The organism is Kitasatospora sp. NPDC001664, assembly GCF_053596675.1.
In genome coordinates this window covers 1-54992 of sequence record NZ_JBSFGS010000042.1, presented here as the reverse complement: position 1 = coordinate 54992, position 54992 = coordinate 1, and the positions used below count along the sequence as shown (strand labels likewise).

55 protein-coding genes and 1 pseudogene (1 of these 56 running past the window's edge) are annotated in these 54992 nt (G+C 74.1%); 25 read left to right on the top strand and 31 right to left on the bottom strand.

The genetic code is table 11. The features are described 5' to 3' along the window. Window positions 1–710, top strand: partial view of a DUF6777 domain-containing protein gene (locus ACWCYY_RS37045; protein WP_380148758.1) — the 3' portion only. 193 nt of this gene lie to the left of the window's left edge; 710 of the gene's 903 nt are visible here — the last part of the coding sequence; its start codon lies beyond the left edge, outside the window; its stop codon occupies window positions 708–710. Here ACWCYY_RS37045 and ACWCYY_RS37040 read toward each other — a convergent pair. Beyond that, a complete protein-coding gene (locus ACWCYY_RS37040) occupies window positions 701–1216 on the bottom strand; it encodes an NUDIX domain-containing protein (RefSeq protein ID WP_345284058.1) in 516 nt (171 codons plus the stop codon). The two genes, ACWCYY_RS37045 and ACWCYY_RS37040, sit on opposite strands and share 10 nt — an antisense overlap. A 110-nt stretch (window positions 1217–1326) precedes the next feature. Here ACWCYY_RS37040 and mmuM point away from each other — a divergent pair, with 110 nt between their 5' ends. From mmuM to ACWCYY_RS37015, 5 genes are all read left to right on the top strand, one after another. Beyond that, window positions 1327–2247, top strand: a complete 921-nt coding sequence (gene mmuM, locus ACWCYY_RS37035) for a homocysteine S-methyltransferase (protein WP_380148755.1) — start codon at window positions 1327–1329, stop codon at window positions 2245–2247. Between the two features lie 92 nt (window positions 2248–2339). Further along, window positions 2340–3104: an IclR family transcriptional regulator gene (locus tag ACWCYY_RS37030; RefSeq protein WP_345284062.1), complete on the top strand. Its 765-nt coding sequence runs from the start codon at window positions 2340–2342 to the stop codon at window positions 3102–3104. Window positions 3105–3434: 330 nt separating this feature from the next. Further along, window positions 3435–4154 (top strand): MIP/aquaporin family protein, encoded by a 720-nt coding sequence (locus ACWCYY_RS37025; RefSeq protein ID WP_345284064.1) that lies wholly within the window; start codon window positions 3435–3437, stop codon window positions 4152–4154. 91 nt (window positions 4155–4245) lie between these two features. Further along, window positions 4246–5766, top strand: coding sequence for a glycerol kinase GlpK (gene glpK / locus ACWCYY_RS37020; RefSeq protein ID WP_345284066.1), 1521 nt, complete (start codon window positions 4246–4248; stop codon window positions 5764–5766). 134 nt (window positions 5767–5900) lie between these two features. Beyond that, the gene (locus ACWCYY_RS37015) at window positions 5901–7496 is read left to right on the top strand and encodes a glycerol-3-phosphate dehydrogenase/oxidase (protein WP_345284101.1); all 1596 of its coding nucleotides are present in this window, start codon (window positions 5901–5903) and stop codon (window positions 7494–7496) included. Between the two features lie 62 nt (window positions 7497–7558). Here ACWCYY_RS37015 and ACWCYY_RS37010 read toward each other — a convergent pair whose 3' ends face one another. From ACWCYY_RS37010 to ACWCYY_RS37000, 3 genes are all read right to left on the bottom strand, one after another. Next, entirely contained in the window at window positions 7559–8710 is a 1152-nt protein-coding gene (locus ACWCYY_RS37010) for a hypothetical protein (protein ID WP_345284068.1), read from the bottom strand. Window positions 8711–8790: 80 nt separating this feature from the next. Then, window positions 8791–10164 carry a GntT/GntP/DsdX family permease gene (locus ACWCYY_RS37005; protein ID WP_449798541.1) on the bottom strand — a complete coding sequence of 458 codons (1374 nt, stop codon included), beginning with the start codon at window positions 10162–10164 and terminating at the stop codon, window positions 8791–8793. 52 nt (window positions 10165–10216) lie between these two features. Next, window positions 10217–10747, bottom strand: coding sequence for a gluconokinase (locus tag ACWCYY_RS37000; RefSeq protein ID WP_345284070.1), 531 nt, complete (start codon window positions 10745–10747; stop codon window positions 10217–10219). Between the two features lie 113 nt (window positions 10748–10860). Here ACWCYY_RS37000 and ACWCYY_RS36995 point away from each other — a divergent pair, with 113 nt between their 5' ends. After that, window positions 10861–11553 (top strand): FadR/GntR family transcriptional regulator, encoded by a 693-nt coding sequence (locus ACWCYY_RS36995; RefSeq protein ID WP_345284072.1) that lies wholly within the window; start codon window positions 10861–10863, stop codon window positions 11551–11553. Here the strand turns inward: ACWCYY_RS36995 and ACWCYY_RS36990 are convergent. The 9 genes from ACWCYY_RS36990 to ACWCYY_RS36950 all read right to left on the bottom strand — a co-directional run bounded on the left by ACWCYY_RS36990 (window position 11550) and on the right by ACWCYY_RS36950 (window position 21523). Next, on the bottom strand, window positions 11550–12440 hold the full coding sequence (locus tag ACWCYY_RS36990) for a GNAT family N-acetyltransferase (protein WP_345284074.1): 891 nt from the start codon (window positions 12438–12440) through the stop codon (window positions 11550–11552). The two genes, ACWCYY_RS36995 and ACWCYY_RS36990, sit on opposite strands and share 4 nt — an antisense overlap. Then, window positions 12437–13387: an arginase family protein gene (locus tag ACWCYY_RS36985; RefSeq protein WP_449798545.1), complete on the bottom strand. Its 951-nt coding sequence runs from the start codon at window positions 13385–13387 to the stop codon at window positions 12437–12439. The genes ACWCYY_RS36990 and ACWCYY_RS36985 overlap by 4 nt, the downstream gene beginning before the upstream one ends. Before the next feature lie 284 nt (window positions 13388–13671). Continuing rightward, on the bottom strand, window positions 13672–15558 hold the full coding sequence (locus ACWCYY_RS36980; RefSeq protein ID WP_449798540.1) for an ABC transporter ATP-binding protein: 1887 nt from the start codon (window positions 15556–15558) through the stop codon (window positions 13672–13674). Beyond that, a complete protein-coding gene (locus ACWCYY_RS36975; RefSeq protein ID WP_449798539.1) occupies window positions 15551–17149 on the bottom strand; it encodes an ABC transporter transmembrane domain-containing protein in 1599 nt (532 codons plus the stop codon). Before ACWCYY_RS36975 ends, ACWCYY_RS36980 begins: the two co-directional genes overlap by 8 nt. Then, window positions 17146–18585 carry a hypothetical protein gene (locus ACWCYY_RS36970; protein ID WP_449798538.1) on the bottom strand — a complete coding sequence of 480 codons (1440 nt, stop codon included), beginning with the start codon at window positions 18583–18585 and terminating at the stop codon, window positions 17146–17148. The genes ACWCYY_RS36975 and ACWCYY_RS36970 overlap by 4 nt, the downstream gene beginning before the upstream one ends. Further along, the gene (locus tag ACWCYY_RS36965; protein WP_345284080.1) at window positions 18582–19772 is read right to left on the bottom strand and encodes a diaminopimelate decarboxylase family protein; all 1191 of its coding nucleotides are present in this window, start codon (window positions 19770–19772) and stop codon (window positions 18582–18584) included. Before ACWCYY_RS36965 ends, ACWCYY_RS36970 begins: the two co-directional genes overlap by 4 nt. Before the next feature lie 68 nt (window positions 19773–19840). Then, entirely contained in the window at window positions 19841–20005 is a 165-nt protein-coding gene (locus ACWCYY_RS36960; RefSeq protein ID WP_345284082.1) for a hypothetical protein, read from the bottom strand. Window positions 20006–20093: 88 nt separating this feature from the next. Further along, complete coding sequence (locus ACWCYY_RS36955) at window positions 20094–21257, bottom strand: hypothetical protein (protein ID WP_449798537.1); 1164 nt, start codon at window positions 21255–21257, stop codon at window positions 20094–20096. Then, window positions 21254–21523 (bottom strand): hypothetical protein, encoded by a 270-nt coding sequence (locus tag ACWCYY_RS36950; RefSeq protein WP_345284086.1) that lies wholly within the window; start codon window positions 21521–21523, stop codon window positions 21254–21256. The genes ACWCYY_RS36955 and ACWCYY_RS36950 overlap by 4 nt, the downstream gene beginning before the upstream one ends. Before the next feature lie 243 nt (window positions 21524–21766). Here ACWCYY_RS36950 and ACWCYY_RS36945 point away from each other — a divergent pair, with 243 nt between their 5' ends. Beyond that, on the top strand, window positions 21767–22081 hold the full coding sequence (locus tag ACWCYY_RS36945) for a hypothetical protein (protein WP_449798536.1): 315 nt from the start codon (window positions 21767–21769) through the stop codon (window positions 22079–22081). Between the two features lie 7 nt (window positions 22082–22088). On the opposite strand, the gene ACWCYY_RS36940 is transcribed toward ACWCYY_RS36945, so the two are convergent. After that, window positions 22089–23183, bottom strand: coding sequence for an NADH:flavin oxidoreductase/NADH oxidase (locus ACWCYY_RS36940; protein ID WP_345284089.1), 1095 nt, complete (start codon window positions 23181–23183; stop codon window positions 22089–22091). A 92-nt stretch (window positions 23184–23275) separates the two neighbouring features. Between ACWCYY_RS36940 and ACWCYY_RS36935 the strand changes: the two genes are divergently transcribed. Beyond that, window positions 23276–23632, top strand: a complete 357-nt coding sequence (locus ACWCYY_RS36935) for an ArsR/SmtB family transcription factor (protein ID WP_449798535.1) — start codon at window positions 23276–23278, stop codon at window positions 23630–23632. Window positions 23633–23639: 7 nt separating this feature from the next. Here the strand turns inward: ACWCYY_RS36935 and ACWCYY_RS36930 are convergent, their stop codons facing one another. The 5 genes from ACWCYY_RS36930 to ACWCYY_RS36910 all read right to left on the bottom strand — a co-directional run bounded on the left by ACWCYY_RS36930 (window position 23640) and on the right by ACWCYY_RS36910 (window position 32094). Continuing rightward, window positions 23640–24332, bottom strand: coding sequence for a DUF6215 domain-containing protein (locus tag ACWCYY_RS36930; RefSeq protein WP_345284093.1), 693 nt, complete (start codon window positions 24330–24332; stop codon window positions 23640–23642). A gap of 59 nt (window positions 24333–24391) precedes the next feature. Continuing rightward, complete coding sequence (locus tag ACWCYY_RS36925) at window positions 24392–24571, bottom strand: hypothetical protein (RefSeq protein WP_345284095.1); 180 nt, start codon at window positions 24569–24571, stop codon at window positions 24392–24394. Window positions 24572–24641: 70 nt separating this feature from the next. Then, the gene (locus ACWCYY_RS36920) at window positions 24642–29186 is read right to left on the bottom strand and encodes a hypothetical protein (protein ID WP_449798534.1); all 4545 of its coding nucleotides are present in this window, start codon (window positions 29184–29186) and stop codon (window positions 24642–24644) included. A 36-nt stretch (window positions 29187–29222) separates the two neighbouring features. Further along, window positions 29223–30098, bottom strand: coding sequence for a hypothetical protein (locus ACWCYY_RS36915; protein ID WP_345284099.1), 876 nt, complete (start codon window positions 30096–30098; stop codon window positions 29223–29225). A gap of 463 nt (window positions 30099–30561) precedes the next feature. Beyond that, window positions 30562–32094 carry a hypothetical protein gene (locus ACWCYY_RS36910; RefSeq protein ID WP_449798533.1) on the bottom strand — a complete coding sequence of 511 codons (1533 nt, stop codon included), beginning with the start codon at window positions 32092–32094 and terminating at the stop codon, window positions 30562–30564. A gap of 171 nt (window positions 32095–32265) precedes the next feature. Between ACWCYY_RS36910 and ACWCYY_RS36905 the strand changes: the two genes are divergently transcribed. The 6 genes from ACWCYY_RS36905 to ACWCYY_RS36880 all read left to right on the top strand — a co-directional run bounded on the left by ACWCYY_RS36905 (window position 32266) and on the right by ACWCYY_RS36880 (window position 36498). After that, on the top strand, window positions 32266–32814 hold the full coding sequence (locus tag ACWCYY_RS36905) for a hypothetical protein (protein WP_345279450.1): 549 nt from the start codon (window positions 32266–32268) through the stop codon (window positions 32812–32814). 188 nt (window positions 32815–33002) lie between these two features. Then, entirely contained in the window at window positions 33003–33779 is a 777-nt protein-coding gene (locus ACWCYY_RS36900) for a LamB/YcsF family protein (RefSeq protein ID WP_380148743.1), read from the top strand. Between the two features lie 116 nt (window positions 33780–33895). Beyond that, window positions 33896–34510, top strand: coding sequence for a 5-oxoprolinase subunit PxpB (gene pxpB, locus ACWCYY_RS36895; protein ID WP_449798532.1), 615 nt, complete (start codon window positions 33896–33898; stop codon window positions 34508–34510). A gap of 145 nt (window positions 34511–34655) precedes the next feature. Continuing rightward, window positions 34656–35510 carry a 5-oxoprolinase subunit C family protein gene (locus tag ACWCYY_RS36890; protein WP_449798531.1) on the top strand — a complete coding sequence of 285 codons (855 nt, stop codon included), beginning with the start codon at window positions 34656–34658 and terminating at the stop codon, window positions 35508–35510. A 54-nt stretch (window positions 35511–35564) separates the two neighbouring features. Continuing rightward, window positions 35565–36131, top strand: coding sequence for a YrhB domain-containing protein (locus tag ACWCYY_RS36885; protein WP_449798530.1), 567 nt, complete (start codon window positions 35565–35567; stop codon window positions 36129–36131). Window positions 36132–36141: 10 nt separating this feature from the next. After that, the gene (locus ACWCYY_RS36880) at window positions 36142–36498 is read left to right on the top strand and encodes a hypothetical protein (RefSeq protein WP_449798529.1); all 357 of its coding nucleotides are present in this window, start codon (window positions 36142–36144) and stop codon (window positions 36496–36498) included. A gap of 21 nt (window positions 36499–36519) precedes the next feature. Here the strand turns inward: ACWCYY_RS36880 and ACWCYY_RS36875 are convergent, their stop codons facing one another. Next, window positions 36520–37074: a hypothetical protein gene (locus ACWCYY_RS36875; RefSeq protein ID WP_449798528.1), complete on the bottom strand. Its 555-nt coding sequence runs from the start codon at window positions 37072–37074 to the stop codon at window positions 36520–36522. Between the two features lie 79 nt (window positions 37075–37153). Here ACWCYY_RS36875 and ACWCYY_RS36870 point away from each other — a divergent pair. Continuing rightward, window positions 37154–37693: pseudogene (locus tag ACWCYY_RS36870) on the top strand (transposase); the annotation flags it as partial. A 53-nt stretch (window positions 37694–37746) separates the two neighbouring features. Continuing rightward, window positions 37747–38328: an Imm21 family immunity protein gene (locus tag ACWCYY_RS36865; RefSeq protein ID WP_449798527.1), complete on the top strand. Its 582-nt coding sequence runs from the start codon at window positions 37747–37749 to the stop codon at window positions 38326–38328. Window positions 38329–38403: 75 nt separating this feature from the next. Here the strand turns inward: ACWCYY_RS36865 and ACWCYY_RS36860 are convergent, their stop codons facing one another. Then, window positions 38404–38802 carry a hypothetical protein gene (locus ACWCYY_RS36860; RefSeq protein WP_449798526.1) on the bottom strand — a complete coding sequence of 133 codons (399 nt, stop codon included), beginning with the start codon at window positions 38800–38802 and terminating at the stop codon, window positions 38404–38406. A 398-nt stretch (window positions 38803–39200) separates the two neighbouring features. Between ACWCYY_RS36860 and ACWCYY_RS36855 the strand changes: the two genes are divergently transcribed. Next, entirely contained in the window at window positions 39201–39488 is a 288-nt protein-coding gene (locus tag ACWCYY_RS36855) for a hypothetical protein (RefSeq protein WP_449798525.1), read from the top strand. Here ACWCYY_RS36855 and ACWCYY_RS36850 read toward each other — a convergent pair. Then, window positions 39454–40236 carry an IS5 family transposase gene (locus ACWCYY_RS36850; RefSeq protein ID WP_449798524.1) on the bottom strand — a complete coding sequence of 261 codons (783 nt, stop codon included), beginning with the start codon at window positions 40234–40236 and terminating at the stop codon, window positions 39454–39456. The two genes, ACWCYY_RS36855 and ACWCYY_RS36850, sit on opposite strands and share 35 nt — an antisense overlap. Before the next feature lie 511 nt (window positions 40237–40747). Between ACWCYY_RS36850 and ACWCYY_RS36845 the strand changes: the two genes are divergently transcribed. Next, window positions 40748–41956 (top strand): IS110 family transposase, encoded by a 1209-nt coding sequence (locus ACWCYY_RS36845; RefSeq protein WP_449798523.1) that lies wholly within the window; start codon window positions 40748–40750, stop codon window positions 41954–41956. 37 nt (window positions 41957–41993) lie between these two features. Here the strand turns inward: ACWCYY_RS36845 and ACWCYY_RS36840 are convergent, their stop codons facing one another. Both ACWCYY_RS36840 and ACWCYY_RS36835 read right to left on the bottom strand, forming a co-directional pair. Beyond that, a complete protein-coding gene (locus ACWCYY_RS36840) occupies window positions 41994–42197 on the bottom strand; it encodes a hypothetical protein (protein WP_396298494.1) in 204 nt (67 codons plus the stop codon). A 210-nt stretch (window positions 42198–42407) separates the two neighbouring features. Then, window positions 42408–43313 carry a hypothetical protein gene (locus ACWCYY_RS36835; protein ID WP_449798522.1) on the bottom strand — a complete coding sequence of 302 codons (906 nt, stop codon included), beginning with the start codon at window positions 43311–43313 and terminating at the stop codon, window positions 42408–42410. A gap of 216 nt (window positions 43314–43529) precedes the next feature. Here ACWCYY_RS36835 and ACWCYY_RS36830 point away from each other — a divergent pair, with 216 nt between their 5' ends. Together ACWCYY_RS36830 and ACWCYY_RS36825 are read left to right on the top strand one after the other, a co-directional pair. After that, on the top strand, window positions 43530–43967 hold the full coding sequence (locus tag ACWCYY_RS36830) for a hypothetical protein (protein WP_449798521.1): 438 nt from the start codon (window positions 43530–43532) through the stop codon (window positions 43965–43967). A gap of 487 nt (window positions 43968–44454) precedes the next feature. Continuing rightward, entirely contained in the window at window positions 44455–45105 is a 651-nt protein-coding gene (locus tag ACWCYY_RS36825; RefSeq protein WP_449798520.1) for a GNAT family N-acetyltransferase, read from the top strand. A gap of 42 nt (window positions 45106–45147) precedes the next feature. Here ACWCYY_RS36825 and ACWCYY_RS36820 read toward each other — a convergent pair whose 3' ends face one another. Then, the gene (locus tag ACWCYY_RS36820) at window positions 45148–45597 is read right to left on the bottom strand and encodes a hypothetical protein (RefSeq protein WP_449798519.1); all 450 of its coding nucleotides are present in this window, start codon (window positions 45595–45597) and stop codon (window positions 45148–45150) included. Window positions 45598–45762: 165 nt separating this feature from the next. Between ACWCYY_RS36820 and ACWCYY_RS36815 the strand changes: the two genes are divergently transcribed. Beyond that, window positions 45763–46284, top strand: a complete 522-nt coding sequence (locus ACWCYY_RS36815) for a YbhB/YbcL family Raf kinase inhibitor-like protein (RefSeq protein ID WP_449798518.1) — start codon at window positions 45763–45765, stop codon at window positions 46282–46284. 35 nt (window positions 46285–46319) lie between these two features. Here the strand turns inward: ACWCYY_RS36815 and ACWCYY_RS36810 are convergent, their stop codons facing one another. Continuing rightward, window positions 46320–46937 (bottom strand): CGNR zinc finger domain-containing protein, encoded by a 618-nt coding sequence (locus ACWCYY_RS36810; RefSeq protein ID WP_449798517.1) that lies wholly within the window; start codon window positions 46935–46937, stop codon window positions 46320–46322. 103 nt (window positions 46938–47040) lie between these two features. Here ACWCYY_RS36810 and ACWCYY_RS36805 point away from each other — a divergent pair, with 103 nt between their 5' ends. Then, the gene (locus ACWCYY_RS36805) at window positions 47041–47871 is read left to right on the top strand and encodes an SDR family NAD(P)-dependent oxidoreductase (RefSeq protein WP_449798516.1); all 831 of its coding nucleotides are present in this window, start codon (window positions 47041–47043) and stop codon (window positions 47869–47871) included. 98 nt (window positions 47872–47969) lie between these two features. On the opposite strand, the gene ACWCYY_RS36800 is transcribed toward ACWCYY_RS36805, so the two are convergent. From ACWCYY_RS36800 to ACWCYY_RS36785, 4 genes are all read right to left on the bottom strand, one after another. Further along, window positions 47970–48536: an ASCH domain-containing protein gene (locus tag ACWCYY_RS36800; protein WP_449798515.1), complete on the bottom strand. Its 567-nt coding sequence runs from the start codon at window positions 48534–48536 to the stop codon at window positions 47970–47972. Between the two features lie 42 nt (window positions 48537–48578). Further along, window positions 48579–49412 (bottom strand): DUF3626 domain-containing protein, encoded by an 834-nt coding sequence (locus tag ACWCYY_RS36795; RefSeq protein ID WP_449798514.1) that lies wholly within the window; start codon window positions 49410–49412, stop codon window positions 48579–48581. Continuing rightward, window positions 49409–50287, bottom strand: a complete 879-nt coding sequence (locus ACWCYY_RS36790) for an aldo/keto reductase (protein WP_449798513.1) — start codon at window positions 50285–50287, stop codon at window positions 49409–49411. Before ACWCYY_RS36790 ends, ACWCYY_RS36795 begins: the two co-directional genes overlap by 4 nt. A 276-nt stretch (window positions 50288–50563) precedes the next feature. After that, window positions 50564–51259, bottom strand: a complete 696-nt coding sequence (locus ACWCYY_RS36785) for a TetR/AcrR family transcriptional regulator (protein WP_345279421.1) — start codon at window positions 51257–51259, stop codon at window positions 50564–50566. Between the two features lie 82 nt (window positions 51260–51341). Between ACWCYY_RS36785 and ACWCYY_RS36780 the strand changes: the two genes are divergently transcribed. Together ACWCYY_RS36780 and ACWCYY_RS36775 are read left to right on the top strand one after the other, a co-directional pair. Next, complete coding sequence (locus ACWCYY_RS36780; protein ID WP_449798512.1) at window positions 51342–52991, top strand: CocE/NonD family hydrolase; 1650 nt, start codon at window positions 51342–51344, stop codon at window positions 52989–52991. Window positions 52992–53132: 141 nt separating this feature from the next. After that, the gene (locus ACWCYY_RS36775) at window positions 53133–53981 is read left to right on the top strand and encodes an undecaprenyl-diphosphate phosphatase (RefSeq protein WP_345279452.1); all 849 of its coding nucleotides are present in this window, start codon (window positions 53133–53135) and stop codon (window positions 53979–53981) included. A 24-nt stretch (window positions 53982–54005) separates the two neighbouring features. On the opposite strand, the gene ACWCYY_RS36770 is transcribed toward ACWCYY_RS36775, so the two are convergent. Continuing rightward, a complete protein-coding gene (locus tag ACWCYY_RS36770; RefSeq protein WP_449798511.1) occupies window positions 54006–54725 on the bottom strand; it encodes a DUF1775 domain-containing protein in 720 nt (239 codons plus the stop codon). Between the last annotated feature and the right edge of the window lie 267 nt (window positions 54726–54992).

Here is a 54992-nt window from a genome sequence, read left to right as displayed (position 1 = left end):
ACCCGTCCACCATCGACCCCTACCTGCGCTCGCTCACCCCGGTGGTGCTGCGTTCGGACACCCGGGTGACCAACCACGGTTTCGCCAACGGCGTGGCCACCCCGTACCAGTCGGTGCTGCAGAGCGGGACGGCGGTGCTGATCGACGGGCGCGGGCTGCCCCGGGTGCGGTGCGCCTGCGGCAATCCGCTGCTGCCGCCGGCCGCGCTGGCGGTGCCGCCGGCGTACTCGGGGACGCCGTGGCCGGCGTTCAAGCCGCAGGACACCGTGGTGGTGAGCCCGGCGCCGTCGCCGCTGAAGGACGTGACGGTGGTGGACCCGTCGAGCGGGCAGTCGTACGCGCACGGGGTGGGTTCGCCGTCGGCCTCCGGCTCCGCGTCGTCCTCGGGCTCGTCCTCGGGTTCGCCGTCCGGGTCGGGCTCCGCCTCGCCTGGCTCGCAGTCCCCCGGGGCCCCGTCCTCCTCGCCCTCCGGCCGGTCGGGTTCGCCGTCGGTCGGGCAGCAGCAGTCCGGCGCGCCGTCCGGAGCCGGGTCCGGGTCGGGCTCGGCGGCGCAGAGCAAGGCGGCGTCGCCGTCGGGCGGTGCGAGCCAGCGGCAGGTGCAGAGCCCGGCCCAGCAGAGTCAGGGACAGCAGAGCCAGGGCCAGCAGCAGAGCCCCGCCCAGAGCCAGGTGCGCAGCCCCGTGCAGAGCCCGGCCGCCGGTCAGTCGTAGGCGCCCTTGAACCAGGCCTCGGCGATCTGGGTGTGCAGCGGGAAGGCCAGCCTGGTCGGCAGGGTGAGCAGGTGCCAGCCGTCCGTCTCGTCGGTGGGGACGGACGGCGGCAGCGAGTCGAGGGTGCGCGGCGGGAAGAGGGCGAAGAGCATCAGGAAGGCGCCGCGCTCGTCGCTGCCGGTGTCGGCCAGCCGGGCCTGGGCGGGGTCGACCTCCAGGCCGGCCTCCTCGCGGAGTTCGCGGGCGGCGCCGGTCTGCCAGTTCTCGCCGTAGTCGATGTAGCCGCCGGGGAGGGCGAGCTCGCCGTAGCCGGGCTCGATGGTGCGGCGGATGACGAGCAGGGCGCGGGTGCCGTCCGGCTGCTCGACGGGCTGGAGGGCGACGGCGACCGGCAGCGGGTTGCGGTAGCTGATCTCGCCGCAGCCGGGGCAGGTGCGCGGCCAGGTGGTGGTGCCGGGCGCGTACGGGGTGCCGCACCAGTGGCAGTGCGTGAAGGGGCCTGTCATGGCTGGATGCTAGTCGGAGCGGGTGACGGTGCGTCAGTGTCTCGCGGGACGGGACGGGCATCCGTCGGCGATCTTGCGCGTTGTAGCGTGCGGTGGTCGGCGTACGGAGGGTGAGGACAGTGGGGAACGCGTTCGTGCGGGCGTTGGCGGCGGGGCCGCTGGTGCTGGACGGGGGGCTGTCGAACCAGTTGGCGGACGCGGGGCAGGACCTCTCGGACGAGCTGTGGTCGGCGCGGCTGCTGGCGGACGATCCGGCGGCGTTGACGGCGGCGCACCGGGCGTACGTCGAGGCCGGCGCCCAGGTGGTCATCACCTCCAGCTACCAGGCGAGCTTCGAGGGCTTCGCCCGGCGGGGGGTCGAGCCCGAGGAGGCCGTGCGGCTGCTCGGGGAGAGCGTGGCGCTGGCCCGGGCGGCGGGGCCGGAGTGGGTGGCGGCCTCGGTGGGGCCGTACGGGGCGGTGCTGGCGGACGGGTCGGAGTACCGGGGGCGGTACGGGTTGACGGTCGGTCAGCTGGTGGACTTCCACGGGCCGCGGCTGGAGGTGCTGGCGGCGGCCGGGCCGGACGTGCTGGCGGTGGAGACGGTGCCGGACGCCGTGGAGGCCGAGGCGGTGCTGCGGGTGCTGGACGGGCTGGGGGTGCCGGCCTGGCTGTCGTTCTCGGTCGACGGGGAGCGGACCAGGGCGGGGCAGCCGCTGGCGGAGGCCGCGGCGCCGGCGGCCGGGGTGCCGGAGGTGGTGGCGGTCGGGGTGAACTGCTGCTCGCCCCAGGACGCGGACCGTGCGGTGAAGGTGGTGGCGGAGGCGGCCGGGAAGCCGGTCGTGGTCTACCCGAACAGCGGTGAGGGCTGGGACGCCGGAGCCCGCGACTGGCGGGGCGGTTCGACCTTCGTGCCCGAACGCGTGGCGCAGTGGCTGGCGGACGGGGCCCGGCTGGTGGGAGGGTGCTGCCGGGTCGGCCCGGCGGAGATCGCGGCGCTCGCCCGGGTGGTGCGGGAGGCCGACGTGACCGACGGAACTGACAGTCGCTGACGGAGAACGTGCGCGCCCGGCCGTCGGCCTGGCAGACTCGGGGCGATACCACTGCGGTCGACAATGTCGACCGCCTGTCAGCGGAGGTACACATGCCAGGGCCGATCCAGTCGCTCTCCCGGGCTGCCGCGATCATGCGGCTGCTGGCCGGTGGCGAACGGCGGCTGGGCCTGTCGGAGGTGGCCACCGCGCTGGACCTGGCCAAGGGCACCGCGCACGGCATCCTGCGCACCCTCCAGCAGGAGGGGTTCGTCGAGCAGGACCCGGAGAGCGGGAAGTACCAGCTGGGCGCCGAGCTGCTCCGGCTCGGGCAGAGCTACCTGGACGTGCACGAGCTGCGGGCCAGGGCGCTGGTCTGGGCCGACGACCTGGCCCGGGCCAGCGGGGAGACGGTCTACCTCGGGGTGCTGCACCAGCAGGGCGTGCTGATCGTGCACCACGTGTTCCGCCCGGACGACACCCGGCAGGTGCTGGAGGTGGGCTCGATGCAGCCGCTGCACTCCACCGCGCTCGGCAAGGTGCTGCTGGCGTACGACCCGGTGGCCCGGGGCGAGCTGGGCGACGGGCCGTTGGAGTCGTACACCTCGCGCACGCTCACCGACCTGGCGGACATCGACGCCGAGGCGGCGCTGACCAGGGAGCGGGGCTGGGCCGCGGCGGTGGAGGAGACCTGGGACGGCGTGGCCTCGATCGGCGCGCTGATCCAGGACCGCCGGCGCAATCCGGTGGGGGCGGTGTGCATCAGCGGGGCGGTGGAGCGCGTCTGCGAGGACGGGTTCGTGAAGCCCTCCCTGGTGGCCTCGGTGCGCAGCGCGGCCCGGGCCATCTCCCGGGACCTGGGTGCCGGGCGTTTCTAGCCGGGCGTTTCCAGCGGTCACATCTGACGCTTCGTGAGCTTCCCGCAGGCGCGGGCAGGTTGATTCCTGCCCGCGCCTCTGCGTTTTGTCCGCTTTTCCGGTGACAAGGGTGCTGATTTCCCCGGCACCGGGGGATCACCGTGAGTGATGGATCACAGGTCGGTCACCCGCCCTTGACGCGGGGGCGACCACAGGGGGAAGCTTCCGCATGACGGTCGACATTGTCGAACGGTGTCCGGAGCGACCGGAACGCCACCCGTCAGCGCACGACCCCGGGACGGGAACGTGCACCTCCCCCACCTGCTCCGGTCACGGACGAAGGAGTCCTTTGTGTCCGCGTTCACCAACGGCGACATCTTTGTCGGCGAAACCCTCGGCACCGCCGCACTGATACTCCTGGGCGGCGGCGTCTGCGCCGCAGTGACCCTCAAGAAGTCCAAGGCCGTCAACGCCGGCTGGCTCGCCATCACCTTCGGCTGGGGCTTCGCGGTGATGATCGCCGCCTACATGTCCGCCCCGAAGTCCGGCGCCCACCTGAACCCCGCCGTCACGCTGGCGATCGCCGCCGACACCGGCGAGTGGGGCAAGGTCCCGCTCTACCTCGGCAGCCAGCTGCTCGGCGCGATGATCGGCGCCGCCCTGGTCTGGGTCACCTACCTCGGCCAGTTCCAGGCGAACGACGCCCCCACCCTGGGCATCTTCGCCACCGGCCCCGAGGTCCGGAACCCGGTGCAGAACCTGCTCACCGAGATCATCGGCACCTTCGTGCTCTGCCTGGCCATCCTCACCCAGGGCCTGACCAAGGGCCTGGGCCTGTCCGGCACCGGCATCCTGATCGTGGCCTTCACCGTGGTCGGCATCGGCCTCTCGCTGGGCGGCCCGACCGGCTACGCCATCAACCCGGCCCGTGACCTGGGCCCGCGCATCGTGCACGCCCTGCTGCCCATCCCGCACAAGGGCGGCTCCGACTGGTCCTACGCCTGGGTGCCGGTGGCCGGCCCCGTCATCGGCGGCCTGCTGGCCGGCGGCTTCTACCACCTGGCGTTCTGACAGCCTGTTGGTTTGCCCCACTCCTGAGCACGGGGACTGACCACTCGTCAGTCCGATCTTCCCGAACCCCCATTCGAGCCGAGGACCCTCCATGACCTCCACTGGCAACTACGTCGCCGCGATCGACCAGGGCACCACCTCCAGCCGCTGCATCATCTTCGGCGAGGACGGCCGGATCGTCGCCGTCGACCAGCAGGAGCACAGCCAGATCTTCCCGCAGCCCGGCTACGTCGAGCACGACGCCGCCGAGATCTGGACCCGGGTGCAGTCCGTGGTCCGCGGCGCGCTGGAGAAGGCCGGACTGACCAAGGACGACATTCGCGCCATCGGCATCACCAACCAGCGCGAGACCACCGTGCTGTGGGACAAGAACACCGGCCAGCCGGTGCACAACGCGCTGGTCTGGCAGGACACCCGGACCGAGGCGCTCTGCCGCGAGCTGGGCCGCAACGTCGGCCAGGACCGCTTCCGCCGCGAGACCGGCCTCCCGCTGGCCAGCTACTTCGCCGGCCCGAAGATCCGCTGGCTGCTGGACAACGTCGAGGGCCTGCGCGAGCGCGCCGAGGCCGGCGACATCCTGTTCGGCACCATGGACACCTGGGTGATCTGGAACCTCACCGGCGGCGTCAACGGCGGCAAGCACGTCACCGACGTGACCAACGCCAGCCGCACCATGCTGATGAACCTCGCCACCCTGGCCTGGGACGAGCGGATCGCCGAGTCGATGGGCGTCCCGCTCCAGGTCCTCCCGGAGATCCGCTCCTCCGCCGAGGTCTACGGCCACGCGGTCGGCGACCTGGAGGGCGTCCCGGTGGCGGCCGCGCTCGGCGACCAGCAGGCCGCGCTGTTCGGCCAGACCTGCTTCAACGAGGGCGAGGCCAAGTCCACCTACGGGACCGGCACCTTCCTGCTGCTGAACACCGGCGAGAAGATCGTCAACTCGTACCACGGCCTGCTCACCACCGTCGGCTACCAGATCGGCGACCAGGCCCCGGTCTACGCCCTGGAGGGCTCGATCGCGGTCACCGGCTCGCTGGTGCAGTGGCTGCGCGACCAGCTGGGCATCATCTCCACCGCCGCCGAGATCGAGACCCTGGCCTCGACCGTCGACGACAACGGCGGTGCCTACTTCGTGCCGGCCTTCTCCGGCCTGTTCGCCCCGTACTGGCGCTCCGACGCCCGCGGTGTGATCGCCGGTCTGACCCGGTACGTGACCAAGGGCCACCTGGCCCGCGCCGTGCTGGAGGCCACCGCCTGGCAGACCCGCGAGGTCGTCGACGCCATGCAGAAGGACTCCGGCGTGGAGCTCACCGCCCTCAAGGTGGACGGTGGGATGACCTCCAACAACCTGCTCATGCAGAACATCGCGGACGTCCTGGACGCCCCGGTCGAGCGGCCCTACGTGGCCGAGACCACCGCGCTTGGCGCGGCCTACGCGGCCGGCCTCGCGGTCGGCTTCTGGCCGGACCTGGACACCCTGCGGGCCAACTGGCACCGCGCCGCCGAGTGGACCCCCCGGATGGACGAGGCCACCCGCGAGCGGGAGTACAAGAAGTGGCTCAAGGCCGTGGAGCGCACCATGGGTTGGGTGGAGGAGGACGAGGAGAGCTGACCGTCACGCCGGTCGGGGCCGCAGCGGCCCCGACCGGCCAGCGTCGTTTCTTGACGGCCTCTCAGCAGGAGGCCGCAGCGCAGTACTACGAGAGGAGACGCGGCGCCGCCCGCACCGGCACCGCAACACACACCATGGCTTCCATCCCGACCCTGGGCGCCGGCTACACCACCGGACGTACCGCCTCCCGCGCCGAGGCCCGCGAGCTGCTGGGCAAGGCCACCTACGACCTCCTGGTGATCGGCGGCGGCATCCTCGGCACCGCCACCGCCTGGACCGCCGCCCAGTCGGGCCTCAAGGTCGCCATGGTGGACGCGGGCGACTTCGCCGGCGCCACCTCCTCCGCCTCCTCCAAGCTGGTCCACGGCGGTCTGCGCTACCTGCAGACCGGCGCGGTCAAGCTGGTCGCGGAGAACCACAAGGAGCGCCGCGTCCTCTCCACCGACGTGGCCCCGCACCTGGTCAACCCGCTGACCTTCTTCGTGCCGGTCTACAAGGGCGGCCCGCACGGCGCCACCAAGCTCGGCGCCGGCGTCTTCCTCTACTCCGCGCTCTCCGCCTTCCGCGACGGCATGGGCCGGGTCTCCACCGCCGCGCACGCCGCCCAGCAGGTGCCCGCGCTGCGCACCGAGGGCCTGCGCTCGGTCGCCGTCTACGGCGACCACCAGATGAACGACTCCCGGGTCGCCGTGATGACGGTGCGCGCGGCGGTCGAGGCCGGGGCCGTGGTGCTCAACCACGCCGAGGTGACCGGACTGCGCTTCACCGGCGGCCGGGTGACCGGTGCCGAGCTGAAGGACCGTCTGGACGGCACCGAGTTCGGCGTCAACGCGCGCCTGGTGCTCAACGCCACCGGCCCGTGGGTCGACCACCTGCGCCAGATGGAGGACAAGGGCGCCGCCCCGTCCATCCGCCTGTCCAAGGGCGCGCACGTGGTGGTCAAGCGGCGCACCCCGTGGCGCGCGGCGCTCACCATCCCGATCGACAAGTACCGCGTGTCGTTCGCGATCCCGTGGGAGGACCACGTCCTGCTCGGCACCACCGACGAGGAGTACACCGGTGACCCGCGCGACGTGCGCGCCACCGAGGCCGACATCGACCAGATCATGGGCGAGGCCGGCCACGCGATCCGCGACGAGCACCTGGACCGCGACCTGATCACCTACGCCTTCGCCGGCCTGCGCGTGCTGCCCGGCGGCCCGGGCGACACCGCCGCCGCCAAGCGCGAGACGGTCGTCACCGAGGGCCGGGGCGGCATGCTCTCGGTGGCCGGCGGCAAGTGGACGACGTACCGTCACATCGGCCGCACCGTCCTGGAGAAGCTGGCCCACGTGCCCGGCACCGGTCTGCGCGAGGACATGTCCCCGATCCCGGCCACCGTCCCGCTGCCCGGCGTCGGCGCCCCGAACGCGGTGGCCCACCGCCTGCTCGTGGACCGCGAGCCCGGCTCACGGATGGAGCCGCTGGTGGCCAAGCACCTGGCCTCGCACTACGGCACCCTCTCCTTCGAGATCGCCCACCTGATCGCGGAGAACCCCGAGCTCGGCGAGCCGATCCACGCCGACGGCCCGGACGTCTGGGCCCAGGTCGCGTACGCCGCGGACAACGAGTGGGCGTACACCGCGGACGACGTGCTGCGCCGCCGCACCACCATGACGGTCCGTGGGCTCGACACCCCGGAGATCCGGGCCGAGGTGGACGCCTTCCTGGCGAAGCGCGGCAAGAAGTAAGGCACCGTCAGTACGGCCGGAACGGCCCGCCCCTTGCCACGGGGGGCGGGCCGTTCCGGCGTTCAGCGGCGCAGTCGGTTCCGCCAGGAGCCGGGCCCGTCGGCGGCGGCCTTCGCGGGACCGGGCCAGCCGAGCACCTCGCCCGCGAACCAGATGGCGGGCCGGTCGGCGGCCCACCCGTTGAGCACGGCCGCGACCCGCTCCGCGTCGGCCAGGCCGGCGAACAGGCCGTCCGGGCCGGTGCGGACGCCGAGTTCGGCGAGGGCGTCCCCGGACGGGTCGTGGCAGCGCCAGGTGTGCAGGTGGCCGGCGTCGTAGCCGATCACCTCCCAGCCGAGGCGGGTGCCGCCCTCGTCGAGGGCGGGCGGGGAGGCGAGGTTGGCGAGCAGCACCGGGTCATCGCCGTCGGCCTTGCGGACCGCCCTGGCCAGCACCTTCGCCTGACCGGGGGTCACCAGCAGTCCGAGCAGCCGGGCCGGCGGCCCGATCCGCAGCCGGGCGCAGGCCGCCAGCGCGGCCTCCCGGGAGGAGAACCAGTGGTCGTCCCGCGGCAGTTGGCCGACCCGGCAGGCGGCGACGGAGACCTCGTCCCCCTCCGGTTCGACCACCAGGTAGCCGGCCACCACGGCGGCCTCGTCCGCGGAGCGCGGCGGGGGCAGGCGGCGGGTCTGCTTCACCAGCAGAGGCAGCCGGTCGCAGCGCTCGGGGAGGCGGCGCTCCTCCAGCCAGAACAGGTAGCCGCGCAGGTCCTCCTGGAGCAGCTGGTCGATGTAGTCGACGTAGCCGCGCAGCTCCTGGACCAGCTGGTCCTGCTCCCGGTCGCCGGTGCCGGCGCGGTGCGCGGCGGCCTTGAGGGCCCACTCCTTGACCCGACCGCGCTCGTACCACCAGGCCCGGACGGCGGCCGGGGTCCAGTGCTGGTCGCCGTCCATCGCGTAGTGGCGGTCGGGGTGCTTGCGGACCTCGGCGACCAGGCTCTGGACCTGCAGGACGTCGGTGGGCTGACGGTAGACCAGGTCGGCCACCACCCGCTCCTCGTGGGCGAGCAGCTCGGCGGCGTCGCGCGGCGGGGAGTCGGCCTCCCGGACGGTGCCGTAGAACGGGCCCGGGACACCGCGCCAGTTGCGTTCGGCCCAGCGGCCGTCGAACGGGTCGCCCTCCCGGGCGACCTCCCGGAGAGCCGCCGGGACCGGATCCCAGTACCTCGCGGACACGTACGCCCCTCCCCCGTGGAAACACCGGACGGCCGCCACCCTTCCAGCGGAGGGTGGCGGCCGTCCATGGCCCGGCCGGGCTAGATGATCAGGCTCAGCGGGAGGATCAGGCAGATCGCGGTGACCGAGATCAGGGTCTCCATCACCGACCAGGACTTGAGGGTCTGACCGACCGTCATGCCGAAGTACTCCTTCACCAGCCAGAAGCCCGCGTCGTTGACGTGCGAGAGGAAGAGCGAGCCGGCGCCGATGGCGAGCACCAGCAGGGCGGCGTGGGTGGTGGAGAGGTCGGCGGCCAGCGGGGCGACGATGCCGGCGGCGGTGATGGTGGCGACGGTGGCGGAGCCGGTGGCCAGGCGGATCAGCACGGCGATCAGCCAGCCGAGCAGCAGGGCCGAGATGTGCCACTTGGCCGACCAGGAGCTGACGGCGTCCCCGACGCCGACGTCGATCAGGGTCTGCTTGAAGCCGCCGCCCGCGCCGACGATGAAGACGATGCCGGCGATCGGGGCGAGCGACTTCTCCATGGTGGTGGAGATCCGGGCCTTGGTGAAGCCGGCCGCCCGGCCGAGGGTGACCATGCCGAGCAGGGTGGCGGCGAGCAGTGCGATCAGCGGGGAGCCGATGAAGTCGGCGATCCGCTGGGGCATCGCCTTGGGGTCGTCGATGACCACGTCGGCCAAGGCCTTGCCGAGCATCAGGACCACCGGCAGCAGGATGGTGGTGAGGACGGCGGCGAAGGAGGGGGTGCGCTCGGGCTTCTCGGTGGCGGGCGGGGCCGGGGGCAGCTCCAGCGGGCCGACCCAGCGCTCGGCGAAGCGGGCGAACAGCGGGCCGGCCACGATCAGGGTGGGCACCGCGATCAGCAGGCCGAGCGCCAGGGTGACGCCGAGGTCCGCCTTGAGGGCGTCGACGGCGACCAGCGGGCCCGGGTGCGGGGGCACCAGGCCGTGCAGCACGGAGAGCCCGGCCAGCGCGGGGATGCCGAGGCGGATCAGCGGGACGTTCCCGCGCCGGGCGACCAGGATCACGATCGGGATCAGCAGCACCACCCCGACCTCGAAGAACAGCGGCAGGCCGAGCACGGCGGCGATCAGCGCCATCGACCAGGGCAGCATGCGCTTGGAGGAGCGGCGCAGCACGGTGTCGGCGACGATGTCCGCCCCGCCGGAGTCGGCGAGCAGCTTGCCGAGCATGGCCCCGAGGCCGATCAGCAGGCCGACGCTGGCCACGGTGGAGCCGAAGCCGGCCGAGAAGCTGGAGAGCAGCTTGTCGAAGGGGGCGCCCGCGACGGCGGCGAGCACGCCGGAGCCGAGGATCAGGGCGAGGAAGGGGTGCAGCTTGAAGCGGGTGATCAGCAGCACGATGACGCCGATGCCGAGCAGCACCGCGAGCAGCAGGACGCCGTCGCTGGAGGTGTGCGGGAGCGGGGCGGCGAGGAGTTGGGTGGTCACGCGAGGTCTCCGTTGAACAGGCGCGGGGTGTGGGGGAGGTGGGGGTGCGGGGTCAGGCGGACCGGGCCGTGATCAGGTCGGCGGCGCGGTCGGCCAGTTCGGCGGGGGTGTGGTCGACGTCCAGGGCGAAGCCGGGCTCGTCCGCCCGGAGCGGTTCGAGCGCGGCGTACTGGGAGTCGAGCAGGGTGGCCGGCATGAAGTGGCCGGTGCGGGCGGCCAGCCGGGAGCCGATCAGTGCCCGGTCGCCGGTCAGGTGGACGAAGCGGGTGGCCGGGGCCTGGGAGCGCAGGGTGTCGCGGTAGCTCCGCTTGAGCGCGGAGCAGGCCACCACTCCCCCGGTGCCCTCGGCGACCCGGCCGCCGAGCCAGTCGGCGAGGGCCAGCAGCCAGGGCTGCCGGTCGGCGTCGTCGAGCGGGACGCCGGCGGCCATCTTGGCGATGTTCGCCGGCGGGTGGAAGTCGTCGGCCTCCGCGTACGGGAGGCCGAGCCGCTCGGCCAACAGGCGGGCGACGGTGGTCTTGCCGACGCCCGACACGCCCATCACCACGAGGGTGGGCGGCTGGTTCTCGACGCTGAGACCCATGGCTGGTGCTCCTTGTTCTGACTGGTCACGACTGACACTGCCGCAAAGGTATGACTTATTCAAGGGGCGGCAACCCAATCGTCATACATATGTGGCGAAGATATCCTGAGCCGATGGAGATCCAGGGCCTGCCCGGCCGACTGCTCGCCGACCTCGGACCGGCCATCGCCTCCGGCGAGATCCCCGAGGGCGCGGTGCTGCGCAGCGAGGAGCTCGAGGCGAAGTACGGGGTGTCCCGGACGGTGGTCCGGGAGGCGGTGCGCATCCTGGAGTCGATGCGGATGGTCGCGCCCCGGCGCCGGGTCGGCATCACCGTGCAGCCCAAGGCCGGCTGGGACGTCTTCGACCCGCTGGTGATCCGCTGGCGCCTCGCCGGGGCGGACCGCTCCGCGCAGCTGCGTTCACTGGGATCGCTGCGGGTCGCGGTGGAGCCGGCGGCCGCCGCCCTGGCGGCCGTCCACGCCACCGACGACCACCGGCGCGAACTCGGCGCCCTGGCGGTCGAGCTGACGGTCAGTGCCCGCTCCGACCTGTCGGTCTTCCTGCAGCACGACATCGCCTTCCACGCGACGGTGCTGCGCGCCTCCGGCAACGAGATGTTCGCCCACCTGGGCGACACCGTCGGCGCCGTGCTGACCGGGCGCACCGAGCACCAGCTGATGCCGCATCAACCCGAGCCGTACGCGGTCGCGCTGCACCGCGAGGTCGCCGACGCGATCTGCGAGGGCCGCTCGGGGGACGCCGAGACGGCGATGCGCACCATCGTCCAGGGAGCCCTCGACGAGCTGAACGAGGTGCTGGGCTAGCAGGCCGCCGTGAGCAGCAGGGCGTGGCGGGTCCAGCGGCGGGTGGGGTGGAAGTCGAGGCCGGCGAGGGTGTCGAGAAGGGCTTCCGCCGCGCCCAGGCTGACGGTGCGGTAGGGGGCCGGGGCGCGGCGGATGAGCTCGGCGGCGAGGTCGCGGGCGATGCCGGGGCGGGCGTCCGGGTCGGCGCAGAGGGTGTCGATCCAGAGGTCGTGCGGGGCGTCGGGCCATTCGAGGGTGAGGGCGAAGCCCACGGGCGGGCCGTCCTCGTGGAGGGTGGCCAGCAGGCAGGAGTCCCGGCGCAGGCAGGGGTGGCGCAGGGTGGAGACCAGGGCCTCGTCGCCGCCGCGGGTGCGGACCGCCCCGGCGGTGGCGCGGCGGTAGAGCTCGCCCATCCGGGCGGCGTCGCCGGGGCGGAGCGGGCGGAAGGACAGTCCGGGGCCGGCCGCCGGGAGGGGGCGGATCGGGGCGCTGGCCTCCAGGAAGGGGGTGGCCGTGAAGCCGCGGGCGGTCAGCATCGCGCGCAGGCCGGTGTCCTCGCCGAGGCAGTCGACCACCAGCTCGACCAGGGTGGAGGAGGCGGTGGCGGCGGCCCGGTCCACCGCCCAGTCCAGCAGCGCACCGCCGACGCCGCGACGCCGCCAGGGGCCGAGCACCTCCCCCGCGCACTCGACCAGGGCGAAACCCCCGCCCCAGTCCTGCCGGTTGGCCGCGTAGCCGGCGATCCGGCCGCCCACCCGGGCCACCACGGCGTCGCCGTCGGCCAGCGAGCGCGCCAGCACGGCCATCCGCTGGCCGTCCATCCCGGCGGCGCCGCCGCGGCCGTACGCCTCCAGGGCGTCGTTCAGTTCGGGGAGCTGATCCGGGGTCAGCTGCCGCAGCTCGGTCACGACGGTCTCCCCCGGAGTTCGGCGGTGCGGTGGGCGGCGGTGCGGTGCAGCGCAGTGTGGTGCAGGGCGCTGTGGTGCAGGGCGTGCAGCAGCAGGGCGGTGGCGGTGACGCCCGGGGCCTCCTCGGGGCCGGGCAGGTACTCGACCAGGTCGAGGCCGGCCACCGGGAGGCGCTCGCACAGGGCGGTGAGCAGGCCGAGCGCCTCGCGGTAGGACCAGCCGCCGGGCAGCACCGTGCCGGTGCTGGGCATCACGGCCGGGTCGAGCACGTCCAGGTCGAAGCTGAGGTGCCAGTCCAGGCCGGCCGGCAGGCGGCGGACGATCTCGTCCGGGTCGGTCTCCAGGGCGGTGCGGCCGGGCCAGCGCTGGAGCTTCGCGCAGGCCTCGGGACGCTCCGGGGTGAGCTGGCGGACGCCGAACTGGGCGACGCAGGCCACCGCCTCGCTGCCGAGCACCCAGTCCAGGAAGTTCCCGTGGTGCACGCCGGTGCGCGGACCGGTGCGCACCCGGCCGTAGTCGTGGTGGGCGTCGAAGTGCAGCACTCCGATCGGGTGGTGACGGCGGGTCAGGCCGTCCACCACCCGCAGGGTGAGCGAGTGGTCCCCGCCGAGGACCACCGGGACCTTGCCGGCCTGGGCGGTCAGCGCGACCAGCTGCTCCAGGTCGTCCAGCAGGTCCGCACCGCCCGCGCCCGGCACGGCCGTCAGGTCGCCGACGTCGGCGAGCGCGACCCCGGCGAGCAGCCGGCGGTCGTGCTCGGCGTCGTACATGCCGCGCAGCCCGGGGTCGGCCCGGAAGACGGTGGTGCTGACCCGGCGCAGCGCCTCGGGGCCGAACCGGGCGCCGGGGCGGTAGGAGACGCCCTGGTCGTAGGGCGCGCCGATCACCACGAAGGCGGCCGGGCCGTTGAGTGCCTCGGCCACCGTGGAGAGCGGCGTGCCGTACAGGCCGGTGCTGCGCCCGGGGCCGGCCGCGGTCTCCTGGGCCTGTAGCGCGCCCGCCTCGACGAGCACGGCGACCGTCCGGCGGACGGCCTCGGAGCTGCCGGGGGCGGTGCGCTCCAGTCGGGCGGCGACCGCCTCCGCCGTGGCGGGGACGGCGAACTGGGAGAGCACGTGCAGCGCCCGGCGGCCGAGCCTGACGCTGCGTCCGGTCTCGGGCCAGACCAGCTCGCTCTCCTCGCCGCCGCCGTCCAGCCTGGCCGCGCCCGGGGTGACCCGCAGCGTCTCGTTCACCGGCGCCGCCCGTCGTGTGCGCCGTCGGCCGCGGCCGGCTGCACCGCGGACGGCACCGGCGCGGACGGCTCCAGCGTGGTCAGCCAGGCCGCGCGGAGCCGCGCGTACGGGCCGTCCGCGTCGCGCAGGTCCTTCGGAGCGCCGCTCTCGACGATCCGGCCGTGCTCCAGCACCACCACCCGGTCGCTGCGCTCGGCCGTCCAGAGGTCGTGGGCGACCTGGATCACGGTCGTCCCGGCCAGCGAGCGGGAGAGCTCGGCGGTGAAGTGCCCGGCGGCCCGCTCGGAGAGCCCGGCGGTGGCCTCGTCGAGCAGCAGGACCCGGGGGCGGCGCAGGAAGAGCCGGGCGAGGGCGAGTTGGCGCGCCTGGGCCGGGGTCGGCGGGTGGCCGTCCTCGCCGAGGGCGGTGGCCAGGCCGCCGGGCAGTCCGCGGACCCAGCCGTCGGCGTCGGCGGAGGCCAGGGCCGCCCACAGCTCGTGCTCCTCGGCCTCGGGGCGCGCCAGGGTGAGGTTGTCCCGGACGGTGCCGTGGAAGACGTGGTCCTCCTGGGCGACCAGCACCACCTCCGCGCGGCCGCCGACGGCCGCCTCCTGACGGCCGATCAGCACCCGGCCGGAGTCCGGCCGCAGGGCGCCGGCCAGCAGGGTGGCGAGGGTGGTCTTGCCCGCCCCGGAGGCGCCCACCAGGCAGATCCGCTCGCCGGCCGCCACGTCCAGGTCGAGGGAGTGCAGGACGGGGGCGCCCTCGGCGTAACCGAAGGTCAGGGCCTCGCAGCGGACCGGCAGCCCGGCCGGGCCCGGCCCGGTGCGAGCCGCCGGGAGGTCGAGGGCACCGACCCCGACGCCGAGGATGCGGCCGAGGGCTGCCCCGGCGGCCTGGGCCTCGCCGAACCAGTAGATGAGGTCGTCCAGCGGGGTCAGCACCGCCCGCAGGTAGAGCGCGATCACCGCCACGTCGCCGACCTGGGCGTGGCCGCCGCGCACCAGCCAGGCGCCCCAGCCGACCACCACCAGCAGCGGCAGGTGGTAGCCCGCCTGCACGGCGGGGAACCAGGCGCGCTCCAGCCGGACCGGCTCCCCGGCCAGCCGCCGCCAGGAGCCGACGCTCCGTCGGGCCGCCTCCCGCCGGGCCGGGCCCAGGCGCAGCGTGGTGACGGCCTCGTGGCCGCGGACGGTCTCGGTGAGCGCACCGGTGGCGGCGGCCCGGGCGGCCAGCTCCTCCCCGTACGCCTTCGGCGCGCGCCGCACGTACCACCGGGTGGAGAGCAGGATCGGCGGGACCCCGACCAGGCAGCCGAGCGCGACCAGCGGGTCGACCAGGAAGGCGGCGCCGAGGGTCATCGCCACCGTGACGGTGCCGACCACCGTCTCGGGCAGGCCGGTGCGGGTGATGTCCTGGACGGCGTCCATGTCGGAGGTGGAGCGGGAGAGCACCTCGCCCTGGTCGACCGTCTCCAGTTCGCGCACCGGCATGGCGAGCAGGCCGTCCAGGAAGTCGTTGCGCAGGACCGCGAAGATCCGCTCGCCGAGGGCGAAGGACCAGGAGGCGGCGGTGAAGGCCAGGCCGGCGTGCACCACGAGGGCGGCCAGGATCAGCAGCACCGGGCCGAGCAGGCCGACGGCCCGCCCGTCCGCGATCCGGTCCACCAGCGAACCGAGCACCAGCGGCGGCACCAGCCCGCCGGCCACGGCGGCCGCGTGCACCAGCACGATCGCGGTCAGCCGGCCCCCGAACCGGGCGGCGAGCCCACCGACCCGGCGGCGGACGGCGGTGCGGTCGGCGACCGGCAGCACCGGCGCGGGCCCGGCCACCGCCCGGCCCCCGGGCCCGGACGGCACGTCAGCCACCGGCGGGGCCGGGGAGAGGGACGGAGCGTCAGACATCGGAGCCCTCCTCGACGGCCAGGACGTGGTCGGCCACCGCGCGGAACGCGCCGGCCGAGCCCAGGACCAGGGTGGTGCGGCCGCGCCGGTGCTCGGCCACCCGGCGGGCGATCTCGATCTCGGTGACCGCGTCCAGCGCGGTGGTCGGTTCGACCAGCACCAGGACCGGCGGATCGCCGACCAACGACCGTGCCAGCGCCAGGCGTTGGCGCTGGCCTCCGGAGAGGTTGCGGCCCTCGGCGTCGATCCGGGCGTCCAGGCCGCCGGGCAGCCGCGCCACCACGTCGTCCGCGGCCGCGGCCCGCAGGGCGGCGGTGAGCTCGCGGTCGCCGTGGCGGGCGGCCGGGTCCAGCACCTCGCGCACCGGGCCGGCGAAGAGCACCGGGCGGGCGCCCTGGATCCGCACCGCCGCGCCCAGCGCGTCGGGGTGGAACTCGCGCACCGGGCGTCCGGCCAGGGTGGCGCCCTGCTCGACCGTCAGGCCGACCAGGCGGCGGGCCAGCCGGTCCGGGTCGTAGCCGCCGGGGGCGGCCAGCACGCTCAGGCCGCCGAGCGGGATCCGAAGGCCCGTCAGGCCGTCGGCGGGCTCGGCCCGCTCGGGCACCTCGGCGGTCCCGGTCCAGGGGCGCTCGGGCGCGGCCAGCAGGGCGGTGACGTTCCGGGCGGCCACCCGGGCACCGGCCCGGGCCGCGCCGTACCCGGCGGCGGTGGTGACGGGGGCGACCAGGTAGGCGGAGGCGGTGTAGAAGGTGACCAGGTCGGTGGGCGGCACCGAGCCGGCGGCGGCCAGGGTGCCGCCGAGCCAGACCAGGGCGGCCAGGAAGAGGCCGGGCAGCAGGGTGCCGGAGACCAGCAGCAGGGCCTCCGTCCGGGCCACCTCCACCCCGGCCCGCTCGGTGGCCGCCGAGGCGGCCCGGTAGCGCTCCCGCACCACCCGCTCGGCGCCCAGACCGCGCAGCACCCGCAGCCCGAGGCCGATGTCGGAGCTCAGCGCGGCCACCGTGCCGAGCGCCTCGCGCTGGCGCTCGCGGCGCTCCTCCAGCGGCTCGGCCACCTTGCCGGTGAGCCGCATCAGGCCGGGCACCCCGGCCAGCACCACCAGGGTGACCAGCGGGGAGATCGCCAGCAGGTACCCGGCGACCACCAGCAGGCCGAGCAGCGAGGCGGCCAGCCTGATCCGCACCACCGGGAAACCGGCCACCCGGGAGACGTCGTACGCCGCCACGGTGGCCACCTCGGCGGGCGGGGTGCGGGCCGCCACGTCCTGCGGGGCGCGGGCGGTCTTCTCCCCGATCTCCTCCAGCAGCGCGGCGGTGGCGCGCAGTCCGAGCCGGGCGGCGATCACGTGCCGGGTGACGTTGGTGGCGATGCCGGTCACGACGGCGGCGCCCAGCGCGGCCACGTACCGGGCCAGCCCGCCGCCCTGGCCGGCCGCCGCGCCCAGGGCGGCGCCGACCAGCCAGGGCAGCGCTGCCTCGGCCGCCGCGCCGGCCAGCGCCAGCGCGGTGAAGGCGGCCAGCGGGCGCCGCTCGTCCCGGGTGATCCGGGCGGTCAACTCCCGCAGCGGCGTCGAGGTCTGAGGGTCGCTCACGTCAGCCCCACCGGTGCCAGGTCGTAGGTCGCGCGCAGGTCCTTCATGGACTGGTGGTCTCCGATGTCGAGCAGCAGGTCGCAGAACAGGTTGAGCGAGGGGCCGCCCCGGGAGCCGGCCGCGAGCTTGAACAGCCCCTGGCCGGTGGCCGTGCGGGGCACGACGGTCTCGAAGCGGGTGGTGCGGAAGCCGAAGCTGTTGCCGTAGACGGCGGCCAGGCCGCGCCGGGCCACCTCGTGCCGGATCGCGGCCAGCAGCAGGCCGTGGTCGGCGAGCGCGTCCTCGCGCAGCTCCACCACCACGAACGGGCTCTGGCCGCGCCAGGCGGAGGAGCCGAGTGCCGGGTGGGCGACGGTGCGGAACAGCGGGCGGGGCGAGGAGGCCAGCCGCTCGGCCAGGCGGGCGTTGTTCCGGTAGACCTGCCCGGCGTGCCGTCTGGTCCAGGTCTCGTCCAGCAGGAAGGGCGCGTCCAGGGCGGCCACCGCCGGGGCGGCCAGGCCCTGGCCCGTGGTGGCGCGGACCAGCCGCAGCGTCCCGGCCAGCCGGCGGGCCGTCAGCTCCCCGGTGTGCGAGCGGTGCTGGTGGATCTCCAGCACGCCGAGGTTGGCCACCTCCAGGCCCTGCTGGTCGAGCTTGAGGCCCGAGCGCACCTCGATCACCAGCGGGGCGCCGGCGGGCGAGGCCAGGGCCTTGAGCACGGCGGCCCGGGGCCAGGCCGGGGAGACCAGGGTGGTGTCCAGCACCACCACCGGCGGGCGGTGGGGGCCGCGCCGCCAGCCGTTCACCAGGGCGTTGACGTCCAGCACGTCCAGCGCCCAGTTGTAGCGGACCGGTTCGAGCAGCAGCACGTCCGGCGCCCCGGGCCCGGCCCAGGCCTCGGCGAGCCGGCCCGGGCTCAGCCTGCGCGGGCGCAGGGTGGTGCCGGAGAGGTACTCCAGCAGCAGGTCGGTCTCGAAGTAGTCGCCCCAGAAGTCCAGCCGCAGCGGGCGGCGTTCGGTGGGAGCCAGCAGGTGGGCGAGCGACTGCACCAGGTGGGAGAGGGCGGCCATCCCGCTGCCGAAGGCCAGCACGGTGCGCTCCCAGCCCTCGGGCGGGGCGCTGCTGCGGCCGGCCAGCGCGCGCTCCACCGCCTCGGCGGGCAGGCTGCGCTCGTAGCCGTGCCGCAGCGGGGCTCCGCCGGGCAGGGAGCGCTCCTGGGCGAGGTCGGGCGAGCGCTGGAAGCGCTCGTCCATCCGGTGGCCCCGGCGCAGCAGCAGGGTGCGGACCTGACGGGACGCCAGCTCCAGCCGCCACTCGGCATCCGGGCCCTCGCCGGTCTCCTGCCGCAGCTCCCGCTCCAGCGCGGCCCAGACGGTGGCGTCCTCGGCGCCCTGCCCGGCGGCCAGCGCGGCCATCCCGGCCAGCAGCTCGCGCTCCAGCTCCAGCGCGCCGCTCATCCGAGCTCCTCGACCTTCCCGTCGGCGAGCGCGTACTCGGCGGGCAGCGGCAGCAGGTTGAACCGCCGGGAGTTGGTCCGGGTGTACGCGCCGGAGGCGGTCAGCACCACCCGGTCCCCCGCCCGCAGGGCGGGCAGCGGGGCGGGGCTGCGACGGCCGAGCACGTCGGTGCCGAAGAAGTCGTTCTCGTAGAGGGTGTCCCCGGCCAGCAGGGTGGGGCGCAGCTCCTCGTCCTCGCGCGGGCCGGTCAGCGGGATGAGCTGGGGCCGGTGCCAGGGCGCGAAGTTCCAGGCGGAGCAGTCCACGGTGAGCACGTCGGCCTTGAAGTGCGGGTGGTCGCGCTCCGCCGAGCGGACGGTGGTGACCAGGTAGCCGTGCGGGGCGAGCACGGCGCCCCCGGGCTCGAACTGCAGGCGCACGGTGCGGCCGGTGCGCCGGGTGAAGTCGGCCAGGTCCTCGGCCACCTGCTGCCAGGTGCGCAGGGTGCGCAGGCGGTCGGTGTAGAGGCTGAAGAAGCCGCCGCCGAGGTCGATCTCCTCCACGTCGGGGTACGAGGCGGCCACCGCCAGCAGGTAGCGGAGCTTGTAGCGCAGGTGACGGGGCGTCATCTGGCCGGTGTGGGTGTGCAGCCGGGTGAGGCGGCAGCCGGTGCGCTCCAGCACCGCGCCGATCCTCGGGTCGGTGGCGTACACGCCGAAGCGGCTGCCGGCGCCGAAGGTGGTGGAGCCGTCCTCGATCGCCTCCGGCAGCGGGACCCGCAGCCGCAGGCCGACCGGGCCGCCGGGGCGGGCGGTGCAGAACTCGTCGAGCTGCTCGACCGAGCTCGCGTCCGGCACCACGCCGTGCTCCGCCAGCAGCGGCAGGTCGTCCGCCCGGAAGGACGGGCCGGTGGCGGTGATCCGGCGGAAGCCCGCCAGCACGGCCAGGGTGAGCTCGCCGACCGAGGCGACGTCGGCGCCCAGGCCCAGCGAGGCCAGGAAGGTGAGCACGCGCGGGGTGTGACAGGCCTTCAGCGCCAGGTTGAGCTCGGCGGGGCCGACCCCCTCGACGTCCGCGCGCAGCAGCTCGACCGAACGGCGCAGGTTGTCCAGGTCGTAGAGCAGCGCGGGCGAGGGCAGCCCGGCCAGCCGGGCCAGCAGGCCCTCGCCGGGGGCACCGATCAGCGGCTCGGCGTTGGTGGCGGGCATCGGCGGCTCTCCAGGGGGTGGGTCGGGCGTGGGCCCGGCTGCGGCGCCGCGGCCGGGCCCACGCGTCATCAGTTGCCGGACGGGCGGGAGCCCGCGAGGACCGACAGGTCCGTGCGGATCACCCGGATGTCCGTCTGCATCACGTCGGCACCGGTGGTGCCCTCCTCGACCTCGACGTCGAACTCCGCGAAGACCTCCGACAGGGCCGACTCGAGCGCGGCGATGTCACTCATGCCACTACCTCCTCTCCAAGGACGCACTGCTCCCCCGCGGCTCGGGGAGACGGGACGTGGGACGCCGCGGTCGGTGGGGCGCCGCGGTTCAGGCGGCGTCGTGGGCGCCCGCGGGGGCTCCCGCGTGGGCTCCCGCGTGGGCGTGCAGGGAGGAGCCGTCCGGGAGCCGGAGCTCCCCGAGGGCCTCCACCGCGGCGGTCAGCCAGTGCGCCAGGCGGTGGCCGTCCGGGCCGAGCTCGGCCGTGACCGGGCCGCCGTCGAGCGCACGGGCGAAGTGGGCGGCGCGGGCCCAGGCCGTCACCGTCTCGGCCAGCGCGCCCTCGACCCGCTCCTCGTCGGGCTCGGTGACGGCCAGCCCCAGGTACAGCAGGGCCTGGTGGGTGTAGACGTGGAAGGCGGCGAAGGTCCGGTCGGCGCTGAAGTGCCGGGTGCGGCTGGAGCCGAAGGACCAGGGCACGCCCACCGTGGCGGACCGCTCGTCGTGGTAGTCGGGGCGGAACAGCGAACGGGCCAGGCTGATGTCGTTCAGCTTCTGGTGCAGGCACTCGTGCACCAGGAGCTCGGCGGCCAGCCGGTCCTGACGGAAGGTCTGCTCGGCGACGAAGACCACCAGTGGCGCGGCGTTGGTGTACCCGCTGTACGGCTGCTCGCCCCGGTAGGGCACCACCAGCCGGGCGGCGGACAGCACGTCCCCGGCCAGCCGGGGCAGGCCGCGGCGGGCCAGCGCCACGGCCCGGGCCCGGGCGCCCTCGGCCTGCGGGGTGACGGCGGCGGGACGCGCCTCGACCGGGGCCCCGCCGACGGTCGTGGTGGCGGAGAAGAGTGCGAGGAAATGCCCGGTGACCCAGTGTCCGGGGCCGGTTCCGGGGAATTCCGGAGCATTTTCCCCCTTCGTCTCCGAATCGGTTTCCAGCTCCGGATCCGACGACATCCGGGAATTCAGCGCGACGTACCGGGCGAGCGCTTCCCGCCCGTTCTCGGTGCGCCCGGCGCTGCATTCCCGCAGGGCCTCGTCGACGGCCGCCCGGCGCAGGCTCTCGGCCCACGGACGCTCCGTCGGGGCCACCGCCGCCGGGTCGGTGCCGGTGGCCCCGGCGCAGACCCGGGCGGCTCCCCGGTAGTAGGCGGCGGCGGTGCCGGCGATGGCCGAGCCGTCGCCGAGCGCCCCGGTGGAGAGGTGCTGCTCCACCCTGGCGTGCAGCGTCCGCCCCTCGGCCCGGAAGGCCGGGAGCCTCGCTCCGGCGGGGCTCATGCCAGCAGTCCGCTCGCCCGCAGGGTGCTCAGCCGCTCGGCGACGATCCGCCCGGCCCGCTCGGCGCCGCCGGGCAGGCCGAGGGCCCGCACCCGCTCGGCGATCCCGGCGGCCGGCCGTCCGTCGCACAGCTCCAGCACGTACCAGCTCAGGCGGTCGAGCACCGCCACCCGGACCGGGGACTCGAAGAACACGAAGGCGGCCGACAGATCGGCGAACGGTTCGAGAATCCATCCGGACGTCCGGGACGTGACCTCTGATTCCATGGTGGTTCCCCCGTTTTACTGGAATCGCTCCGGCCTTTCGGAGTGCCCCGAAGCTACTGCGCTCGCCAGGACCACGTCAACGGTCGCGCGCGGCCTTTCCGCCCCACCGGGGAAACGGGCATATGCCGGTCGCGAAGCGGAATGCGGACGCCTCCGGACGGAACCGGTGGAATGGCACCGGCCGGGCTGGGCAGGCTGTGGGAGCGGACGGGGGAGTCCGCTGATCCTTCGGAGGTACCCGGAATGCCAACTGCGCGTCGTCGCCGTCTGCCGGACGAGGTGCGGGCCGCCGCCGTGCGGGCGTGGATGTCCTTCTCGTTCACCCTGGTCGGCCTGATCGTCGCCACGCTCGCCTCGTACGCCCGCACCTGGCTGCTGACCCCCGCCCTGGTGGCGATGGCCGTCGGGGTGTTCGGCACCGCGTGGAGCCTGCTGGAGATCGTGATCTCCCGTCAGATCGCGGCCCAGCGGATGCGCGGCCCGCACGCCAACTCGCCGATGGCGGGCAGCAAGCAGCGGCGGCGCCCGGCCCGAGGGCCGGACGCCGCCGCGAGGTGAGGGTCCGTCAGCGCTTGCGCACGGTGTAGGCGTGCTGGACGGGGTAACGGGTCTCGGCGCCCAGCTCGCGGGCGGCGCGCTGCGGCCAGTACGGGTCGGCGAGCAGGGCCCGGCCGAGCAGGACCACGTCGGCCTCGCCCTCGGTCAGGATGCGCTCGGCCTGGTCGGGCTCGGTGATCAGGCCGACCGCGCCGGTGGGCAGGCCCGCGCCGTTGCGGATCTCGGTGGCGAAGCGGACCTGGAAGCCGGGGGCCGCCGGGATGTGGGCATCGGCCACGTTGCCGCCGGTGGAGACGTCGACCAGGTCGACGCCGCGCGCCTGGAGCTCCTTGGCCAGCCGGACGGTCTCCTCCGAGGTCCAGCCCGGGACCTCCGGCTCCAGCCAGTCGGTGGCCGAGACCCGGAACAGCAGCGGGAGCTCGGCGGGCCAGACCGCCCGGACCGCGTCGGTGACCTCCAGGGCCAGCCGGGCGCGGCCGGCGAAGTCGCCGCCGTAGCCGTCGGTCCGGCGGTTGGAGTGCGGGGAGAGGAAGGAGTGGATCAGGTAGCCGTGGGCGCCGTGGATCTCCACGGTCTTGAACCCCGCGGCCAGCGCGCGGCGCGCGGAGTCCGCGAAGGCCGCCACCACGTCGCCGATCTCCTCGACCGTCAGCTCGTGCGGCTGCACGTGCTCGTCCGAGAAGCCCACCGCGGAGGGGCCGACCGGCTGCCCGCCGACCGAGCCCGCGGGCAGCGGCTTGCCGCCCAGCCACGGCCGGTCGGTGCCGGCCTTGCGCCCGGCGTGCGCCAGCTGGACGGCGGGGACGGCGCCGAGCGAGGTGATCAGCGCGGCGACCCGGGCGGCCTGCTCCTGCTGCCGGTCCGTCCAGAGCCCGAGGTCCCACGGCGAGATCCGGCCCTCGGGACGGACCGCGGTGGCCTCGGTGATCACCAGACCGGCGCCGCCGGCCGCGCGGGCGGCGTAGTGGGCCAGGTGGAAGTCGGTGGCGGCACCGACCTCGGGGCCGTCCGCTGCGGCCGAGTACATGCACATCGCGGCCATCCAGACCCGGTTGGGGACGGTCAGCTCACGCAGGACGAGGGGCTCGAACAGGGCACTCACGGTGGCTCCTTCGACGGGATGGTGCTCGCTATTACGGTATCCCTCGTACTACGGCAGCTGTCAAACTACGACACTTCTCGTACTATGAACGCGTGACCGAGACCCGACTCCCCGAACCCACCCTGACGGAGATCAAGCTCGCCGCCGTCCTGCACGCCCTCGCCGACCCGGTCCGCCTGCGGATCGCGGTCGAACTCGCGGACGGCTCCCACGAGATGGCCTGCCAGGCCTTCGCCCTGCCGGTGACCAAGTCCACCAGCACGCACCACTTCAAGGTGCTCCGCGAGGCCGGCGTGATCCGCCAGCACCGCCGCGGCACCTCGCGGATGAGCTGCCTGCGCACCGAGGACCTGGAGGAGCTCTTCCCCGGCCTGCTCACCAGCGTCCTGGCCGCCCACCGCACCGAGCGGGAGGCGCCCGACACGGCTGCGGCGGCGGCTGCGGACTGACGCGCCGTCAGGCCTTCGGCGGCGCGGCGGTGTCCGCCACCCAGCCGGGCAGCGTGGGCAGCAGCTCGGTGGCGATCCGGCGGACCACGCCCTCGTCCACCGGCAGCGCGTCGTTGCGCCAGACCGTCAGCTGGTAGCTGCCACCGCCCCGGGACGGACCCTTGGCCACCGCCAGGTTCTGGGCCACACCACCCGGGGCGGACTTCCCGCCACCGCCGAACAGGTTGATCTCGATGCCGATGGTGCGCTCGGTGAAGGCCACCGCGCGGTGGCCCAGCAGGGCGCCCTCGGTCACCGAGGAGCCGAGGAACGCGGCCTCCGACGGGGATGCCTCGCGGTGGTCGGCCACCCTGACCCGGTACTGCCCCACCCTGGCCTCGGCCGCGTTGTTCTCGATCGCGACGCCGTCCACCGTCGAGGCGCCGCTCTCCGCCACCGCGAGCTGCTCGTCCGGCACGCCGAGCAGTGCGGGCAGGCCCGGCCGGATCAGCGCAGCGCAGAGCGCGGGGACCTCGGGGCCGTCGTGGGCGCGCGCCCCGGGGCACTCCGGCCCCTTGGGTGCGGACGCCTCCTTGCCCTGCACCAGCCAGACCCCGAGCAGCAGCGGAAGCGTCAGCAGCACCGCCGCCGCGACCTGGCCGACCACGCTCTTGCCACCGGCCCCGGTGCCCTTGGCGGGCACCCCCGTACCGTCCGTCATTCCGTCCCCCCGACGATCGCGCTTGCGAGCCGGGTGATCCTAACCCAACGGCGTACCCGTCAGTAGGCCTCTTCCTCCGGCTCGTGCGGGAGGTCGACGCCGTGGTGGGCGGCGATCCGCAGCAGGCCCCGGATGCGGCCGCGGTAGGCGTCCACCCCGTCGTCGTCGCCCTCCTCGCGGGCCCGGGCCAGGGCGAGGCGGGCCAGGGTCAGCTGCTCACGCAGTTCGTCCTCGAACACGCCACCAGCATGACACCCCGGGGCCCGGGCGGGGTGCTCCGCCGCTCGCTCCGCCCGGCCCCGTGCCGGATCACTCGGTCGGGCGCTTGAACATCCGGGTCGCGGTGATCTCGCCGTGGATCACCGGGGCGTCGGGTGCCTGCGGGGCCGGCAGACCCGGGCGCAGGTGCTCCTCCACCGAGATGTACTTCAGCCCGGCCCGCAGGTCGGCGTCGTTGCGCAGCCGGATGACCAGCGGGAACTCGGCCAGCGCGGTGGTGTCGAAGAGGCCGGTGGTGTAGATCAGCTGGACGCCGAGGGCGTCCGCCACCGCGCGCTGGAGCTCCAGCAGGTAGGTCGCGTTGGCCCGGCCGATCGGGTTGTCCAGGAACAGCGTGCCGGCGTGCCGCAGCTGGGACTGGCCCCGGTCGTTGGCCCGCAGCGCGGCCATCGTGCAGTACAGCGCGATGGCGGCGGTGAGCAGCTGGCCGCCGGAGAACACGTCGGACATCTGACCCACGCTCACCCGCTCGGCGCGCAGCACCGCGTCGGGCTTGAGGATCTCCACCGAGACGCCCTTGGGGCCGATCGCCGCCGCCACACCGCGCAGCAGCAGGGACATGCCGTCCCGCCGCAGGTCGCTGTTCTTCTTCACGGCGGCCCGGGTGGCCTCGTCGATCACCTCGCCGAGGCGCTCCACCAGGGTCGCGTGGTCCGGGTCCTCGAAGCGGATGCGCAGGAACTCCTGGCCGGACCACTCCCCCAGGCCCTCGGGCAGCCGGGAGAGCCGCTGGGCGGCGCGCAGCGTGGTGAGCGAGGACTCCACCAGGCCGCGCAGGCGGTCGACGATCGAGCCGCGGTTGCGCTCCAGCTGGGCCAGCTCGTCGGTGAGCACCCGCAGGCGCGGGGCGAAGGCGGCGGCCCAGGCGGCGGCGTGCTCGGGCAGGGCGGCGGCGGGCAGCTCGCGGATCTGCTGGCGGGCGGGGGTGCGGACGGCCTCGTAGCGGGCCGCGTTGGCGTGCCGGACCAGGGCGTCCGAGGCGTCCCGGACGGCGAGTTCACCCGCCGTCAGCTCGGCCGAGGCGGAGCGCAGGGCCCGGCGGGACTCGGCGGCGGCGGTGCGGGCCTCGGCCAGCGAGCCGAGGTAGGGCTCGACGGCCTGGGCCTCCTCCTCGCCGTGGTGGTCACGGAGGCCGTCGCGCAGCTGTCCTGACGCCTCGTCGAAGTCGGCGGCCGCCGACTGGGCCGCGTCCAGGGTGCGCTGGAGGTCGGCCAGCGCGGTGCGGGCGGTGTCCACCGTCTCGCGCCGCTCGGCGAGGCGGGAGGTGGCGGTGCGCAGCAGAGCCTGGGCGTGCTCGGGGTCGGTGGGGACGAGGTCCTCGGGCAGCTCGGTGTGCGCCTCGCCGGTGGCGGGGGCGGAGCGCTCGGCCTCGCCGCGCAGCCGGCCGAGCTGCTCGGAGGCGGTGGCGGAGCGGGCCTCGATGGTGGCGACCAGGCCCTCGGCCCGGGCGGCGGCGGCCTGCCGGGCCGGGCCGTCGGCGCCGTCCGGGCTGGCCAGCAGCTCCTCGGCCCGGGTGCGGACCTTGTTGGTCAGGCGGTCCAGCTCGGCCGCGGCGGCGGTCTCGTCGCCCTCGGCCCGGGCCTGCTCGGCCCGCAGGTCGGCGCCGACACCGACCTTCTCGTACAGCTGGGCGGCGGCCCGGTAGGCCTCGCGCAGCGCGGGCAGCGAGGCGGCCACCTCGGTGATCTGCTCGGTCTCCTCGACCACCGAGAGTTCGGCCCGCTCGGCCCGCAGGGTGCGGACGGTGCGGCGGGCGTCGTCGGCGGCCCGCTGGGCGGCCCGGCGGTCCTCGTCGCAGGTGCGGGCGCGCTCGGCGCAGACCGCCTGGCGGCGGTCGCACTCGGCGGCGTCCTCGGCCAGCTCGCGGCGGCGGCGGGCCCAGTTCGCCCGCTCGCGCAGCCGGAAGGCCAGGCCGGCCAGCGCGTCGGCCCGGCGGCGGGTCCGCTGGGCGGCCTCCCGGCGCTCCTCGTACGCGGAGGCCGCGGCCAGCTGGTCGGTCTCGGCCTCGTCGTGCTCGGCCCGCAGGGTGGCCAGCTCGGCGGAGGCGGTCTCGGCCTGGGCGGCGGCGGCCAGGGTGGCCTCGGTCAGCTCGGCCAGGGTGCCGGGCGGGCACTGCTGGAGCCAGGAGGCCAGCCGGCCGCCGAGCGCGCGGTCCCCGCCGAGCCGGGCGGCCAGCTCGCGGATGTGCTCCTCCCGGGCGGTGGCCCGGGCGCGCAGCTCGCGGCGCTCGTCGTCGGCCGCGCCCTCGTTGTGCATGGCCGGGTTCGGCGGCACCAGGAAGAACGGCGGCTCGTCGGCCAGCGGGGCGATCAGCGCGGCGGCGGTGCCGACCGCCACCGTGGAGCGGGGCAGCAGGGCCGCGGTCTGCAGCGCCTCGCGGGCCCGGTCCAGGGACTGGGGGTCCGTCACCACGACGCCGTCCACCAGCTCCGGGCGGGCGGCCAGGATCGCCTCGTGGTCGGCCGGGTCGACGGACTGCGCGAGGTAGCGCCAGCCGGGCAGCGCGGGGATGCCCTGCTCGCCGAGGTACTCGACGGTGGCCAGCACGTCCGGGCCGGGCGGCAGCAGGCCGCCGTCGCCGAGCGCGGCCAGGATCCGGGAGTCGTCGGCGGCGGCGGTGCGCAGGTCGAAGAGGGTGCGCTCGGCGGTGGACACCGCCGTGTCGAGCCGCTCCTCCAACTCCTCGGCGTTGGCGTCCAGCAGAGCGGGCGTCAGATGCCCCTCGGTCTCCTCGCCCTGGTAGGGCTGGAGGCCGAGCAGCTCGGCCAGCCGGGGCTCGGCCGCCAGCAGCGCGGCGGTGCGCTGCTCGGCGGAGAGAGCGCGGTGGGCGTTCTGGTACGCGTCGCTGGCGCGGGCGGCGGCCAGCTCGGCCTTGGCCTCCAGCGCACCGGTCTCCCGGGCCCGGGCGGCGGAGCTCTCGGCGGCGGCGCGGGCCTGGTCGAGGGCGGCGGTGGCCTCCTTCTCGGCGTCCGCGGCGTGCAGCGCGGCCCGGGCCGGGTCGGGCTCCTCCGTCCCGGCGTCGATCCAGCCGGCCTCCACGGCGGCCTGGGTCTCCTGCTCGACCTCGGCCAGGCGCTGCTCCAGGTGGCCCGACTCGGAGCGGGCCTTCTGCGCGGCGGTCGCGGCGGCGGTGGCCTCGGCCTGCGCCCGGCCGCCGTCGGCCTGCAACTCCTCGGCCCGGGCCTCCTCCTGATCGGCCCTCAGCTCGGCGGCCCCGGCCGCGCTCTCCAGCGCCCGGGCCAGCGCCCCGGCGGCCTTGGCGCGGGCGGCCAGCGCGGGGGCCGCGTCCAGCTCGGCCTCCCGGATGGCGACCGCGACCCTGGCGACCCGGTCGGCGGCGGCGCGGTGGCGCAGCACCGCCTCGGCGGCCTGCCAGGCGGAGTACAGGGTGCGGGCCTCGGTCAGCTCGCGGCGCAGCGCGGCGGCCTCGGTGGTGGCGGCGGCCAGGCCGAGGGTGGCGTGGCGGTGCGTCAGCTCAGCGGTGATCAGCGAGTGCCGGGTGCGGTCGCTCTCGGCGGCGGTCACCGCGCCCGCGGCGGCGGCCACCTCGACGGCCAGGTCCTGGGCGCGGTCCCGCTCGGCGGCGGCCCGGACGGTGAGGGCCTGGGCGAGGCGGCGGGAGCGGCGCTCGGCGGTGCGGTGCAGCTCGCGGACCGACTCGCGGGCGGCGGTGGAGTCGACGATCCGCTGCAGCAGGTCGAGCGAGCCGGCGGTGAACTCGCGCTCGGCGGTCAGCTCGGAGCGGCGGCCCAGCTTGGCGGCGAAGCCGTGGACCAGGTCGGCCAGGCCGTCGGTGTCCCGGGTGTCGGTGACGGCGCGCAGCAGCAGGTCGGTGAAGTCGGAGTCGTGCTTGACCGCGAAGAGGCCGGCCGCCTCGCCCTCGTCCGCGTTCATCTCGCGCTGGTAGCGGAACAGTTCCGGGTCCAGGCCGAGCTCGCCGAGGTGCTCGTTCCACCGGTCGTGGATGTCCTCGAAGACCAGGTCCAGGTGCGGGGCGGCCTTGCCGGCCTCGGTCATCGCGTCCCGGAAGCCCTTCATGGTGCGGCGGCGGCCGCGGGCCTTCTGGTCGCCGGCCAGGCTGGGCCGCTCGGAGACCGGGAGGGCGTCCAGGGTCATCCCGAGGCCGGGACGGAAGGAGTACCAGGACTCGGCGAACTTGCGCGGGTCGGAGGAGACCTGACGGCCCCTCCACTCGCTGACCTTGCCGACCACGATCAGCTCGCCGGTGACGGTGTGCTGCCACTCCAGCGCGACGTGGCCACAGTCGTCGGCCAGCAGGAACTTGCGCAGCACGCCGGAGCTGGCGCCGCCCAGGGTGTTCCGGTGGCCCGGGAGCATGACGGAGAAGATCAGCTTGAGCAGGACGGACTTGCCGCCGCCGTTCTCCAGGAACAGCACGCCGGCCGGGGCGGGGCGGCGCTGCGGACCCTCCGGCTCCTCGCCGAACAGGCCGATCTGCTGCGGCCTGGGCTCGGCCACCGGCTCACCGACGCCGCGCAGGTCGAGCACCGTGTCGGCGTAGCGGGCGCCGGCCGGTCCGATCGAGTACAGGCGGACCCGGTTGAGCTCGTACATGTGCGGCGGTTCTCCAGATGACGGTGGATCAGTGGATCAGAGGCTGTGGAACGGCAGGCCGGCGTCCGCGACCAGTTCCTCGCTGTGGTCGGCGGGGAGCAGGGTGGCGGTGCCGTCGGTGACCGCGACCACGCCGAGGTCGAGCAGCTCGCCCATCGCGGCGCCGCCCGCCAGGTCGCGGACCTGGAGCTGGTAGCGGGCCGTGGTGCGGTAGGTGCCGCCGGCGTCGTCGGAGGTCTTCTGCAGGAAACCGGAGTCGACCAGGAAGAGCACCGCCTTGGAGACGATGCCGATGGTCGAGCCGGAGAGGCGGCGGGCGTCCTTGGTGGCCCCGGTCGCGGAGCGCCGGGCCCAGACCCGCCAGGCGGCTTCCAGGCCGGGGGCGTCGGAGGTCGGGTCGGTGTTGTCCCCGGCCGCCTCGGCACGCTCCTCCAGCCGGCGGCAGGCCTGCCGGACGAAGGCGTCCACGCCGTTGACCGTGATCCGGCCCAGGTACGCGTCGTCGGCCAGGTCTTCCGGGCGGGGGAAGGCCATCGCGGCGGTCGCCAGGTGGGCCAGGCCGTGCAGGAAGCGGTCGGTGGCCTCGCCGGCAGCGCGGCGGGAGTAGTCGCCCATCCGGACCGCGAAGAGCGAGTCCTCGGCGGCGGCCACCGCCATGCCGGCCCGGGGCGAGACCTCCAGCACGACCAGGCCGAGGCCGGCCGCGACGGCGTCCGCGAGGCGGGCGAAGCCCGGGTCCTCGCGGTGACGGCGGATCAGCTCGGCGTACTCCGCGTCGCGGGCGGGCAGCAGCTTGGCCTGGAGGCCGAAGGAGACCAGGCGGGCGGCGTCGGCGACGTCGGCCGGCGTGAGGCTCGCCGCGGGCGCCGGCGCCGCGGGCTCGTCCTCGGTCTCCCAGGACTGGTCGGTCATTGGTACTCCTTGCAGGGGCGGATCGCGGCGGCGCCGGGGAGAGTGGTCACCCCGGGGGCGCGGGGAACTGCGCGCGGGGGAACGGCACGGGTCCGTACGCCGCCGATGGTGGGGCGTTGCCGTTCGGCGGGCGGGGACGGGTCACTGCAGAGGCGGCAACTGACTGTTCGTCGTCCACTGCGGCTCTGATGCCTGCCGCTGCGCGCAGTTCCTCGCGCCCCAGGGGGAACCACCATGCGGGGGTGGATCGCGGCGGCGCCGGGGAAGGTGGTCACACCAGGGGCGCGAGGAACTGCGCGCGGGGGAACGGCACGGGTCCGTACGCCGCCGATGGTGGGGCGTTGCCGTTCGGTCTGCGGCGACAGGTCACTGCAGAGGCGGCAACTGACTGTGCGTCGTCCACTGCGGCTCTGATGCCTGCCGCTGCGCGCAGTTCCTCGCGCCCCAGGGGTGACGACCTCCGTCATGCGCTGTCCTGGCGGTCCGCGGCCATCCCGACGGCGTCGAGGAGGGCGCTGCCGACGATGAGGTCGGCGCCGCCGAACTCGGGGTCGTCGAGGCGGGTGCCGTCGTCGACCGCGAAGAGCAGCCGCTCCTCGCCCTGGCGGTAGGCCGTGCCGACCGGCGGGCTGGCCGCGTGGACGGCGAGCAGGGCGACCAGGTAGGGCAGGTCGGGGTCCTTGAGGCGGGCCTCGGCGAGGAGGCCGGAGAGGCGGCGGGGAGCGTCGGCCGGCAGGTCGAGCAGCTCCAGTGCGGCCTCCAGCTGCTCGTCGGAGAACCGGCTGTCGTCGGGGGTGGCCACCAAGTCCGGGTCGGGCAGCTCCGCGCCGAGGTGCTCGCGCTCGACCGGCGGGGTGAGCAGCAGGTCCACCAGGTCGGTCATCCGCACCGAGACGGGCGTGCGCAGGCCGGTGCCGCGGGCGAAGAACGCGTCGGTGGGCCGGGTGGCCTGACTGACCGGCAGCTCCAGCAGCGGGGCGAGCAGCTGCCCGTACAGGTCGATGCCGCTCCGGGCGGAGGGCGCGGCGAAGGCCTGCCGGTCCTGCTCGGCTCGAAACAGCGGGCCGGCCTCCAGCAGACGGGTCTGGAGCTGGGTGTGGCGGCGGATGCAGTCCTTGACGATGTCGACCAGCTCGGCGGCGCGCCGCTTGTGCTCCGGGTCCTCGGCCTCGTCGCGGGCCTTGCGGATGTTGGTGAGGATGGCGTTCTCGTGCCGGTAGCGGTCGGCGATGTGGCCGAGCGCCTCGTCGATCAGGTCCGGGACGGCCTGCATCCAGTCGACCGCGCGGACGTTGCGCCGGGTGGCGTCGAGAGCGCGGCGCAGGGTCTCGGCGTACTGGACGGTGCGGTAGCGGGCCTGCTCGGCGGCGAGCTGGGCGTCGGCCAGGCGGCCGCGGTTGATCAGGACCTCGAGCTTGACCTCGGCGGCGATCTGGGCCGAGGTGACGTCGGTGTCGAGGGCGCCGACCAGGACGTTGACCGCCTCGTCGGTGGTGCGCAGGTAGACCCCGCCGTCCGGGCCGGGGACCTCCTCGATGAGCTTGAAGTCGTAGTCGCGGCGGACGTAGCTGCCGTCGGAGCCGAAGGTGCCGTAGACGGCGCGGAAGCCGCGGTCGACGCTGCCGACGTTGATCAGCGACTCCAGCACCCAGCGGGCCACCCGCTCGTGCTCGGCGGTGGCGCGGGCCGGGTTCTGCGCGGCGACCCGGGGCAGCATGCGGGCCAGCACTATGTCGCGGTCGGCCCCGGTGTCGAAGTCCATGTTGAGCGTGACGAGGTCGATCGCGGCGAGGCCGACCTCGGACATCGCGTAGGAGCCGTACTCGCCCGCCAGGTTGACCTTGCGGTTCTCCAGGTCGTGGAGCGGGGCGGTGCAGGCCAGCGCCTTGAGCCGACGGGCCAGCCCCTCGTCGGCGGCCGGGCCCGGGGCGGGGCGGGCGGCACCGGGGGCGGGCGGCCGGAGCACGGGCTCGGTGGGCTGAACTGCGGTGGTCACGGTGGACAAGGTTAGAGGCTGATGCCGACAAGGTCCGAAACGTCCCTCCCGGGAGGGCCGGGAGCGACCCCCGAAAGCGAGTTGAACATGTTCAGTTATTAGGTCTAGAGTCACTGCTGCGCAGGTCGGGACGGGTTCCCGATCCGCTCTACCCGCTTGGGGGTTGGCACCATGACCGAGGACCAGTACGCCGCCGAGGCCAGCACTCTCCGGCACGTCCGCCGGTGGATCTGGATCTTCATCGTCTGTCTCGCGGTGAGCGGCCTGACGGCCTTTCCGCTGGAGACCGAGACCCGCTGGCTGGTCTCGCTGGTCGAACGGGCACCGCTGGTGGACCACTTCCCGGGGGTGCTCGAATGGGCCGAGCGGGTCCGCGACGGGGTGGCCGACGCCAACGTCCGGTACCCGTTCCTGGCGTACGGCACCGACTGGCTGGCCTTCGCCCACCTGGTGATCGCCGTCGCGTTCTGGGGGCCGCTCAAGGACCCGGTGCGCAACGTCTGGGTGATCCGCTGGGCGCTCATCGCCTGCGCGGCGATCATCCCGCTGGCGCTGATCTGCGGGCCGCTGCGCGGGATCCCGCTGGCATGGCGATTCATCGACATGTCGTTCGGGGTGTTCGGTGCGGTGCCGCTGCTGGTGGTGCTGCGGGGCATCCGGCGGCTCGAGTGGGCCGAGGCGCTGCGGCGGCGGCCGGCAGCGGTGGCGACCGCGGCCTGACGAGGTCTCACCCGTCCGGCCGACGGCCCTGGGGAGTACGGAGAGGAAACGTTCCTCCATGTGAGGGAGCGCGCACCCGGCGGGTGCGCGCTCCGGCATCGGGTCAGGTGCGTACGCGCCCCTGCGCAGGCCCTACGATCACCCCCAGGAAGCGGGCGGGAGACGGGTGTTGGCATGAGGGTGTTGGCGTGAGCGAAGCGGTGATCGATCTCAATGCGGACCTCGGCGAGGGGTTCGGACGCTGGACCCTGACCGACGACGAGGCCCTGCTCTCCGTGGTGACCAGCGCCAACGTGGCCTGCGGCTTCCACGCCGGCGACCCGTCCACCATGCGCCGGGTCTGCGCGCTCGCCGCCGAACGCGGCGTCCGGATCGGCGCCCAGGTCTCCTACCGCGACCTGGCCGGCTTCGGCCGCCGCGCAATGGAGGTGCCCTCCGAGGAGCTGGCCGACGAGATCGCGTACCAGATCGGCGCCCTCCAGGTCTTCGCCCGCGCGGCCGGCTCCCGGGTCAGCTACGTCAAGCCGCACGGCGCCCTCTACAACCGGGTGGTCGGCGACTCCGAACAGGCCGAGGCGGTGGTGGCCGGAGTGCTGCGGGCCGGGGCGGTCTGCGACGGCCCGCTGCCGGTGCTCGGCCTTCCCGGCTCCCGGCTGCTCGCCGTCGCCGAGGGCGTCGGCCTCCCGGTCGTCACCGAGGCCTTCGCCGACCGGGGCTACACCTGGGCCGGCACCCTCGTCCCCCGGCGCGACCCCGAGGCCGTGCTGCACGACCCGGAGGCGGTCATCGCCCGGGCCGTCGGCATCGCGAAGGACGGTCTGGTCACCGCGGTCGGAGGCGAGCCGGTGGCGGTGGAGGCGCGTTCGCTGTGCGTGCACGGGGACACCCCGGGGGCCGCGCAGCTGGCCTGGCGGGTACGGGGCGCACTGGCCTCGGCGGGGGTGCGGGTGGAGGCCTTCGTCTGATGGGGGCCGACGGGGGGTTGACGTTCCGGCAGGTCGGGGACGACGGGGGGTTGACGTTCCGGCAGGTCGGGGCCGACGGGGGGTTGACGTTCCGGCAGGTCGGGGACGACGGGGGGTTGACGTTCCGGCAGGTCGGGGCGGAGGCGCTGTTGGTCGAGGCGCCGGACGGGGCGTCGGTCGAGGCGCTGTACGCGGAGCTGCTGGCCCGGCGCGGGTCCCTGCCGGAGGTGGCGGAGATCGTGCCGGCGGCGCGGACGGTGCTGCTGGACGGGGTATCGGACGTGGCGGCGCTGCGGCGGGAGCTGGCGGGGTGGCGGCTGACGGAGCGCCGGGCGGCCGAGGGGCCGCTGGTGTCGGTGCGGGTGGTCTACGACGGGGCGGACATGGAGGAGGTGGCCGGGCTGTGGGGGGTGTCGGTGGCGGAGGCCGTGCGGGTGCACTCGTCGGTGGAGTACCGGGTGGCCTTCTGCGGCTTCGCGCCGGGTTTCGCGTACCTGACGGGGCTTCCGGAGCGATACCACGTGCCGCGGCGGGCCACTCCGCGGAGCTCCGTCCCGGCGGGGTCGGTGGCGCTGGCGGGGCCGTACACGGGGGTCTATCCGCGGTCCTCGCCCGGGGGGTGGCAGTTGATCGGGCGGACGGCGGCGGTGCTGTGGGACGCGTCCCGGGAGCCGGCGGCGTTGCTGGCGCCGGGGACGCGGGTGCGGTTCGTGCCGGAGGCGGGCTCGTGACGCCCTGCGAACGTGGCTACGCCTCTGGGGGCGCGGGGAACTGCGCGAACCGGAAGGCGGCCCACCGGCAACTGAACCACCGTCAGCCAGGTGCACGTGCTGCCGTACCCCCGCGCGCCGTTCCTCGCGCCCCTGGCGCCGCGTCGTGACGGGGCTGGTGGTGGTGGTGCGGCCCGGGCCGTTGACGACGGTTCAGGACCTGGGGCGGCGGGGGGTGGCGCACCTGGGGGTGCCCCGGGGCGGGGCGTTGGACGAACCGGCGCTGCGAGCGGCGAACCGCTTGGTGGGGAACCCCGAGGGGGCCGCCGGGCTGGAGACCACGCTCGGCGGGGTCGCGCTGCGGGCCGTCGGGCGGGTGGTGGTCGCCGTGACCGGGGCTCCGGCGGCGGTCCGGGTCGGCGGACGGGCGGCGGCCTGGGGTGCGGCGGTCGCCGTCCCGGACGGGGCTGTGGTCGAGATCGGGCCGGCCACGTACGGCGTGCGGAGCTACCTCGCGGTGGCGGGCGGGGTGGCGGTGGAGCCCGTCCTGGGCAGCCGTTCGGCGGACCTGCTCTCCGGGCTCGGCCCGGCCCCGCTGACGGGCGGTCAGCTGCTCCCGGTGGGTGCGCCCGTCGCTCCGCCGCCGGGTGACGGGCTCGCGGTCCTGCCCGCGCCCCCGGCCGAGTTGGTGCTCCGCCTGCTGCCGGGGCCGCGCGCCGACTGGTTCGCCCCGTCGGCGTTCACGCTGCTGGCCCGCGCCCGGTACGAGGTCGCCGCCGCGTCCAACCGGATCGCCCTGCGCACCGAAGGCCCTCCCCTCCCCCGCCTGCGGACCGACGAACTCCCCAGCGAGGGCATGGTCCTGGGCGCCGTCCAGGTCCCGCCCGACGGCCGCCCCGTGGTCTTCCTCGCCGACCACCCCACCACCGGCGGCTACCCGGTCATCGGCGTCGTCCCGACCGGCGACCTCCCCTCCGCCGCCCAGGCCCGCCCGGGCACCCCGCTCCGCTTCGTGCTCTGACGCCGGGCCGGAATCCGCTGGCCCCGGAAGCCCCCCTGCGGAATGCTGCCCAGCATGATCGACCGTGAGTACGCCAGGCACCTGGCCCAGGAGGATCTGGACCTCAAGTTCGAGGGCCGATTCGTGGTGTCCGGCGTGGAGGAGCACGAGCTCGTCTGGATCGTCCACTACCAGACACCGGAGTACCTCCGCACCCGAGACCCGATGCAGCGCCTCGGGGGAAACGGCCCCTACCTGGTCGACCGGCTCGACGGCGGCCTCCACGCCATCGGCAGTTCGGTCGGCGACTGGGAGGACGACTACCGCCGGCGCATCCGGCGGATGCCGGTCCGGACGGCGGTCGACGACCTGGAGGACGCGGTCCGTCAGGCCGTGACCGAGCAGGGCCGGGTCGTCGCCATGCGCCTGCTGCGGCGGAACGTACCGGCCCTCACCCATGCCGAAGCCGCCGAGTACGTGACCGCACTCCGGTCCGGCTCCGCACCGGCGCACCTCGCCGCCATCGCCACCGAGACCCTCGCACCGATCGTGCCCGAGGTGGTGACGCTCCGCCGGAGGCAGAGCTCCTGTGCCTCCGATCCTGGTGAACCGAGGCCGCACCCTGAAACTCCTGCTCACTGAAGACCGGTCAATGTCGATCTACGCCACCTGGCTGCTGTTCGCCGAAGACGGCGACGCACCACCACCGCTCGCCTACCGGGGCTCGCACCTCAACCCAACCGACCACGATCCGCGCGACGGCCGACTGGAGCTCGCCGCGATCCCCGATCACTGCCATCCCCTCGTCCGCGATCCGGCCCCGAGCACCGGGGCTTCGGAACAGCCGGCACCCCTTCCGGTGGACTTCGTGCGCCTGTCGCTCACCCGGCCCGCCGCGACCAACGAGGACCACCCTGCCTCTCGGACGACGACCGTGATCCTCGACCGGTCGCAGGTGGAACTGCTGCACCGAACCCTCGGGGAGTGGCTGGAGGCCGACATGCGCTGAGCCGGGAGGAGCCGAGGCCCGCTACTCGTAGGGCATGACGCGGTGGGTGGGATCCTCCTCGGGCCGGATCTGCGCCGATCCCCTGGCGAACTCGGAGCAGGACTCCACCGGCTCCTCGAAGCTCACCGCACTCAACGGCTCGGCGCCGGGCACCGGGACGACGGAGCCGATGGCGTAGCGATGCCGCGTGACCTCGGCGAGGCGCTCGGCCGGTTCCGTCGAGGCGAAGGCCGGGGGCCCGGGATCGAGACAGGGGGTTCCCTGGACCATCCACTGCGCGCTCAGTTCGAGGACTCCCGGCTCCGGACACCACCAGGTGAAGCGCGTGACGCACAGCCCTCCGACGTTGAACCAGGTGCTCCACCCCCGTCCGTCAGGGAGGAAGGCGAGCTCGGACGCTTCCATGACGCTGTAGGACAAGGGGAGGCTGCTCCAGTGGCCCACCAGCCGGTGATCGAGCCGGTCCGGCAACGCCCCTGCGATCGCCAGGACCTCCCGGGCGGCCTGGACGATATTGGTGTCGATCTCCGCCAAAGTGATGTCCCAGTCTTCGAGGACGACGGCCCAACGGACCACGGGCTGCAGCTCGTCGGGGTATCCGAGCTCACAGGCGACTTCGGCCCAGATCTTGTCGGCGCCGGTCGCGGGATCGAGCGACGCGGCCTGCCAGGCCGGTGACGACCTCGCTGAGGCTGTCGCGGCCGCCTTCCGCGAGCATCCGGACGCCGAGATCTACTTGAGCTTTCCCGGCCTCGGTGTCCAGCTCGCTGCCCGGGTCCTGGCGGAGATCGGCGACGACCGCACCCGCTTCGCCGACGCCCGCGGCCTCAAGGCCTACGTCGGCTCCGCGCCCATCACCCGGGCCTCCGGCAAGAAGAGCTACGTCGGCCGACGCATGGTCAAGAACAACCGGCTCATGCATGCAGGATTCCTCTGGGCCTTCGCCTCGCTCCGCGCCTCGCCCGGCGCCGACGCCCACTACCGCCGCCGGCGCGAACACGGCGACTGGCACGCCTCTGCCCAGCGCAATCTTCTGAACCGCCTGCTTGGCCAGCTCTTTCACTGCCTCCGGAACCGCCGGCTCTTCGACGAGCACATCGCCTTCTCAGTCCCGCAAGGCAGCGGCGGCGTAACCGCCGAAGGGCAGGCCGGGTCCACCCATATGTCACAGCCCAGCGCGACACTGCGCGTATGAGTTCTGATCAACACGCTGACCACGGAGCCCCTGCACCAGTCTGGGTCGACTCCATGGGCGGCCCGCTGATCGTCGTCCCGGTGTCCGCGCTGAACCAGTGGGATGGCTGCACCGAGACCGGCATGATCGTCGGCGACGGTGACCAGGCGGACGACTACGACCGTGCCTGTGCGGTCGAGGACCTGGCCGAGGTGATCAGCCTGACTGGCCACAGCACCGTCTCCGCGCTGGTACTGGGGGACGAGCCCTCCAGCACCTGCTACATCGCTGAGCGGCGAGCCTTCGTCCGCTGGCTCGCCGCCGACTCCGATGCCGAGTTGATCGCCGCCGCCGAGGCAATGCTGAACGATCCGGCAACTCCGTGGGAGGACTACGGAGTGTGGCAGACCGACGGTCCGGCCGTGCTGATGGACTCAGCCGAGGCCGGCCAAAGCCTCGGTGTGCCCTACCCTGACGGCACGGGCCAGCCCGAGCAGGCCCCAGTACCTGTGTCGGCAGGGCGCTGGAGGGTCCGCGCGTTTCACGACTGGTCCAGCGAGTCCACTTGGGTCGGCGTAGTCCAGCTCCTTCCGGAAGTTGATGCCCAGCCAGCAACTGCACCGTCAGCCCCGGCTACCGTGTCCTCTGCCACATGATCTTGACCGTTTGCCAACCGATCTTGACCACCGGACCGGTGGTGCCCGCGCGCGGGGACTGGTGCGGGATCGGGCTCAGCAGTACGTCTCGATGAAGAGGAGAACGCGGCCGTCGTCCGCCGTGAACTCGTACGCCTCATAGGCTGGCGGGTAGGCGGCGCCGTACCCGGCCCGCGCTTCGAGCCAGGCGGCCGGGCGCTCGGCCTCCGTCAGGAAGTGGGGAATCCACCATCCGACCTCGTCGTCGTAGGAGGTCCCCATCGACATCACGTCGGCCTCGACCGCGAGCCGTTTGGCCCGGCGGGGGTCAAGCGGCCCGCGGGCGAGCCGCCAGTAGGTGCCGCCGGCGTCGGTGAAGCCGCGGGCCTCCACGGGCTGGTCGAGGTACGAGCTGCACGGGCCCTCCGTCGTCGGTGGCGGCAGGGCCCCGACCATCTCAGCGAGGGTCACCGCGCGCTTCTGCTTCTTCGACACCCACACAGGATGCCAGGCATACACCCGCCGGCCACCAGTCAAGATCGGTTGGCAAACGGTCAAGATCATGTGGCAGAGGACATACCGCTTGACTTCTTAGAAGCCGTTGTCTTTCCGATAGTGGCGGGTGCGTTTCCCCTGGTGGGGCATGGGGCGGGTGCTTCAGCGGGAGAGATGAGGTGTCGTGTCGTCCCTGTGGTGGAGGTGTCGGATGCCGTCTGTGGTGGGGCTGTTGGAGGAGCGGGAGCGTGCGGCTCGGCGGCGGGTGGAGGTCCTGCAGGCCGAGCTGCGTGAGGCGGAAGCCGTGTGGGAGCGGTTCGTGATCACTCGTCAGACGGTGGCCGAGGTGCTGGCGGAACCTGCCGCGGGCGAGGAGGTGTCGCCGGCCGGTGCGACCGGTGGACGGCCTGCGCGGGCGGCAGGGGCGGCGCCCGGATCGGTGGTTCCCGCCTGGCGGGAAGGGCTCGCTCGCGCCGGACTACCAGCGGCTCGTAAAGGTCCTGACCGACAGGAGCGGGGAGGTGATGGACTGTCGGCAACTCGCTGCGGCACTCGGGCTGGAGGTCGTCGCGGCGAAGGTGGAAGGGGTGCGCTCGAAGGCGAAGCGCCTGGCCGCGCGGGGCTGGCTGGCCGAGGAACGCCCGGGGATGTTCAGTGCGCTCGTCGGGCGAGTCGGCGGCTCATGACCATGGTCATCGACCAGCGGATCATCGCCTCCGAGGTGTCGGTGCGCCTCTCGTAGTCGCGCGCGAGGCGGCGTGAGCGCATCAGCCACGCGAACGTCCGCTCCACCAGCCACCTTTTCGGCAGCACCGTGAAGCCGCCGCTGTCGTCGGCGCGTCGGACCACGGTCAGGGCGATCCGCAGAACATCGCGGGCGAGGCCGACCAGGGGTCCGGTGTAGCCGCCGTCGGCCCAGACCAGGGTGATGCGCCAGTGCCGTGCGCGAATCCGGGCCAGCAGCGTCCGGGCCGCGTCGCGGTCGGTGACAGAAGCTGCGGTGACCAGCACCGACAGCAGCAGCCCGAGGGTGTCCACGACGATGTGACGCTTGCGGCCGTTCACCTTCTTCCCGCCGTCGAAGCCCCGGCTGGCGGCCGGCACCGACGCGGCCGCCTTCACCGACTGCGCGTCGATGATCCCCACGGTCGGCTCCCGGTCCCGGCCGGCGGCCTCGCGGACCCGCTCGCGCAGCCGGTCGTGGAACTCGGCGGCCAGGCCTTTGTCGCGCCAGCGCCGGAAGAACGCGTAGACGCGATCCCACGCGGGGAAGTCCGCGGGCATCGCCCGCCAGGCGATGCCGCCGGCGACCAGGTAGCGCACCGCGTCGACCAGTTGGCGGTGGCAGTAGCCCTCCGGCTGTCCGCCGCGGCCTTCCAGCCAGGCCGGGACAGGCATCGCCTCACGCACGACCGCCCACTCGGCGTCGCTCATGTCCGAGGGGTACCTCGGACGCCTGTGCGGACGGTTCCCGGCGTTCCCGAACCTGTGGGCGAGACAGTCACACTCCCGGGCGGCCGAGTTGGAACCCGCGGGCACGAGGGCGTACAACTGCGGCAACAGGGCCTCCTGGCGTGCTCACGGTCTCGACAACCTCGAGCTGCACCAGGGGCCCTGTCTCCATGCCCGGCACGCGGCAATATCACCCGACCGAGCCACACCAATCGAACCCACGTCCATCAAGACCGGTACAACAACGGCTTCTTAGCCCCCTGAGATGTCCTACCTTCTGAGCGGGATGAGCGGGCCATTCGTTGGGTCCGGTCGCCCAGGGGCACCGGGTGTGGCTGCTGAGATGTTGCCGACCGTGGCTTGCGAGACTTGGCCGCCCGGTGCCCCAACGACGACCCGGCCGCTCATTGGGAGTTGCGAGCACATCGCTGAGTAGGACAACGCCGGCGCGGTCGTCCGAGTACGAGACAACTTCGACGGCACCTGGAGCGCGATGAGCGGGATATGGGCGGGGATCGACGCAGGCAAGGGACACCACCACTGCGTGGCCCTGGACGCCGAGGGCGGCAAGTTGCTGTCGCGCCGCGCCGCCAACGACGAACCCGAGCTGCTGAAGCTCATCGCCGACGTCCTCGCCCTGGGCGAAGACGTGACCTGGGCCATCGACCTCGCCGACGGCGGCGCCGCGCTGGTCATCGCCCTGCTCGTCGGCCACGGACAGCGCGTCCTCTACATCCCCGGCCGGACCGTCAACCGCGCCAGCGCCGGCTACCGGGGCGAAGGCAAGACCGACGCCCGCGACGCTGTCGTCATCGCCGACCAGGCCCGCATGCGCCGCGACCTGATGCCCGTCAACGTCGCCGACGACAACCTGACCGAGCTCAGGCTCACCACACGCCGCCGCACCGACCTGGTCTGCGACCGCACCCGCGCCGTCAACCGTCTCCGAGGCATGCTGACCAGCCTCTTCCCCGCACTGGAAAGGGTGTTGGACCTGTCCAACACCGGCCCGCTGGTCCTGCTGACGGGCTACCAGACCCCGGCCGGGATACGCCGCATGGGCGCCAGCAGACTGGAGACCTGGCTCCGCAACCGCAAGGTCCGCGGCTGCGTGAGCCTCGCACGGCTGGCCGTCGACGCCGCCGAGCGCCAGCACACCGCCGTTCCCGGCGAGAAGGCCACGGCCCGCATGGTGCACACCCTGGCCCGCGAGGTCATGGACCTGAACGAGAAGATCGCCCAGGCCGACCAGGCGATCCAGGCCGCTTTCCAGGCCCAGCCGCACGCCGAGATCGTCACCAGCGTTCCCGGCATCGGCCCCCTGCTCGGCGCGGAGTTCCTCGCCGCGACCGGCGGCGACATGGCCCTGTTCGCCAGCCCCGACCGCCTCGCCACCTACGCCGGCCTCGCACCCGCGCCACGCGACTCCGGAAAGATCAGCGGCAACCGGCACCGCCCCACCCGCTACCACCGCGGACTCCAACGCGTCTTCTACATGTCCGCGATGAGCAGCCTGACCTGCTGCCCCGACTCGCGGCGCCATTACGACCGCAAACGGGCCGAAGGCAAGCGCCACAGCCAGGCCGTCCTGGCCCTGGCGCGCCGACGCGTCAACGTCCTGTGGGCACTGCTGCGTGACGGTCGGTGCTACCAACCTGCACCACCAGTCATCGCATCTCTGTCCTCTGACAGACGATCTTGACCGATTGCCAAGGGACTCTGACCGGTCGGGCCGAGCCTCAGGTGTAGACGTTGTGGCCGTACTCCTCGCGGCTCACCTGGAAGTCGTCCGGCCGGTCGCGGCGGAGCTCTTCGTACCGGACCCCGAAGATGTCGATCGCTTCGTGGAGCGTGCAGCCGGTCGCGTCCATGATCTCTTTGAAGGCTCGGACTATCCGCTCGTCCAGAATGTGACGGTCCACGCTCTCGGGCAGCTGTTCCATAGGTCGACCGTATCGGCAGCCGTTCGACCGTGTCGATCAATATCACTTGGCAAACGGTCAAGATCACCTGTCAGAGGACAATCTCCTTGACAAGCGGCATTGGGAAGTCTGTCCCGTGACGTCAACTACTGCGGTTCCGCAGCTCGTTGCCGGTGAGGCCGAGCGGCTTCCGTGGTGATGCGGGCGGCTCGGCCTCCGGTCGCCGTTCGCCTACGCCGTCGTGCTCCGTGCGGCCCAGGCCGTGTCGACCGTGGCTGCCCGTTCGAGCCAGGTGTCGCGGATGGTGGCGGTGATGGCGGTGGCGTTGTGGGTGAGGAAGCCGGGGCCGCCGTTGGGGGCGGCCGTCAGGTCGACGTAGGACCACCAGGCCCAGTGACCGCCCCAGCCCTTGGAGAGGAAGCGGTGGCTCAGGGTGGCCCGGAGGGTCAGGTCGGTGCAGTAGATGCCGTGGAACGGGCGCAGGTTCGGGTCGTCGGGGTCGGGGCCGCGGTGGCTGTCGGCCTGGCGGCGGGAGCCGAAGGCGAAGCCCAGGACCGGGCTGTCGTCGACCAGCCAGTGGGGCTTGCTGAGGACCACGGCGGTCTCCGGGTAGGCGCCCCGGTCGCCCTGGGCCCGGTAGTTGACTGTTCGGACCACGAGGTCCGCCCCGAGCTCCGCCGTCAGGGCGGGGAGGGCCGTCGCGACGTGGGCGGGCAGCTGCGGGAGGAGGAGGCGGGCCGCCTCCTGGGCGGCGAGGAGTGCGGGGCCGTGGGTGACCCAGAAGCCGGCGTCCGCGTCGTCGTCGGTGCTCACTCCCACGGTGGCCTCCAGGTCGCTCAGGTAGTCGTCGGCGTGGCGGCGGCCGGGCGCATCGCCGGCCGTGACGAGCAACTCCGCCAGGTGGCCCGCGAGTTCTCGCAGGCTGACGGGCCGGAAGCGGCCGTCCGTGGGGCGGGTGCCCGTGCGGGTGAGGAACACGAACACCGGGTCGGGCAGGTCGGCGAAGTCGTCCCCCTGACGGGCCGTCTGCCCGTCGCCCTCCGAGGCGTGCAGCTTCACCTCGATGACGACGGAGGCCACCTGGCTGGTGACGACGAGGTCGGGGCGGCTCGACGCTCCGCGGACCTGCTGGTGCACCTGGGCCCGGTCCAGGCGGTGGTCGGCGGCGAGGTGTGGCAGGCCCGCGAGGGACAGCAGGGCACACAGCAGGCCGGGGCCTGATAGGGCTCCTGAATTTCCCCACCCGCTGCTCTTGCGTCGGCCAGACCTGCTCACCTACTTCCCCACCCTCGGCGAAACCGGTCGGGGGCGGACGGGTTAGACCTGAGGTGGCTCAGCGGGCACGATGCCCCGGTGAGCATTGTCATCAAGTTCTTCGTGGCACCGAACCGGGACGCCGCAGCCGCCGTCGTGGAAGGTGGTCCCGATGGGGTCTTCGACTCGCTGACATACGGCAACTTCGACGCCGAGGAAGCCCTGATCGAGTGGGAGAGCATCTTCACCGGCCAGAGTTTCGCCGAGCTCGTCGACGCTGATGTGCCCGAAGTCGTTGCTGACCTGGAGGACGGCGAGGGCCCGCTGATCTTCTTGGTTCCCGCTTCACTCCAGGACGCGCTGGCCGGTGCTGACGACCTCCGGCTTGCCGAGGCCAGTCGGCGGTGGGTCCAGGAGCGGGCTGAAGACCGAGAGGTGCTTGCCCCGGAGATCTCCGCCTGGATCCTGACGGGCTTGGCCGAGCTGGCGAGCGGGATCGGCGACCGGGAGGACCGGTTGTACTGCTGGACCGCGTAAAGGCGCGAGACGGTCTCTGCTGATCGTCGTCTGCTCCGGGCTGAGACCGAAGCGCCCGCCAGGGCCAGCTGACCGGCGCGGGCCTGCCGACCGAGCTTCAGCGCTCGATCGAAGCACCGACTGCCTCTGCCCGGCAGTCCGAACACCTTCCGGCCCCCTTCCTCGCGACGAACCGGTGCCGATAGACCGTCACCTGGCGCCGCGGGATGCCACAGAGAGTCGCCACATCCGCCAAGGCGTGCTCCAGAACGGGGCCATCCGTCGCGCGGCACGCGGCAAAACCAGTCGTGGCAAGCCCGAGCGCGACGGCGAGGGAACGGAGACGGCGACCAAGCTGAGGCATGGCCACCACCCTCGCACACGGCTTGATCCACATAAGGCCTTCAAGATCGCCAGCTGCTGCCCAAACCGCCGACCAAACGCTGCTCCTTCACGAGAACGTGGCCATCCAGGTGTCCGAGGAGGGCGGCAACGCCGACAATGGCGCATGCTGACCGACCACTGGCCGCTGCTCGGCCTGCGCCTGCGCACACCCCGCCTCGAACTCCGACTGCCCACCGACGACGAGCTGGCCGCCTTGGCCGATTTGGCGGCGGCCGGTGTCCACGCGCCGGACCGGATGCCCTTCCTGGTGCCGTGGACCGACCTCCCGCCCGAGGAGCGGGCCCGTTCGGTGGTGCAGCACCACTGGCTGCGCCGGGGGAACTGGTCCCCGCAGGACTGGGCCCTGAACCTGGCCGTCCTCGAGAGCGGCCGGGTCGTCGGCCAACAGACCGTCGCCGCCCGGGAGTTCGCCGTGCTGCGGCAGGTCGGCACCGGTTCCTGGCTGGGGACGGCCCACCAGGGCCGGGGCATCGGCACCGAGATGCGGGCCGCCGTCCTGCACCTGGCGTTCGCCGGGCTGGGGGCGGCCGAGGCGACGTCGGGGGCGTTCGAGGACAACGGCCCCTCGTACGCGGTGTCGCTCAAGCACGGGTACGAACCCGACGGGGTCGACCGGCACGTGGTGCGCGGGAAGCCCGTGACCACCAGGCGGCTGCGGCTGGGCCGGGCCCGGTGGGAGGAGCACCGGAGCGTCCGGGTCACGGTGGAGGGGCTCGCGCCCTGTCTGCCGTTGTTCGGTCTCCCGGACTCCTGACGGACGGTCCCGGACGAACGGGCCGGGACGCGCGGCGCTCGGCTACGGGCAGATCCAGCAGTACAGGCCTTGGCCGCGGGCCGCCGCCCGGGTCGCGAGGGCGGCCAGGTCCGTCAGGAAGTCCAGCAGCCAAGGCCGTTCGGACGGCCCGAGGGAGGCGTCGGAGCGGGACCAGAGGTCGGCCGCCTCGGCGAGTGACGCGGGGGTGGCGGCGGCGAGTGCGTCCCGGAAGGCGGGCGAGAGCCCCAGCGTGACCACCTCGCCGTCCTCGATCATGCCGACCAGCCGGCCCCGTGCGGGGTCCGCGGTGACGGCTGCGGCCGGGCCGCCGCGGAGGCGGGCCTCGGCGGGGAGCAGGCAGACGACCGGGTCCAGGTGCTTGACCTCGACCCCGTCGTAGCCCGCGCCGAGCGGACCGTCGTCGTCGCGGTCGATCGCGCCGAGCGCGTGTGCGTCGTCATCGGCGGCGTAGTAGCCGAACAGAACTCCCATGTGGCCGATCATCGTGCCCGGCACTGACAGGGCGCGGCCTCTCTGGGCTTCCCATCCTAGCGGGACGGGTGCCGGAGAACGGGTATTCGAAAGGGGGTGGGCGTGGCGCGCGCGGGCTGGGCTAATCTCCGCCGGTACCCGATCCGACCAGGGAGAACATCCGCCATGATCAGGCCTCCGCTGCCCCACGAATTCCTGCGCCCCGTACCGGCGTTCAGCGTCAGCAGTGACGACGTGAAGGACGGCGGCACGCTGCTGCCGGCCCAGACGCTGGAGGGCGGCAACCTCTCGCCGCAGCTCGCGTGGTCGGGGTTCCCGGCCGGGACCAAGAGCTTCGCGGTGACCTGTTTCGACCCCGACGCGCCCACGGGCAGCGGGTGGTGGCACTGGGTGCTGTTCAACCTTCCGGTGACCACCACGGAGCTGCCCGCCGGGGCGGGGAGCGGGGCGTTCCCGGGGCTGCCGGAGGGGGCGGTACACGGGCGGAACGACTACGGGACCAAGGAGTTCGGCGGTGCGGCGCCGCCGCCCGGGCACGGGCCGCACCGGTACGTGTTCACCGTGCACGCCCTGCCCGTCGAGGAGTTGGGGCCGGACGCGGACACCTCGGCGGCGGCGATCAGCGGCGCGCTCGGGTTCTTCGCCCTCGGCCGGGCCGTCCTGGTGGCGGAGTACGAGAACCGGTAGCGCCCGGTCCGAGGCGTGAGCCCCCGAGGGGCGTCTCACGCCTCGGGGGCCGCCTCGCGCCGGCGTTGGCGGTGCTTGCGCATGGAGACCTGGGAGCCGCAGCCGGTGCTGCAGTACAGACCGCCGCCGTTGCGGGTGCGGTCGAAGAAGCCGAAGTGGCACGGGGGGTTCAGGCAGGCCTTGACCCGGCCCCAGTCGCCGCTCTGCGCGGCGGTCGTGACCGCAGCCAGGACGGTGCCGAAGACGCGCGGCACGCCGGTCTGCGGCGAGGCCAGCTCCACCCCGCGGGCCGTGACCACCGGCGCCAGCGGGTAGAGCGAACCCACGCTCCGCAGGTACCGCTCCGCGCACAGCAGCGGCTCCCCCTGGCTCTCCGGGTCGCCCGAGTGCGCGAGCAGCAGCGTCACCAGGGCGTCGCGCAGTTCGCGCGCGACCGCCGCGTCGGCGTCGGTCGGCTCGGCCACGCCGCCGAAGTCCTCGTCGAAGTCCTCGCGCTCGGCCAGCCAGGCCGCGAACGCGTCCCCGTCCGCGAAGAGTTCTCGGCTCCCCCCACCGTCGGCGCGCGTGTTCACGAACGCGAGGACGGTCTCGACCGTCGGCGTGACGGTGCGTGGGCTGCTGGGTCCGGGGGATGCGGCTGTCACGCCGGCCATCCTCCCACAGGGCGCCAGCGCGATGCGAGCTAATGGCGTTAGAACATAACTCTATGGTCGATCAAGATTGACTCGTTGCGAGCTAAGCCAATACGGTCGCAACATGAACCAGACACGCACATGGCTGATCACCGGCGCGACCTCCGGCATCGGCCGTGAACTGACCCTCCAGGCACTGAAGAACGGCGAGTCCGTCGCCGCCCTCGCCCGCGACACCTCCTCGCTGCGGGAACTGACGCACGCTCACACCGACAGGCTGCTCCTCCTCCCGACGGACGTACGCGAGGAGCAGGCCGTCGAGGAGGCGGTGAAGAGCACGCTCGCCCGGTTCGGCCGGATCGACGTCGTGGCCAACAACGCGGGGTACGGGCTGTTCGGAGCCGTCGAGGAGGCCTCCGACGCGCAGGCGCGGGCCGTGTTCGACACCAACGTCTTCGGGGCGCTCAACGTGCTCCGCGCAACACTCCCGGTGCTCCGGGCCCAGCGCTCGGGGCACGTCCTCCAGGGCTCCTCGGTGTACGGGCAGTCCGCCCACCCCGGCGTGGGCCTGCTCGCCGCCACCAAGTACGCGGTCGAGGGGCTGACGGACGCGCTCGCGGCGGAGGTCGCACCGCTCGGCATCAAGGTCACCCTCATCCAGCCCGGGATGACCGCGACCCCGTTCCTCGCCAACCTGGACGTCGCGGCCGGCCTGGACGACTACGACCCGACCGTCCGTCAGGTCCACCAGGCCATCGGGGAGATGCCGGCGTCCGCGTTCTCCGACGCCGCGCGGATCGCCGAAGGCATCCGGGGTGCGGTCGACAGCCCCAACCCGCCGCTGCGCCTGGCCCTCGGCGCCTCCAGCGCGGCGGCCCTGCGCCCGGCCCTGGAGGCACGGCTCGCGGACCTGGAGGCCTGGCTGCACGTGACCGAGGCCGTCGACCGCCGCTAGACGCCGAACGGACAGGGGTCCGGGTCGAAGCCACTGCAGATGGCTTCGACCCGGACCCCTGTCCTACCACGGTGCGGTCCGCCGTCGGGTGCCGGGCGTCAGGCCTCGGCCTGCCAGAGGACGCGGAAGCGCTGGGCGACCACCTCGGTGTCGTCGTCGACGGTGAAGTCGGGGCCGAGTTCGGCGCGGACTTCGGGGCCGTGCCAGAAGGACTCGTGGTTGGTGCGCCACTGGGCCACCGTCTCGTCGCCCTCGCCCTCGTCGACCGCGTGGCGCAGGTCCACGTCGGCGAGGCGCAGGACGCGGACCTCGGTGAGTTCGATGACCGCGACGCGGTGGCCGTCGGAGTCGATGACGGCGGCGCGGTGGCCGGCCCGGGGCAGCGGGTCTCCGGTGGTGGCGTAGTCGACGGCCAGGCCGGTGGTGGTGGTCTTGGCCCCGGAGAGGACCGCGCCGACGAGCTGGTCGCGGAGCGGGCCGGGGAAGGCGAACTCGAAGACGGGGAGGGCGTCGATGTCCATGGTGGGGACGGTAGCCGACGGACCGTCGAGGACGGCGAGCAGCAGGGCGGTGACGGCGCCCGAGCTGGTGCCGAGGACGTACGCGGGCGCGTCCGGGGAGTGGTGGTCGAGCAGGCGGCGGGCGCCACCGGCCCAGACCTCCACCCGCTGGGCGGCGGGCGGGCCGCCGAGCGGACTGAGGGGCCATCAGGTGGTGCGGGGGCCGCCGAAGCGGGCCAGGTAGTGCCAGACGCGCTTGAGGGCCTGCGGGTCGTGCTCGCCGGAACGGGCCGCCTCCCCGAGGACCAGCGGGTCGAGGTGGCCGTCCCGGGCGAGGGCGAGGCCGAGCCCGACGAACTCCGGCCCCCGGTAGTCGGGGTGACGGCGCAGCACCTCGGTGCTCAGTCGCAGGCCCGGGTGGTACTCGACGGGACAGGGCAGCGCGGCTGCGGCCTCCTCGACCTCGGTGCCCAGGTAACAGGGGTCGAGGACGAGGGCCTCCACGTCGCGGGCGAGGTGGACGCCGCCGTGGACATGGGCCTCGACGTAGTCGTCCAGGGCGTCCTGGTCGTCCGCCTCGGCCAGCTCGATCAGGGCCATCCGCTCGGCGGTGCCGAAGTGTTCGGGCTCCAGGAAGCTGTCCGGGTAGCAGAAGGTGGTGCGGTCCAGGGCCCCGGCGGTGAGCCGGAAGAAGGCGGAACCGAAGCGCGGGGCCGCACCGTACGGGCGGTGGCGGAAGTCGAGGGCGCCGTACACCGGGCGCTCGGCGGGCGGGGCCTGGTCGTACGCGCCGCCGAAGATCCGGCTCTCCCAGGCCCAGCGGTCGCCGCCGGGGTGGGCGGTCAGGCCGCCGTTGCTGGTGCCGGTGACGAACTGGGAGTGGTAGCTGCCGTCCTCGGCGAGCGCGGCCAGGACCGTGCGGCCGGCGGTGGTGCGGTCGGGGTGGAAGTTGAGGGTGACCCGGAGGCCGGCCGGGAGGGGTGCCCCGTGGGACAGGGCGGTGACGTGACGGATCGCCAGGTCCGCGGGGGTGGCCGTCACGCCTCGGCCTCCAGGACGGTGAGTTCGGCCTCGGTGAGGCGGATGGCTCCGGCGGCGACGTTCTGCTCCAGGTGGACGGGGTTGCCGGTGCCGGGGATGGCCAGCACGTGCGGGCCCTGGGCCAGGCTCCAGGCCAGCCGGATCTGGGCGGGGCTGGCGCCGTGCGTCTCGGCGGCGGCGAGCAGGGCGGGGCCGTCGGTGTGCTCGGCACCGGCCTCGGCGCCCTTGCCGGCGATGGCGAAGAACGGGACGAAGGCGATGCCCTGCTCGCCGCAGGCCTCCAGGACGGCGCGCTGGGCGGGGGTGGCGCCCAGGCCGAAACGGTTCTGCACGCAGACCACGGGGGCGATCCGCCGGGCCTCGGCGAGCTGGGTGGTGTCGGCGTTGGAGAGGCCGAGGTGACGGATCAGGCCGGCCTCGCGGAGCTCGGCGAGGGCGCCGAAGTGCTCGGCGATCGGGGCGCGGCCGTTGGTGCGGTAGTTGACCAGGTCGAGGTGGTCGCGGCCGAGCTGACGGAGGTTCTCCTCGACGTGCCCGCGGAGCTGGTCGGGGCGGGCCCACTCCAGCCACTCGCCGGTGACGTCGCGGACCGGGCCGACCTTGGTCGATATCAGGAGGTCGTCCGGGTACGGGGCGAGGGCGGAGTTGATCAGCTCGTTGGCGGAGCGGAGGGTGGAGAAGTAGATGGCGGCGGTGTCGATGTGGTTGACGCCCAGCTCGACGGCGCGGCGGAGCACCGCGAGGGAGCGCGAGCGGTCGCTGGGGGTGCCGAGGTCGAAGGCGGCGCTGCCGGTGAGGCGCATCGCGCCGAAGCCGAGGCGGTGCACGGGGAAGTCGCCGAGGGTCCAGGTACCGGAGGTGGCTGCAGTGATCACCGAGGGATGATGCCACGGGCTCCGCCGCGGGTACACGGAGTTTCCGGACGGGACCACGGTCGGGTTTCAGGGGCGCGGGGCGGCTCCGCCGCGTGGGTGCGCTGACGCCGGAGGCTCAGGGGCGCGGGGAACTGCGCGAATCGGGAGAAGGAGACCGTGTGCCGGGTACGGGCGCTCACTTGCACGTGGTTCTCCGTACCCGGCAGACGGGAGAGGTCTTCCGCTTCGCGCAGTTCCTCGCGCCCCTGATGCCTTCGGCATCGGCGCGGCGCGGCGTCAGTCCGTGACGCCGGCGAGGAGGCGGTCGAGGAGGCGGGTGAAGGTGGCGTCGGGGTCGGCGGGGGTGGGGGGTTCGGCGAGGGTGGCGGCGAGGTGGGGGTAGGCGCCGGTGGCGGCCATGGTGGTGAGGTAGCGGTACTGGGCGGCGGCGAAGTCCGGGCCGGCGGTCTCCAGGGCGCGGCGCTGGGCGAGTTCGTACCCGACGTGGCTCGCGACGAAGCCGCTGATCAGGGCGAAGACCTCGGCGCGGGCCCCGCCGGAGAGCCCGGAGGGGGCCAGCACGGCCAGCGCGTGCTCCAGGGCCGCCAGGGTGCCGGGCCCGATGGTGCGACGCTGCGGAAGGGCGGCGACCAGCCAGGGGTGACGGTGCATCAGGGTCCGTTGGGCCCGGGCCAGACCACGGACGTCGGCCCGCCAGTCCTCGCTCGGGGGCGGGAACTCCATCCCGGCCGAGACCGCGTCGACCATCAGTTCCAGCAGGGTGTCCTTGTCGGGCACGTAGCTGTACAGCGACATGACGGCCACCCCGAGCCGGGCCGCCACCGCCCGCATGGTGACGGCGGCCAGCCCCTCCTCGTCGGCCAGTCCGACCGCCGCCACCGTGATCTGCTCCCGGCTGTACCGGGGCGGCCGGCCCCGGCCGGGCCGGTCCGGCGGCAGCCAGAGCCGTTCGGGGTCGATGCCCTCCGCCACGCTCCGCTCCTCTCCCAGGGGTGGACTCCATCCAAGCACCCGCTATTCTCGTACAACGTACGAAAAAGAGGAGGGGGCCCCGATGCCCGAGACCACCCGCCGCCCGCCCCGGGCCGCCCGGCTGCTCCGCCGCACCCTGCGCGGCCTGCCCCCGAAGCGCTTCGACACCCGCCACCGCCCGGCGCTGGAGGTGCCGGCCGAGGACGGCACCGTGCTGCTGACGGACCACCACCTCCCGGTCGGCCCCGGCCCGTTCCCGACCGTGCTGCTCCGCTCCCCCTACGGCCGGGGGTTCCCGTGGATGCCGCTGTACGGGCTGGCACTGGCCGAGCAGGGGTTCCACGTGGTGATCCAGAGCTGCCGGGGCACCGGCGGCTCCGGCGGGGAGTTCCGGCCGTGGCGGGACGAGCGGGCCGACGGCCTGGCCACCGTGGAGTGGCTGCGCGGGCAGCCGTGGTTCGACGGCCGGCTCGGCACCATCGGCCCCAGCTACCTGGGCTACGTCCAGTGGGCGCTGGCCGCCGACCCGCCGCCGGAGCTGCGCGCCATGGTGGTGCACAACGGCGTCCACGACCCGTACGGCTTCTTCCGCACCGGCGGCGCACCCGGCGCCCCGGGCGTGTTCCAGCTGGAGAACGCGCTGATCGCCTCGGTCGGGCTGCTCCACTTCCAGCACGGCTTCGGCGCGCTGATGCGCGCCGCCGCGCGCCTGCAGCGCCATCTGCGCGCCGCCACCCGGGGCCTGCCGCTCCGTCAGGCGTACACCGCCGGGACGGGCCGGCCGGTCCCGTTCCTGGCGGAGGCCATGGACCACCCGGAGCCGGGCGACCCGTACTGGCACGGCGCCGACCTCGCGGCGGTGGCCCGGCGGACCTCGGTGCCGACGGCTCTGGTCACCGGCTGGTGGGACGTCCAGCTCGGGCAGACCCTCGGGCAGTGGGAGCGGCTCGGCGAGGCCGGGGCGCCGTGCTCCCTGCTGGTCGGACCGTGGACGCACACCTCCACCCTGGGCCCCGGCCTGCCCGAGACCTTCCGGGAGAGCCTGGCCTGGCTCCGCGCCCACCTGGCCGACGACCCGTCAGGGCTGCGGGCCGCACCGGTCCGGGTGCACACCGGTGAGGGCTGGCGCGAGCTCGCCGAGTGGCCGCCGCCGGGCAAGGAGCTGCTACTCCACCTGGACGGGGAGCGGCTCTCACCCGAGGCCCGGCCCGGGGCGGAGCCGCTGCGGCTGCGGGCCGTGCCGGACCGGCCGGTGCCCTCGGTGGGCGGCGCGCTGCTCTCCCAGCAGGCCGGGCCCCGCCGGGTGGACGCACCCGGCCGGCACGAGGCGGTGCTGAGCCTGGACGGCGAGCCGTTCGACGGGCCGGTGCGGCTGCTCGGCCCGGTGAGCCTCGAGCTGCTGGTCGACTCGGGCCACCTGGACCTCTACGCCAGGCTCTGCGAGGTCGACCCGCGCGGGCGGGCGGTCCACCTCACCGACGGGGTGGTCCGGCTCACCCCCGGCACCGACCGGCCGGACCGGGTGACCCTCACCCTGGACCCCGCCGCCCGGCGGATCGCTGCGGGCCACCGGCTACGGCTCCAGCTGGGCCCCGCGCCGCACCCCCGCTACGCCCGCAACCCCGGCACCGGCGAGTCCGACACCACCGCCACCCGGCTGGTCCCGGCCCGGGCCACCGTGCACCCCGGCTCGGTGCTCCGGGTCACGGTGGAGCACCCGGACGGGTCCTGAGACGCCGTCAGTCCGAACGGCGCCCCGAGGGTCCGCCGTCCACCTCGAACCGCTAGCATCGCGCCCGGAACACCCGTCAGCAGAACAGGATCACCAGCAGATGCGCTCCCCCCTCCAGACGACTCGGGCGGGTGCCCGGTGATCAGCTGGTTCGAAGCCACCGTCCTCGGACTGATCCAGGGGCTCACCGAGTTCCTGCCGGTCTCCTCCAGCGCCCACCTCCGGGTGTTCTCCGCCCTGTTCGGCTGGGAGGACCCGGGCGCCGCGTTCACCGCCGTCACCCAGCTGGGCACCGAGTCCGCGGTGCTGATCTACTTCCGCAAGGACATCTGGGCGATCATCACCGCCTGGACCGCCGCGCTCTTCAAGAAGGAGCGGCGGAGCGACCCGAACGCCCGGCTCGGCTGGTTCGTGATCCTCGGCACCCTGCCGATCGGCATCTTCGGCGTGCTGTTCCAGGACACCATCGAGAGCAGCCTGCGCGACCTGCGGGTCATCGGCACCACGCTGATCCTGTTCGGCGTGATCCTGGCCGTGGCCGACCGGACCCGCGCGGTCCGCAACGCCAAGCCGATCTCCGAACTGACCCTGCCGCACGCCCTCGGCTACGGCTTCGCCCAGTCGCTCGCCCTGATCCCCGGCGTCTCCCGCTCCGGCGGCACCATCAGCGCCGGCCTCTTCCTCGGCTACAGCCGGGAGGCGGCGGCCCGGTACTCCTTCCTGCTCGCCATCCCCGCCGTCCTGGCCTCGGGCGTGCTCGAGCTGTTCAAGATCGGCGAGGGGCCGGCCCCGGCCTGGGGGCCGACGCTGCTGGCCACGGGCATCGCCTTCGTGGTCGGGTACGCGGCGGTGGCGTGGTTCCTGAAGTACATCTCGCACCACAGCTTCATGCCGTTCGTGGTGTACCGGATCGCGCTCGGCATCCTGATCATCGCGCTGGTCAGCGCCGGGGTGCTCACCCCGGACGCGGGGACGCCCGCGGCGCACTGACGGTGGCCGCGGTGGCGCCGTCGCTCAGCCCTCGGCGGAGCGGCGGCGCCACCAGACCACGCCACCGGTGACCACCAGCAGCAGGACCACGGCACCGATGATCACCGGGCCGTTGGAGCCGGCGCCCTCGTCGGTGCTCTGCACGGAGACGGGGGTCGCCGACGGGGAGACGGTCGGCGTGGGGGTAGCGGTCGGGGAAGGGGACGGGGTCGGCGTCGGTGTCGGCGAGGGGGACGGCGTCGGGGCGGCGAGCGGGGTGGCGCCGGGGGCGGCCTTGGCCAGCTTGAGGACGGGGGCCGGGTTCTTGGGCTCGGAGCCGTTCTGCGGGATCTCGATCCAGCGGTCGACCTGGGTGTCGGAGTACATGACCAGGGTCTTGAAGGCGAGCTGCGGCGCGTCCGGCAGCTGACGGACCTTCACCTGGTACTCGGCGGCCTTGCCCGGCGCGAGCGCGGGCCCGCTCACCGTGAAGCCCTCCGGGCCGGGCTTGAAGGCCCACCCCTGCGGCGCCTTCACCAGACTCACGTCGGCCGGCCCGATGCCCTGCGGGAGCACCACCTGCACCTCGTCGACCCCGGCGGTGTCCGACTCCCCCGCCGCCTTGAACGCCAGTACGGCGTCCACCGCGAGGGCCTGTGCCTGCTGCGAGCTCACGCCGGTGTGGGCGGAGGCCGGGGCGGCGGCGAGGAGCACGGCGGCGAGGGCGGCTATCGGGGCCGCGACGCGGGTGAGGTGACGGTTCATCGGGCCATGATGTCAGCGTTGCTGCGGGGAGGCAGCGAAAGTGGTCACCCCGGGGGCGCGGGGAACTGCGCGAAGGGGAACGAAACGACCCGTGTGCCGGGTACGGAGACCCACTTGCACGTGAGCATCCGTACCCGGCACACGGGTCACTTTCTTCCGATTCGCGCAGTTCCCCGCGCCCCGGACCGCCCACCCGGCGGTCCGGGGCGCGGCCCCGGGCGGGTCCGGGCGCGGTGCCGGCCGTGGCCGGTGGGGCGGCGGCGGCTG

Bases quoted from the DNA above. Each gene is read 5' to 3' on its own strand.
- ACWCYY_RS36820 (WP_449798519.1), bottom strand. From the start codon at position 45,597: ATGGGAGTTCTGTTCGGCTACTACGCCGCCGATGACGACGCACACGCG.
- glpK (WP_345284066.1), top strand. From the start codon at position 4,246: ATGACCTCCACTGGCAACTACGTCGCCGCGATCGACCAGGGCACCACC.
- ACWCYY_RS37030 (WP_345284062.1), top strand. From the start codon at position 2,340: ATGCCAGGGCCGATCCAGTCGCTCTCCCGGGCTGCCGCGATCATGCGG.
- ACWCYY_RS36980 (WP_449798540.1), bottom strand. From the start codon at position 15,558: ATGTCTGACGCTCCGTCCCTCTCCCCGGCCCCGCCGGTGGCTGACGTG.
- ACWCYY_RS36850 (WP_449798524.1), bottom strand. From the start codon at position 40,236: ATGAGCGACGCCGAGTGGGCGGTCGTGCGTGAGGCGATGCCTGTCCCG.
- ACWCYY_RS36995 (WP_345284072.1), top strand. From the start codon at position 10,861: ATGGAGATCCAGGGCCTGCCCGGCCGACTGCTCGCCGACCTCGGACCG.
- ACWCYY_RS36810 (WP_449798517.1), bottom strand. From the start codon at position 46,937: ATGGCCGGCGTGACAGCCGCATCCCCCGGACCCAGCAGCCCACGCACC.
- ACWCYY_RS36960 (WP_345284082.1), bottom strand. From the start codon at position 20,005: ATGAGTGACATCGCCGCGCTCGAGTCGGCCCTGTCGGAGGTCTTCGCG.
- ACWCYY_RS36950 (WP_345284086.1), bottom strand. From the start codon at position 21,523: ATGGAATCAGAGGTCACGTCCCGGACGTCCGGATGGATTCTCGAACCG.
- ACWCYY_RS36770 (WP_449798511.1), bottom strand. From the start codon at position 54,725: ATGAACCGTCACCTCACCCGCGTCGCGGCCCCGATAGCCGCCCTCGCC.
- ACWCYY_RS36840 (WP_396298494.1), bottom strand. From the start codon at position 42,197: ATGGAACAGCTGCCCGAGAGCGTGGACCGTCACATTCTGGACGAGCGG.
- ACWCYY_RS36885 (WP_449798530.1), top strand. From the start codon at position 35,565: ATGATCGACCGTGAGTACGCCAGGCACCTGGCCCAGGAGGATCTGGAC.
- ACWCYY_RS36845 (WP_449798523.1), top strand. From the start codon at position 40,748: ATGAGCGGGATATGGGCGGGGATCGACGCAGGCAAGGGACACCACCAC.
- ACWCYY_RS36915 (WP_345284099.1), bottom strand. From the start codon at position 30,098: ATGACCGACCAGTCCTGGGAGACCGAGGACGAGCCCGCGGCGCCGGCG.
- ACWCYY_RS36805 (WP_449798516.1), top strand. From the start codon at position 47,041: ATGAACCAGACACGCACATGGCTGATCACCGGCGCGACCTCCGGCATC.
- ACWCYY_RS36905 (WP_345279450.1), top strand. From the start codon at position 32,266: ATGACCGAGGACCAGTACGCCGCCGAGGCCAGCACTCTCCGGCACGTC.
- ACWCYY_RS37000 (WP_345284070.1), bottom strand. From the start codon at position 10,747: ATGGGTCTCAGCGTCGAGAACCAGCCGCCCACCCTCGTGGTGATGGGC.
- ACWCYY_RS37015 (WP_345284101.1), top strand. From the start codon at position 5,901: ATGGCTTCCATCCCGACCCTGGGCGCCGGCTACACCACCGGACGTACC.
- ACWCYY_RS36825 (WP_449798520.1), top strand. From the start codon at position 44,455: ATGCTGACCGACCACTGGCCGCTGCTCGGCCTGCGCCTGCGCACACCC.
- ACWCYY_RS36815 (WP_449798518.1), top strand. From the start codon at position 45,763: ATGATCAGGCCTCCGCTGCCCCACGAATTCCTGCGCCCCGTACCGGCG.
- ACWCYY_RS36865 (WP_449798527.1), top strand. From the start codon at position 37,747: ATGGGCGGCCCGCTGATCGTCGTCCCGGTGTCCGCGCTGAACCAGTGG.
- ACWCYY_RS36920 (WP_449798534.1), bottom strand. From the start codon at position 29,186: ATGTACGAGCTCAACCGGGTCCGCCTGTACTCGATCGGACCGGCCGGC.
- ACWCYY_RS36930 (WP_345284093.1), bottom strand. From the start codon at position 24,332: ATGACGGACGGTACGGGGGTGCCCGCCAAGGGCACCGGGGCCGGTGGC.
- ACWCYY_RS36970 (WP_449798538.1), bottom strand. From the start codon at position 18,585: ATGAGCGGCGCGCTGGAGCTGGAGCGCGAGCTGCTGGCCGGGATGGCC.
- ACWCYY_RS37040 (WP_345284058.1), bottom strand. From the start codon at position 1,216: ATGACAGGCCCCTTCACGCACTGCCACTGGTGCGGCACCCCGTACGCG.
- ACWCYY_RS36780 (WP_449798512.1), top strand. From the start codon at position 51,342: ATGCCCGAGACCACCCGCCGCCCGCCCCGGGCCGCCCGGCTGCTCCGC.
- ACWCYY_RS36965 (WP_345284080.1), bottom strand. From the start codon at position 19,772: ATGCCCGCCACCAACGCCGAGCCGCTGATCGGTGCCCCCGGCGAGGGC.
- ACWCYY_RS36955 (WP_449798537.1), bottom strand. From the start codon at position 21,257: ATGAGCCCCGCCGGAGCGAGGCTCCCGGCCTTCCGGGCCGAGGGGCGG.
- ACWCYY_RS36880 (WP_449798529.1), top strand. From the start codon at position 36,142: ATGTCGATCTACGCCACCTGGCTGCTGTTCGCCGAAGACGGCGACGCA.
- ACWCYY_RS36945 (WP_449798536.1), top strand. From the start codon at position 21,767: ATGCCAACTGCGCGTCGTCGCCGTCTGCCGGACGAGGTGCGGGCCGCC.